The following is a 49179-nucleotide window of genomic DNA, read 5'->3' as shown; positions in this document are numbered from 1 at the left end:
CCCCGGGTTTCCAGAGAACAGAGCCTGACGGCGCCCGAACGGCAACCCCTGCCGCTGAGCGCCTCCGCTAGCGCTTCGGCGTGTTCGAGCGCTTGCGCCGGCGTTCCACGGCCCCTTCCACACCGGGAGGGGCCGTTCGCGTGTCCGGCGACCGGTCCGGGAATGTACCGAGCGCTCCTTGGATTGTTCGATACTGGAAGACAACGGTGGGCACGCCCGGTCCCACCACCCACCCCCTCCCGCCTCACCGGGCACGAAGGCATCATCTTTTCCGGAGGTAAGCACCATGTCCGCGTCGCTGGAGTCCGCGCCGATCCCCGCAACCGAGGTCGGAGCCGACGCCGGGCTCGGCGAGCTCTGCGTGCTGATGAAGCTCGGAGAGATCGTCCTCAAGGGTTCCAACCGCAAGCTGTTCGAGCGCCGGCTGCACAACAACATCCGTTCCTCGGTCCGCGACCTGGGCGACATCCGTCTCTCCCAGCGCGGCGCCGGCGTGATCATCGTGCGCAAGCCCGAGGCGTCGGACCTGGAGATCGCCGAGATCGCCGACCGCATGGCCAACGTCATGGGCGTGGTGTGGGTGCACCTGGTGCGCCGGGTCCGCAAGGACCTCGACGCCATCGTGGACCTGTCCGTGCGTTCCATGGCCGACCGCGAGGGCACCTTCGCGGTGCGCGCCCGCCGCCGGGACAAGCGTTTCGAGATGAACTCCGGTGAGCTGGCCGGCTTCCTCGGTTCCAAGATCATCGAGGCGCACGGCTACAAGGTGAACCTCAAGCGTCCCGACAACACCCTGTACGTGGAGATCGACAAGGACGAGGCGTTCGTCTTCACCGACGGCGTCCCCGGCCAGGGCGGTCTGCCCGCCGGGATGAGCGGTCGTGGCCTGGTCCTGATGTCGGGCGGCATCGACTCGCCCGTGGCCGCGCACCGGATGATCCGACGCGGGCTGAAGGTCGACTTCCTGCACTTCTCCGGGATGCCCTTCACCGGCCCCGAGTCGATCTACAAGGCCTACAGCCTGGTCCGGCAGATCGACCGCTACCAGGTGGGTTCGCGCCTGTTCGTGGTGCCCTTCGGCAAGGCTCAGCAGCAGCTGAAGAGCTCGGGCATCGAGCGCCTGCAGATCGTCGCCCAGCGGCGGCTGATGCTCAAGACCGCCGAGGCCCTGGCCGACGACCTGGGTGCGGAGTGCTTGATCACCGGCGACGCCCTGGGACAGGTCTCCAGCCAGACGATGACCAACCTGACCGCGCTGGACGACGCGGTGGACATGCCGATCCTGCGGCCGCTCATCGGCATGGACAAGACCGAGATCATGGACCAGGCCCGCAAGATCGGGACACTGGCCATCTCGGAGCTGCCCGACGAGGACTGCTGCACGATGCTGACCCCGCGTCAGGTGGAGACCGCCGCCAAGATCGCCGACCTGCGCACGATCGAGAAGCGGATGGACGCCGAGGAGCTCGCCGAGTACCTGTTGACCACCGCTCAGGTGCACAAGCCCAGCTTCCTGGGCGACGCGGCGCCCAGGAAGGGCGTCGTGCCGGCCGCGGCCACCGCCGTGCCCGCCCTCTGACCGACCGACCACGAAGGGAGCGGTGCCCCGAGGGCACCGCTCCCTTCGTTCTGACGCTGCCCACTGCACCACGGAGGGTGCCCGAACGCGCACCGAAGCGTCGGCGCAGGCTCAGAACGAGCAGGGCTACACGTCGGCGAGCTCGCGCGTCGGGGCCGGGGTGAGCGTGCGTCCGCTCAGGGTGGCCAGGGTGCCGGCGACGTCGCGCAGCACGCTCAGGTCCTCCTCCACCAGGGCCTGGGGGCCGTCGCAGAGGGCGGTCTCCGGGTTGGGGTGCACGTCCACGATGACGCCGTCGGCGCCGATGGCGATGGCCGCGCGGGACAGCGGCAGGACCAGGTCGCGCTTGCCACCGGAGTGGGACGGGTCGACGATCACCGGCAGGTGGGTGAGGTTCTGCGCCACCGGGACCGCGCTGATGTCCAGGGTGTTGCGGGTGGCCTTCTCGAAGGTGCGGATGCCGCGCTCGCACAGCACGACGTCGAGGTTGCCGCGCTGGGCGATGTACTCGGCGGCCATCAACCATTCCTCGATGGTGGCGCTCATGCCGCGCTTGAGCAGGACGGGCTTGCCGGCGTCACCGGCGGCCTGCAAAAGCGCGAAGTTCTGCATGTTGCGGGTGCCGATCTGGAGCATGTCCGCGTAGGAGGCGACCAGGTCGACGTCGGCGGCGTCCACGACCTCGGTGACGATCGGCATGCCGGTCTCGTCGCGCACGTCGGAGAGGATCTTCAGGCCCTGCTCGCCCAGTCCCTGGAAGGCGTAGGGGGAGGTGCGGGGCTTGTAGGCGCCACCTCGCAGAAGGGCGGCGCCGGCGGCCTTGGCCATGTGGGCCGCGGCGAGGGTCTGCTCGGGCGTCTCGACCGCGCAGGGACCGGCGATGACGGTCATGTTCTCACCGCCGATCGGCACGCCCCGGACACTGACGACGGTGCGGCTGTCGTGGTTCTCGCGACTGACCAGCTTGTACGGGGCGGAGATGCGCAGTACGTCGCCGACCCCGGGCTTGGCTCGCAGACCCAGGTCCTGGAACCGCTCGACGTCGCCGACCAGACCGATGATCGTCCTGCTGACACCGCGGGTCACGTACGCCTCACCCCCGGAGGAGGTGACCAGCTCGACGAGTGCGTCGATGTTGTCGGCGGTGGCGTCCGGTGCCATAACGATGACCATGTGGGTTGTCCCTGTTCGTCGGTTGGGCGGCAGTGCCGCTGAGTCGTCTCGCCTGGCCGGTCCGGTCCGGTGGAACGCAAAGGAGCCCCGGGCCTTTTCCGGCCCGGGGCTCCTCGTGAGTCGTCTGTGTCAGCGCAGGGCTTTACAGGCGACCGGGGAGATGGGCCGGTAGCCATAAAAGCGCCAAAAGTTCCGCTGCATGGCTGTGACTATAGCGCACGGCCACGGCGGGCGCGCACGTCCGGGGTGAGTGATCTGGCTCTCGTCGGCGCCTGACAGGATGGCAGACGCCGTGCTCCCACATCGGTGTGGAGCGCGTACGGTCCGTCGGCGGACGCCGGCGGGCGAACGAGTCTTGCGGAGGGAACCGAGTGTCCGAGGGGTCGGCGGCCGACGGTACGGGAGACGACCGGGAGGGGTTGCCGCCGGGACAGGCGGTACGCCGCGAACACAAGCCGCTGCACTACGGGCGGGTCCCCTCCTTCCGACCGGGACGGTGGGACTTTCGCGTGTTCGGCGCCACCGAATCGTTGGGCACCTACCGGTGGGACTGGAACGAGTTCTGCGAACTGCCCCGTGCCCGGGAGGTGCGCCACTTCCACTGCGTGATGCGGTTCACCGTCCCGGACGTGCACTGGGGCGGGGTGCGCGCCACCGACCTGGTGCGGCTGGCACCGCCCGCCCCCGAGGCCACCCACGTGATGGCCTGGGGCGAGTACGGCTACAGCGCCAACATGCGCATGGACGATTTCCTGGCCGACGGGGTGCTGCTGACCACCCATCGCGACGGGGCCCCGCTCACCCCGGAACACGGCTTCCCCCTACGCCTGGTGGTGCCGCACCTGTACGGGTGGAAGAGCGTGAAGTGGCTTCGCTCGGTGGAGTACATGGTGGGCGATCGCCGCGGGTTCTGGGAGGACCGCGGCTACCACAACCGGGCCGACCCCTGGGGCGAGGAACGCTTCTCCCACCAGGAGGAACCCGGCGATGGCCCGCCCCTGTGAGTCGGAGCGTCGCGAGCGTCGACTTCCGGTCTCAGGTGGCTGATCGGGGCACACGCATCTCGAACTCGGTGCCCTCCCCGGGCTCGCTGTGGATCTCGGTGCTCCCGCCCAGATCGCGCACGCGTCCGAGGATGGACTGGTCGACCCCCAGACGGCCCTCGGCGCGCGCCCGCTCCAGCCGGTCCGGTGGGATGCCGGGGCCGTCGTCGCGCACGGTCACCACGACCGCGTCGGGTTCGTCCTCCACGAGCACCCAGGCCCGGGTCCCCTCCGGACAGTGCCGTTCGACGTTGTCCAAGGCGGCCGCGACCGCGGCGGTCAGCTCGCGTGCGGTGAGGTCGGGCAGTTCTACGCGGGTGGCGGGCGCGGCGACGGTGACCCGTACCGTCTCCAGGGGACGCAGCAGGTCGCGCAGGTCCAAGGGACCCGCCGCCCCGGCGGGTGCGCCCGGGAGCGCCGCCGGGGCGCCCAGGCCGTCCGCGACCAGGGACCGGAGCCGGACCTCCTGTTCGCCGGCCATCCGCCCCAGATCCGCGGCCTCTCCCCCGATCTCGTCACCGCGCCGTCGCACCAGGGCCAGCACCTGGAGTACCGAGTCGTGGATGGAACGGGCGAGTTGCTCCCGTTCCCGGATGCGCGCCTCCAGGGCGACGGCCTGGGCGAAGCGTTCCTCCGCCTGTTCGGACACCCGCGCCATATAGCCCACGGCCAGGCCGGTCAGCAACAGCAGGACCACGCCCCGGGCGGTGGCCCCGGTGATGGCGGCGTCCATGATCACGCGCAGGGTCAGGTCCGCGATCCCATAGGCGATGGCGACCGTGGCGGCCCCTCGCCGACCCCGGATGACGCTCGCGGCCAAGGCGGCACCGGCGAACCAGTAGGCGCTCAGCGGCGGGGCCTGGGTGAGGTAGAAGGGGGCCGCGGCAGGGGCGGTGGCGAACAGACAGCCGAACGCGACCAGCAGGTCGGCGCACAGGAATCGGGAGGTGCGCCGGGAGGGGACGGCGTAGACCTGGTGGGTGACCACCGTCCAGATCGCCATCACCACCAGGGTGAGCCAGGCGATCCAGGGGCGCTCCAGGTACTCGTGGTTCCGGGCGACCATGACCAGCGCGTGGACCAGGGTGATGGCCCGGTAGAGGGCGAAGGTGCGCCAAAGGGGGACGTCGAAGCCCAGGGCTCAGACCACCGCCCCATCGTCGGGACCGTTGTCGCCCGAGGAACGGGAGTCGGTCATGCGCAGGATCAGCGCCACGAAACTGCCCAGGAACACCAGGACTCCCAGCAGCATCGACCAGTCGGGCAGGGAGATTCCCAGGAAGGCGGCGCCGAAAAGCAGCACCGGCACACCCAGGAGGCCGAACCAGGCGGCGATACCGACCCGGTCCCCCTGGATCAGTGGGGAGGGCGGTGGGGGTTCGTAGTGGCCCTCCCGCTCGGCCTCCGCCCGGCGCCGGTCCTCCTCACGGGCCTCATCGTCGTCCTCGGTCTCGCGGGATAGGTCGGCGAGGATGTCACCGAGTTCGGTGTCGCGCTCGTCGGGTGCGTCGAGGTTCTCCGCGTCCGGCCAGGCGATCCGATCACGCTGTTCACCGGCGGACTCGTCCTCGTCGTAGAAACGGGCGACCAGGTCGTTCCAGACCGCGTCGTCGTCGGAGCGCCCGGTCCCGTCGGCCAGGTCGGTCGCGGGGCCGTCAAGGAGATCGCCGCCGATCGGAGGTTCGGGGCCCTCCTTGGCGGCGGAGGCCTCCGGGCCGGGTTCGTCCTCCCCCTCGGTACGGGGGTCGGAGCGCGGTGCGAGCAGGTCGGTGCCGGTCAGGTCGGGCAACTCGGAGCCCAATACTTCCGCGGCGGCGCCTCGTTCCTCGGCGTCGACGTACAGATGGTCCGTCGGTGGGTCCTCGACCTGGCCACCGGTGGGCTCCAGGACGTCCTCCGCCAAGGGGATCGCGTAGGCCGCGATGCCACTGCGCCGGAGTGCCTCCAGCATGAGGTCGGCGTGGGACGGCGCGAGGAGGATCAAAGGGACGTAGGCGTCGGCGAGCAGGCCGTTGCCCCGACGTTGCGTCATCGGTCGGCTCCTTCCTCGCTTCTACTGAGCTCTCGCACGAAGGCGAGGCTGCCCTCGAAGATGGTGGCGGCGTCATGGTCGAGGGTCGCCACGTGGTAGCTGTCGTGGAGCAGGTGGATCGTCAGCCGGGTGTTGATCGCTCTCCTGGCGAGGATACGCAGACTCTCCGGTCCCACGACGTGGTCCTGTGCGCTGCGGTAGGCCAGGATCGGCGCGCGCAAACCGGACATGCCGCCCTGAACCTCGCGCCACAGCTTCGGGAGTGTCGCGGCGGCCGCGGTGGGGACCCGGTCGTATCCGCCCTCACCGGCCGGTTCGAGGGCGACGTCGCTGCCGACCCCGGGGGTGGAGGGCAGGAAGCGGGCCGCGAGGTGACGGATGGGCGCGATGAACGGGAGTCGGTGATCCTCCACCGTCAGGGACGGGTTGACCAGCACGACGCCCCTCACCACGTCGGGGTTCTCCTGGGCCAGGCGCAGGCTGAGGGCCCCGCCCATGGACAATCCCATGACGTACACCTCCTCGCACCGCGCGGAGAGGTCGAGGAGCGCCGCCTCCACGGCGGCGTACCAGTCGTCGCTTCCGGTGGTGGCCATGTCCTGCCAGGTGGTGCCGTGGCCGGGCAGGCGGGGCAGTTCTACGGTGAGTCCGGACTCGGCCAGGTACTCGGCCCAGGGGCGCATCGAGTAGGGCGAGCCGGTGAACCCGTGGCAGAGCAGCACACCAGTGCGGGACCCGACGTGACTGTAGGGGTCCGCCCCCGGGATGAGGGGATGGGTGCTGGTCGGTCTCACTGGGCGTCTCCCGGGGATCGTGCGGCAGGGGGATCGGGATGGTGGACTCCCCAGCCGTGAGGCTAGTCGCTCGGACGAGCGTTTGTCATCGAGTGCACGGTAACGTTCCCTTGCCCGAACCATGCGTGGGCCGGGCGTGTTCCCGGGTTCGCGTGTTCCCGTGGCGTGGGTCGGCCCCCGACCGAGCCCGACCGGTGAGTATCCTCGATTGTGCCCCGCGGTACGGCCCCTCCCCACGACGGACACCGGCGTCCGGTTCCGGACACGTTGGTGGTCACTCGTGCGTGGTGGGAGGATGACCCGAGTCAACCTCCCTCGTCGCCGTGTGGGGTGTTCGTTGTCGGCCGAGCGGGACAGTGAGACGTGGCAGACCCTGCCCCAATGCTCCCCGCGTGTGCAGGGGTGATCTGAAGCGATGTTCTATTGGGTGGTAAAGGCGATCCTGGGGCCGGTCCTGGCCGTGTTGTGGCAGCCCCGCGCCGAGGGCGTGGAGAACGTGCCCAGACGGGGCCCGGCCATCATGGTCAGCAACCACCTCTCGTTCTCCGACCATTTCTTCGGGCCCTTGCCACTGCCCCGTAAGATCACCTTCCTCGCCAAGGCCGAGTACTTCACCGGCACCGGCGTGAAGGGGTTCGTCAGCAAGGCGTTCTTCACCGGCGTGGGCCAGATCCCGATCGACCGGTCCGGCGGCAAGGCCAGCGAGGCGGCGCTGCGCACCGGTCTGCGCGTACTCAAGCGCGGTGACCTGCTCGGCATCTACCCCGAGGGCACCCGTTCCCCCGACGGCAAGCTCTACCGTGGCCGCACCGGTGTGGCCCGACTGGCGCTGGAGGCCAAGGCCCCGGTCGTCCCGATGGCCATGATCAACCTGGACAAGATCATGCCCCCCGGCCGCACCGTCCCCAAGCTGGGTGTGCGCCCCAAGGTCGTGTTCGGTGAGCCGCTCGACTTCTCCCGCTACTACGGGATGGAGAAGGACCAGCGGGTCCTGCGCGCGATCACCGACGAGATCATGTACGCGCTCATGGAGCTGTCCGGCCAGGAATACGTGGACCGCTACGCCCAGTCGGTCAAGAACGAGCTGGAGGCGGAGGCCAAGGAGGCCCGACGCGAGGAGCACGCCGACGCCAGGGACCGTCGACGGTCCCTGCGCACGGAGCGCAAGGCCGAACGCAAGGCCCTCAAGGAGGCCAAGAAGGCGGAGAAGGCGAAGGCAGACCCCGAGAGCGCCTGAGGCTCCGGGCAACGCCCGAGGGGGCCGGTACCGGAGGAGATCACTCCTTCGGTACCGGCCCCCTCACATGTGCCCGACCCGCCGACACCGTGTCGGCGGGTCGGGCGGGTCGGGCGGGTCGGTACGGACCGATCAGTGCCGGGCCAGGTCGCCGGCGCCGACGATGCCGGCGGCACCGCCGAGTTCGGCCACCCGGACCTCGGCCAGGCGACGCCCCGGTCGGCCGGAGACGTGTCGGGCGAAGGACGCCCGGACCGGGTCGAGGATGATGTCGCCCGCGTCGGAGACGCCTCCACCCAGGACGAAGCACTCGGGGTCGAGGATGGCCGCGAGGTCTGCCAGGCCCAGCCCCGCCCACTCCCCCACGGTCCGGAAGCATTCCAAGGCGGCGGCGTCGCCCTCCAACGCGGCCTGGGTGATGCACTCACCGCCGATGCCGTCCACGGTCCCGCCCGCGATCTCGAGCATGCGACGGGCGTGTTCGGGTTCGGTGCGGGCCAGGTCCTGGCCCTCGGCGACCAGCGCACGGCCACTGGCGTACTGTTCCCAGCAGCCGTGGTTGCCGCAGGCGCAGCGGCGTCCGTGCGGCACCATCCGGTAATGCCCCACCTCCGCGGCCACACCGAAGCGTCCGCGGTGCAGTTCTCCCCCGAGGACGAGACCGCCTCCGATCCCGGTTCCCAGGGTGACGCAGACGACGTGGTCGCTGTCGCGGCCGGCGCCGAAGCGGAACTCGGCCCACGCGGCGGCGTTGGCGTCGTTCTCGATGACCACGGGCAGTTCGACCCGTTGTTGGACGCGTTCCTTGAGGGGTTCGTCGCGCAGCCCCAGGTTGACGGCGACCTGAACGGTGGAGCGGTCCTCGTCGACGAAGCCCGCCACACCCACTCCGACCGCCTCGATGGGCGTGTCCGGGATGCGGCCGCGCAGCTCCTCCACCGCCTTGGCGACGGTGTCGGCGAGCTGGCCGGGGTCGTTGGCGGGGGTCGGGTACTTGACCTTGTCCAGGATCTGCCCGTCGTGGTCGACGACACCGGCGGCGACCTTGGTTCCACCGATGTCTACGCCGATGGTCGGCATGGGGGCGGCTCCTTCACACTTTCGCCCAAAACCTGACATAAGTAGCGGGCTTGATGTAATCAGGTTTTCAAATGGTGCAAACCCCTCGATTAAACCAGGCTCCACACGCCGGGAACACCCCGGTGACGACTACGCCTCACCTCGGCTCTCGTCCTCCTCGCCGGCGGAGGGATCGTCGGTCGAGGACTCACGGCGCATCCGCTCGTCACGCGCACGGTCGTCGCGCTCGCGTTCCTCCCTCTGGGCGCGGGCGCGTTCGGCCTCCGCGCGCCCCTGTTCCAGGCCGCGCTCGACCACGCCCCAGGTCCGCCCCAGCGCGCCGGCCAGGGACAACCCCGCCCGCCCGAGGTGACCGGCGACCTCCGGGGCGCTCTTGCGCACGATTTCGGCGAGTTCCTCCAACGGAGGGCGTTCCCGTTCGCTCTCCATCCGGATGGCCTCCTCCCACACGTCGCCCTTCGGCTGTGGGTTGGTGACCGCGTTCACGCCGCGCCGCACACCCGCCGCGAGCAGCTTGCGCTGGAGCGTGTCGACCAGCCGCAAGGCATCGTCGATGAGGTCGGGGCCCTCGTTGCGGGAACTGTTCCGTCCGTCGTTGTTCTCGGTCATCTCTGGCGAGCCTCCTGTCGTCCGTGGCATCACGGTAACCGCACGGGGAAGGCGCGCGCGGACCACTCAGGGCAGGTTCAGGGAGGAGTCAGGGATGACTCGGGGCCCCGACCACGTTGGGAGGAATCGGAAGGGGCACACGCCGGCGGAAGCGACGGGTGGCCGAACCGACACAAAGAACTGGTATGTACAGGATGTGCACGAAGGTCACGGCAGGCGATAGTCTCTTGCCCCGCGTGAGGAGCAGCCCTGATCACCCACCTGACCTGCGTACATTCCAGACGGGTGCCGGGCATGGCCTCACACTGGCACCGACGCGGGAAGGGCCGGGAAAGCGACCTGGGCAGTGCCTTCTCCCGCCCCCAGCACGTCAAGCCCGCATCACCGTTGGATACCGAACGACAACCCTTCCTACTCACGAGTAGGATCGTGTTGTTACGGTCGTCACGTCCCCATCCACCACACCCGTACATGTCCAGGAGCAACCACGTGCGCGAATACAGCTCTCCCGCGAAGCCCGAGATCTCCGACGAGGCACGGCTGACCGACACGCTCTTTGCGCGCGCGGCCACCGAGCCGAAGGCCGTCGCCGCCCGCCGTCAAGAGCAGACCGGAGCCGGCCCGTGGCTCGACGTGACCGTCGAGCAACTGCACGATGACATCGTCGGATACGCCAAGGGCCTCATCGGTGCGGGCATCGGGCAGGGAGACCGCGTCGCCCTCATGTCGCGCACCCGCTACGAGTGGACCGCCATCGACTATGCCGTCTGGGCGGTCGGCGCCATCGTCGTACCGATCTACGAGACCTCCTCCGCCGAGCAGGTCCAGTGGATCCTCTCCGACTCCGCGGCCAAGGCCGTCTTCGTGGAGACCGACGCCCACGCCGAGCGCGTCGAGTCCGTCAAGGACCAGACCCCCGAGCTCGCCAACGTGTGGAAGTTCGACGGCGACGACCTGGAGACCCTGCGCTCCGGCGGCTCCGAGGTCAGCGACGAGGACCTGGAGAAGCGTCGCACCTCGGTCAAGGCCGACGACCTCGCCACCCTCATCTACACCTCCGGCACCACCGGCCGGCCCAAGGGCTGTCAGCTGACGCACCGCAACTTCCTCTTCATCGCGCACTCGGCCCTGGAGGGCCCCGCCAAGCCCATCATCAAGGAGCACGAGGGCGTCCCCTCCACGATGCTCTTCCTCCCCTTGGCTCACGTCTTCGCGCGTTTCGTCCAGGTCATGGTCATCGAGGGCAAGGCCGTCCTGGGTCACTACCCCAGCACCGGCCCGGACCTGATCGACGAGTTCTCCGTCTTCAAGCCCACCTTCCTCCTCGCGGTCCCCCGCGTGTTCGAGAAGGTCTTCACCAAGGCCCAGCAGAAGGCCGAGAGCGAGGGCAAGGGCAAGATCTTCAACCTCGCCGCCGACACCGCGATCGAGTACAGCCAGGCGCTGGGCAGGGGCAGCGTGCCGTTCACGCTCAAGCTCAAGCACGGCCTGTTCAAGAAGCTCGTCTACAGCAAGCTGATGGACCGTCTGGGCAACGAGGCCAAGTACGCGGTCTCCGGTGGTTCCGCCCTGGGCGCGCGTCTGGGTCACTTCTTCCGCGGCGCCGGCCTGACCATCGTCGAGGGTTACGGTCTCACCGAGACCACCGCCCCGACCTCGGTCAACAGTCCCGGCTTCAACAAGATCGGCACTGTCGGCCAGCCGATGCCGGGCACCACCATCCGTATCGCCGACGACGGCGAGATCCTGCTCAAGGGCGACCACATCATGGTCGGCTACTGGCAGAACGAGAAGGCCACCGCCGAGGCTTACGAGGACGGCTTCTACCGCACCGGTGACCTGGGTTCCCTGGACGACGACGGGTTCCTGAGCATCACCGGTCGCAAGAAGGAGATCATCGTGACCGCGGGCGGCAAGAACGTCGCCCCGGCCGTCCTGGAGGATCGGATCCGCGCCCACGCCCTGGTCAGCCAGTGCATGGTCGTCGGTGACAACCGCAAGTTCATCGCGGCCCTGGTCACGATCGACCCCGAGTCCTTCCAGCTCTGGAAGGAGCAGAAGAACAAGAGCGGTGAGATCTCCGACCTGACCACGGACGCCGACCTCAACGCGGCGATCCAGGAGGCCGTCGACGACGCCAACAAGGCCGTCTCCAAGGCCGAGGGCATCAAGAAGTTCAAGATCCTGCCGCACGACTTCACCGAAGAGGGCGGCCAGATGACCGCTTCCTTGAAGGTCAAGCGTCACGTGGTCTCCAAGCAGTGGAGCAAGGAGATCGACGACATCTACGCGGGCTAGGCAGTGTTTTTTAGAGCCTCCGCCGGCGCTTCGGCGTGTTCGGGCGCCCCAAAAAGTCAGGAACCTTCGGTGCCTACGGTGTGATCCTCGTTCCTCGGATCCCGCCTACGACACCTCCCCGGGCTTGCAGAAGACAGGGCCTGACGGCGCCCGAACGGGTGACCCCCCGTGGTTCACAAAACAGAACCTGGTCGACGCGTGGGTTCCAATGATCTTCGAGAGGGGGTCGACGCCCGGTCGGGCGTCGACCCCCTCTCTTCGTGCCAGGGGCGGCCGGAAGGCGTGAGAACACCTCCGGGAGGGGACCGGACACGCGCTGGGAACCCGAGGTCGCCTCGACCGGGTTCGAGGACGCAGCGTGCGATACAGCGCCTCGAAGGCGGACGCACAACGCGAAGGACCCGGCCGCGCTCGACGGCCGGGTCCTTCGACTGTTCGGGGCGCACCCCGATGGACCTTAGTGGCCCTTGCCCTCGTTCTCGGCTCCATGGTGCAGGTGGTGCCCGGTGTGGGCCTCCACCCCCTCGAAGGAGACGTTGTCCTTCGTGTACCAGTGGGCCAGCGCGCGACGGAACCTGCCCATGCCCTTGCGGGCGTTGGGGTTCTCCACGCCCTTGTCGTCGGTCTCGGGCTCCTCCAGCGCGGTGGAGGAGATGACCGGCTTGCTCTCCAGCACGTGGGTGGTCTCCGCCGAGCTCTCCTTGTGGACCTCGATGAATTCACCGCTGGGGAGCTGCTGGATGATGCCGCTCTCGTAGCCGTGCTCCAGGGTCTCCCGGTCACGACGTTGCAGACCCAGGCAGATCCTCTTGGTGATGACGTAGCCCAGGACCGGACCCACGAAGATCAGTACACGGAAGATGTACGTGGTCAGGTACAGGTTGATCGAGAACGTCTCCGACAGGATGTCGTTCGAACCGGCGAGCCAGAGCAGGCCGTAGAAGACGATGCCGCCGACGCCCAGAGCCGTACGGGTCGGAGCGTTGCGCGGACGGTCGGCGACGTTGCGGGCACGCTTGTCACCGGTGATCCACTGCTCGATGAACGGCCAGGCTCCGAGCGCACCGAAGAGCAGACCCATGATGCCCAGACCCGGGATCAGCACCGCCGTGACGATGGGATAGCCCTGGCCGATCGGGATCGTGAAGTCGAGCGTGTTCGGGAAGATGCGCAACGAACCCTCCAGGAAGCCCATGTACCAGTCCGGCTGGAGACCGGAGGTGATGGACGTCGGCGTGAAGGGGCCGAACAGGTGGACCGGGTTGATCTGGACGAACGCGCTCAGACCGGCGATCACGGCGAAGGTGAAGAAGAAGAATCCACCCGCCTTGACCGCGAAGGCCGGGAACATGGGTGTTCCGACGACCTTCTTGTCCGTTCGTCCCTGCCCTGGATACTGCGTGTGCTTCTGGTGCCAAAGGATCATGAAGTGCGCCACGATGAGCGCCAGCAGGATCGCCGGGAGCAGCAGCACGTGCAGCATGTACAGACGCGTGATGATGTCCTCGCCGGGGAACTCCCCGCCGAACAGGAACATCGAGATGTAGGAGCCCACCAGCGGGATCGCCAGCATCACGCCCTGGAGGATCCGGATACCCATGCCCGAGGGCAGGTCGTCCGGCAGCGAGTAGCCGAAGAGGCCCTCGACCATGGCCAGGGCGAAGATGGCGACACCGATGAGCCAGTTGATCTCACGCGGCTTGCGGAACGCACCGGTGAAGAACACCCGGAGCATGTGCACCACCAGCGAGGCCACGAAGATCAGGGCGGCCCAGTGGTGGATCTGACGAACGAGGAACCCGCCCCGGACATCGAAGTCGATGTGCAGGGTCGAGGCGAACGCCTCACTCATGGGAACGCCCTGGAGGCGTTCGTAGGAGCCGTCGTAGACGACCTCCAGCATGCTCGGCTTGAACCAGAGCGTGAGGAACACGCCGGTGACGAGCAGGATGATGAACGAGTACAGCGCGATCTCACCCAGCATGAACGACCAGTGGTTCGGGAAGACCTTGCGCAGGTTCTTCTCGCCGGTCTTGGCCAGGTGGAAGCGGTCGTCGATGAAGTTGCCGACGCCGCGCAGCGCCTTGGGTGCTTGCGTGGTCTTACTCATCGACTAGTCCTTGTATTCCCAGAACGTCGGCCCGGTCGGTTCGTTGAAGTCACCCCGGGCGACGAGGTAGCCCTCGTCGTCGACGCCGATGGGCAGCTGCGGCAGCGGCCGGTGGGCCGGGCCGAAGACGACCTTGGCGGCGTCGGTGGCGTCGAACGTGGACTGGTGGCACGGGCACAGGATCCTGTGCGTGGTGCGCTCGTAGAGCGCCGCGGGGCAACCGACGTGAGTGCAGATCTTCGAGTAGGCCACGATGCCCTGGTGGGTCCAGTTCATGTGGGTCTCGTCGCTGCCCTCACGGACGGGGGTGTCCATGCCGGGCTTCCAGTCGTCCTCCGGCACCTTGATGAGCAAGATGACGGACTTGGCCTGGTCGGTGAGGCTCATCCCGTGCGGGTAACCCTCGTCGTCCAGGGCCGGGAGGGCGGAGATCATCCCGTACGGGTCGTTCTCCAGGTCCTCGGCCCTGAGGTGACGGTGGGTGCCCTCGACGTACATGCGCATGCCGTCGGTCCAGCGCGTCTCCTTCATCTTGTCGCCGGGGAGGGGCCCGGTGTCGCGCAGCAGCACGATCGGGGCCAGACCCAGCGGCAACATGGCCAGGATGAGCGTGCGGCGCATCAGCGGACGCTTGGTGAAACCGCTCTCGTCGGCGCTCTTCATGAAGAACTCGCTGAAGGAGCTCTTCTCCTCCTCCTTGGAGGGAAGCTCGTCGTAGGGAGAGGCCACCTCGTAGTGGGGCATCACGTTGCGCGCCCACACCGTCATTCCGGCACCGATGGCGAACATCGCCAGGGTGAGCGTGCCACCCAGGAGCGCGTTCGAGTACTGGCCGATCTGCGGGTCCGCGATCGCCGGCTCCCCCGCCGCGTTCGGCGGGAAGAGGAAGTAGGAGACCAAGAACCCGATACCGCCGAGGAAGGCGACGAGGAACCAGATCGAGGCGACCTTCTCGCCACGACGCTGCTGCTCCTCCGAGCGCTTGTGCGTCTCCGAGGCCAGGTAGGGCCCATTGTGCTCACTGTCGGAGTGAGCCGAAGTCTCGGTCACCACGTCGGTGGTGTCCGTCGGGGTGCCGACGACACGCTCGTCGGCACCGCCCTCGTTGTTGTCGTTGTTGTTTTTCTCAGTCATGGGCACGCTGCTTCGCCGTGATCCAGATGGCGCAGGCGATGATCAAGGACAGACCGATGGTCCATCCGATGAAACCCTCCGCCACCTGGCCGACACGCTCCAGGTCGAAGAAGCCGCCGGCGTTCGGTTCCGCCTGCAGCGTCTTCACGTAGGAGATGAGCTCCTGCTTCTCCTCGGGAGTGATGACGCCATCACTGAACATCGGCATGGCGCCGGGTCCGCTGACCATGGCCTCGTAGATCTCACGCGGAGTCGAGTCATGGAGCTCGGGCGCCCAACGTCCGTCGGTGAGGGCACCGCCGCCACCGGACCAGCTGTGGCAGTGCGCACAGTTGGTCAGGTAGAGCTTCATGCCCATGTCGACGTCTTCGGCGCCTTCGATGTAGGCGTCGTACTCGGTCTCGTAGTCCTCGAGAGCGGTTTCGTAGGACTCTTCGTCCTCGAAGTCCGCACGCTCGGGTGGGGTGCCCGGAACGTCGTAGGGGATCTCGGCCCCTGCGTCGTCGGTCCTGATCGACTCGTTGTAGTAGGCGATCAGGTCGGCCAGATCCTGCTCGGACATGACCATGTCCCTGCGCGGCATCTGGTTGTCGGGGTCCATCGACGGCATACGGCCGGTACTGACCTGGAAGTCGACGGAGGCGGGCCCGACCTCGCGGAGGTCGGGACCGTTGGTCATTTCCCGGTTACCGTCTTCGTCCTCGGCGAAGGTGCCGCTGCCGTCGTAGTTATGGCAGCTCGCACACGTCTGGTCGAAGATGGCCTTGCCGTTGGCCACGTCCACGTCCTCGGGGGACGGGGCCTCGGCCGAGAGCGTCTGCGCACGCGCCTCGTCCGAGGTGGGGGCCAGAGCGGCGAATCCCACCCCGAACAGGGCTAGCGCGAGGATGACGACGGCATACCCCGCCAGGGGATGCCGCCGCCGCGCGGTAATCCATTTCACGGTTTCCCCGTTTCGGGTCACTGGATGAAGTAGATGGTGAAGAACAAAGCGACCCAGACGACGTCGACGAAGTGCCAGTAGTAGGACACGACGATCGCGCTGGTCGCCTGTTGGTGAGTGAAGCGCTTCGCGGCGTACGTGCGTCCCAACATGATGAGGAACGCGATCAGACCACCGATGACGTGGAGTCCGTGGAAGCCCGTGGTCAGGTAGAACATCGACCCGTAGGCGCTCGACTGGAGAGTCAGCCCCTCGTGGACGATGAGCTCGTAGTACTCATAAGCCTGTCCAAGGATGAAGAACAGGCCCATGAAGAACGTGATGAAGAACCACATGCGCAGCTTCTTGACGTCGCCGCGCTCTGCGGCCCAAACGCCGAATTGCGCGGTGAAGCTGGAAGCCACCAGGACAATGGTGATCGTCGAGGCCCACGGCACGTTGAGGTGGACGTCCGCCCACTCGCCGAGCTCGGGGTTCCCGTTGGTCACCGATCGGATGGTGAAGTACATCGCGAACAGCGCGGCGAAGAACATGAGTTCGTTGGCCAGCCACACGATGGTGCCAACACTCACCAGGTCAGGACGCTTTGCCGCACCATGCGCTGATGCGGTTGCTGTTTTTGGGTTCGCGGTTGCTGTCGCCACGGGAGCATTATTACGGCATCCCGCGAAGACCCGTACTCGACCCCCCGTAAGGCGACGGATCAGCCCCGGGATCGGCCATCCTCTGCGGCTCGGGTGACGGCGTGGTCGTGACTCGGGCGTTACTGTAGCCGCCCCGACCGTGATCCGGGGCACGCCACGCGCTTATACGCGAGAAGTGGCGCGAACCTGCACGGCTGCGGCGTTCCGAGACGTTCAGTACCCCCTCGAAAGTTCCTCGAACCCTCCGAAAACAACGGCCCTGCATCAAAATGATCACCTTTGGACAACGCCGACCCGAGGGGCCCCGAACGAAGGTCCCTCGGATCCTGGCATCCTGTGGTGTCCAAGGTCTCAACGCCGCAACGTCCACCCGCCCTCATCCGGGCCGGAGGAGCATGAGGCAATAGAGTCGGAGTCGAAACAGTCAACGAACGCCACGGTCGCACCCCCCATGGCGGCGACCGAGGGCTGACGCGATGGGACGGTTGCGCGATGAGCGGTACGGACACGGGCGCCAGGATGCGCGTGCTGGTCTACAGCGACAAGGCCGACACCCGTGAGCAGGTCCGGACGGCCATCGGCCGCCGGCCCGCCACCGATGTCCCCAAGGTCGAGTTCGTCGAGTGCGCCACGGCGCCCGGCGCCCTGCGCAAGTTGGAGTCCAAGGACCCCGCCGAGCGCATCGACGTGGCCATCTTCGACGGTGAGGCCGCGCCCACCGGTGGTATGGGCCTGTGCCGCCAGGTCAAGGACGAGATCTTCCAGGGCCCGCCGATCCTGCTCCTGGTGGGCAGGCGGGACGACCGTTGGCTGGCGACCTGGTCCCAGGCCGACCAGGTGGTGAGCCACCCCATCGACCCGGTCGCGCTCGCCGAGGCGCTGGCCGAGCTCATGCGCCGACGTGCGGTCGCGCTCACGGGGTGAGGACGACTGTGGGGCGTGACGCGCACGGCCGACTGACGGCCGTAAAGGACAACGGCGAGAGAGACCTGCGCCGTCGATCGGTGATGGGCGGAGCCCTCGACCACGGCGCCGACACCGGGCGATGGCGCGGCCGCGCCTACATCGCTCTCTCCTTCGCCCGGGGACGCTGAACGGGGCGGGCGCACTCGTGTGCCCGCCGCCGGCGCCCCTTTCCCTTTCCACGCCCTTCAGCCAGGAGTTCCACATGAACGTCCCCGTTTCCTCGGCCGCTCCGGCCGAGAACAACGCGCTCGATACCAACGTCCAGGAGACCTCCGCCGTCCAGGAGCGGACCTGGTCCAACCTGATCACCGCCCTGCTGGGCGGTGTCTCCCTCAGTGCGGCCGACACCGAGTGGGCGATGAACGAGATCATGTCGGGTTCGGCCACCGACGCCCAGGTCGCGGGGTTCGCGATCGCCCTGCGCGCCAAGGGCGAGGGCGTGGCCGAGGTGACCGGACTCGCTCAGGGCATGCTCGAACACGCGGTTCGTATCGAGGTGCCCGGGCCCACGCTCGACATCGTCGGGACCGGTGGCGACCGCGCGCACACCGTGAACGTGTCCACCATGGCGGCGATCGTGTGTTCGGCCGCGGGCGCCCGGGTGGTCAAGCACGGCAACCGCGCGGCGTCGTCCTCGTGCGGGACGGCCGACGTGCTGGAGCGTCTCGGTGTGGTCCTGGACCTGCCACCGGAGCTGACCGTGCGGTTGGCCGAGGAGGCCGGTATCTCCTTCTGCTTCGCTCCGCTGTTCCACCCGTCGTTGCGGTACGCGGCCAAGCCGCGCCGTGAGCTGGCGGTGCCGACCGTGTTCAACTTCCTGGGTCCGCTGACCAACCCGGCGCAGCCCACCACCTCCGCCATCGGCGTGTTCGACGAGCGTATGTGCGAGGTGATCGCGGGGGTGTTCGCCCGCCGTGGTTCCTCGGCGCTGGTGTTCCGCGGCGACGACGGCCTGGACGAACTGACCACCGCCACCACCTCCACCGTGTGGGTCGTTCGCGACGGTGAGGCACGTCGGGAGCGCCTGGACCCGAGGGACCTGGGCATCGCGCGTTCGGGGCCCGACGCCCTGCGCGGCGGTGACGTGGACTTCAACGCCCAGGCGGTGCGCGACATGGTGGCGGGTCGGCCCGGTCCGGTGCGCGACGCGGTGCTGCTCAACGCCGGGGCCGCGCTCGCGGCGGTCGACGGTATCGAGGGAGACCTGACCGAGGCGGTGCTCACCGGCTACGAGCGGGCCGCGGCCGCGGTGGACGAGGGCTCGGCGCGGCGACTGCTGGAGACCTGGGTGAGCGCCAGTCAGGAGCTCGCCAAGGGCGTCTGAGGCGCCTGCGCGGCCTGTGGGGGCCTTCGAGGACGAGGAGGGGCGCGGTGGATTCCGATCCACCGCGCCCCTCCCGTGTTCGCCTGCCCGACCGGGTCTACCAACCGATCGCGAAGGCCGACTCCAGGTCGTGCTTGGAGTAGGTCTGGAAGGAGATGTGGGTATCGGAGGAGGTCACACCGGGAACCTTGTTGACCCGGCCGGGGATCACGTCCGCCAGGTCCTCGTGGCGCCGGACCCGCACCATGGCGATGAGGTCGACGCCGCCGGTCACGGAGTAGACCTCACTGACCCCGTCGATGTCGGCGATGGCCTCGGCGACCTCGGGGATGCGGTGGACGTCGGCCTTGATCATGACGATCGCGGTGATCACTGTGCCTCCTGGCGTTGGTAGAGCGGGTGCGGGACGAGTACTGCGGCTGGATTCTGTTTCGTGGACCACGGGGGTGCCGTTCGGGCGCCGTGAGGCCCTGTCCACTGGGAACCCGGGGAGGTGCCGGCGGTGGGATGGCACGCTTCTCCGCTATCACACCAAAGGCGCCGCCGTGTCCCCTTGAACCCATTCCTGACTTATTCGGCGCCCGAACACGCCAAAGCGCCGGCGGCGGCGCTGGACAACTAGTACACGTCCGATAGGCGTGTTCCGGAGCGCCATCGCAGTCGGTAGACCGCCAGTCCCGCGACCACCCCCGCGACGAAGCCGTAGACGTGTGCCGCGTAGGCCACGCTGGATCCGCCGCCAGGGGCGGTCGAGGACGTGACGTAGAGAAGATACTGAAGCGCGAAGTAGCTGCCCACCACGGCCCACCCGGGCAGACGCATCGGGATCACCCCGAACACCAGGGTGGTGACCCGACTTCGGAACTGGACCACGAGATAGGCACCGAGCACCCCGGAGATGGCCCCGGAGGCTCCGATCATGGGGATTCCGCCGTCCTGGTCGACCAGCGCGTGCCCGAACGCGGCGACCACCCCGGTGGCCAGGTACAGCAGCAGGAAACGGACCTTGCCGAGCCGGTCCTCCACGACGGGACCGAACACGAACAGGTACACCATGTTGCCGAGCAGGTGGGCGGAGCCGCCGTGCAGGAACATCGAGCTGAGCACCGAGAACCAGACGACCTTGCCGTCGATGGGTCCGCATTCGGGGGTCAACGGTTCGGCAAGGTCGACCCGACCGAGCATCTCGTCGGGGATGGCGCCCCAGCGCATGAAGTACGCGTCGATCGAACACACGCGTTCGAACAGGTCGACGGGGTACCAGACGGCGGTGGCGGCCTGCGGAGAGAGCAGGTAGACGAGCACGTTGACCGCGATCAGGCCGTAGGCCACGACCGGAGCGCGGCGGACGGGGTGGTCGTCATTGAGCGGAAGCGCGGCCATGGGCCCAGTGTGTCATCCGAGTGTGTGCTTCGGCTCCCCGCAACGGGCATGTCCACTCACCTTCGACCTCCACCAGGCGTGCGCCGGGCGTGACGAGCCAGTCCAGGATCAGTTCGCTCTCCCCGGCGGTGGCGTTGGGGACCGGCCCGTGACCGGGCGGGACGCGCTCGGCGGTGGCGACCAGGGAGGCCAGGAAGGCGGTCGGGTCGGTGCCCGGGGTGAGGACGGCGCTCGCGGCCAGGCGTCCGTGACGGACCACGATCGTCTCCCATCCGGTGGCGCCCGGGCGGGAGGCCACCAGGTGCGGTAGCGCGGCGATGGCGGTGAGCCGTTGGACTCGGCGAGCGCCGCGCAGGAAGGCCATGAGGCGGTCGCGCAGACTCGCCGCCTCTTCGTAGCGCAGGTCCTCGGACAGCTCGCGGATGCGTCCGGTGAGGGCGTCCAAGACCACGGCCGGGTCGGTGGTCATCGCGGTGCGGGCGGCCTCGGCGTGGGCCGTGTAGGCGCCCAGGGGCTCGGTGCCGTCGCAGGGCGCGCCACAGCGGCCTAGTTGGGCGAGCACGCACTTGGGGACCACCCGTTCGGGAGGGGCGAAGGTGTGGGTGCACTGACGCAGTGGCAGCGCGTGCAGCAGCGCCTCCTTGGCCTCCTCCGCCTCGCGTGCCGAGTTGTAGGGGCCCAAGTAAGGGGCGCCGTCGTCGCGGACCGCCCGTACGACCGACAGACGGGGGTAGGTGTCCGTGGTGAGCTTGACCCAGCGGACGTTCTCCGGGTTGCGGGAGCGACGGTTGAACGGTGGTTTGCGTTCGGCGATGATCCGCAGTTCGCGGACCGAGGCCTCCAGGTCGGTGGTGCACACGATGGGCGTCACCGACACCACCAGGCCGGCCATCTCCCGGATGCGGCGGCGCGACTCGGCCGCGGTGAAGTAGGAGGCCACGCGCCGACGCAGGTTGTTGCTCTTTCCGACGTACAGACTGCGTCCCTGCGCATCGTTGAACACGTACACGCCGGGACGTTCGGGCAGGTCCTCGGCCAGGTGGCGTCTGGCCCGCTGGGCGCGGGTGGCGGGCTTGGCGACCGCGCGCAACTCCTCCAGGCTGGTGACGCCCAGCGGGGTGAGGCGTTCGATGAGCCCGGTGAGCACGTCCACGGTGGCGCGGGCGTCGTCCAACGCCCGGTGGGTGGGGGCGACGTGGGCTCCGAAGTAGGTGGCGAGCGTGCCCAGCCGGTGGTTACGGACCTGGGGCGCCGGGAGCAGGGCCCTCGCCAGACGCAGGGTGTCGACCACCGGGAGCGCGGGCCACTCCAGACCCGCGCGTTCGCAGGCGGCCTTGAGGAAACCGGTGTCGAAGGGCGCGTTGTGGGCGACCAGAACGGTGTCGCGCTCCTCCTCCAGGAACGCGAGCAGCTCCGGTAGGACCTTCTCGATCGGCGGGGCCGTGGCCACCATCGCCTGGGTGATGCCGGTCAGCAGGGTGATGTTGGCCGGGATGAGCATCCCCGGGTCGACGAGGGTGGTGTACTCGCCGATGATCCCGCCGCCGCGAACACGTACGGCCCCGATCTCGGTGATCCGGGACTTGGAGGCGCTGGTTCCGGTGGTCTCCAGGTCGACCACGACGAAGGTGGCTCCGGCCAGTGGAGTGCCGAGGTCCTCGATGCTGGTCTGGTCGCCGAAGGGCGTCACGGGCTGTCCAACCACGCGGTCAGGTTAGTCGGGGGTGACGACCGAACCCGTCCGGGATGACGGTAGACCCACCCGACATGGAAAGATGTGGGTGTGGGCGGTACCGACGTCGAGTGATCGATGGGTCCGGCGACGGCCGCCACGAACACGCAACGACACCGAGGAGGAACCGTGGGGATCGCGATGCCGGGTGACGATGAGCGTTGGCGATGCACCGGGTGCGGCAATCTCACGCGGTTCGACGTGACGCGCACCGTGCGTTCGCAGGACTACGTGCATCAGGAGCTGTCCGGCGCCGGCGCCGTCGAGGAGCGCACGGTGCTGGCGGAGACGATCGAACGGGTGAAGTGCCGTTGGTGCGGCGCCACCGACAGTGTGGAGATCGTCCCCCGTCCTGACGCCGAACGGTCGGTCCCCGACACTTCGGCGGAGAGCCCGACGGGTCGGTCATGAGCTCCGGCCCGGCGACGGGCGGCGCCGGCGAGGAGGACCGCTCCGAGCGGGAGGACGGTGAGGAGCACCTCGTACGCCCCCTGCCCGAGCCGGTGCGTGCGCGGGTCGTGGAGTACGGATCCGACGTGTTGGGCGGCATGCGCACGTCGGACCTGCCGCCCGTGCTGCGCAGGGTGGCCAGGTTCGAGCCCCGTCGACGCGCACGACTGGCCGGACCGCAGATCGCCGCGCAACTGGAGACCGATCCGGAATTTCGCGGTCTGGTCGCCACTCGCGTGGAACAGGTGTGGCCCGAACTCGCCGAGGGAATGCGGTCCGGGGTGGTCCCGCCCGCCGCCGATCCGGTGACGGTGGCCGCCTGCGCGTACCTGCTGCGTCCCCCTGGGTGGGCCGGGATCATCGAGGACGTCCACCTCGAACTGGACCGTCGGCACAGCGCCAAGGAGGTGGATGAGGCCGCCGAGGCGTTGGAGGGCGTACGCCGGGAGCTGGAGGAGGCCCGCCGCGACCTCCAGACGGACCTGGAGCGGCAGCGCGCCACCATCGTCGATCAGCGTGCCGAGATCGCCGAGCTGCGCCGTAAGGTGCACCACGAGCGTCAACGCGCCAAGACGGCCACCGCCGAGGCCGAACAGGCCCTGGCCGAGTTCCGGGACCGTCGGGACGAGACCGAGGGGCGGGTCAGCGGCCTCGAAGTGGAGAACCGTCGGTTACGTTCCCGGCTGGCCGACGCCGAGGCCCAGGTGGAGAACTCCCGCCGCGCGGTGCGCGCCGGCCGCAACGCCGACGAGGCGCGGCTGCGTGTGCTGTTGGACGTGTTGGTGGACGCCTCACACGGACTGCGTCGCGAGCTCGCGCTTCCCACCGGTCTGGACAGCCCCGCCGACCTGGTCGCCGAGGCCCACGCGGAACGGCGCCGGGTCTCCTTGGGCGGGCTGCCCGACGACGACCCGGGTCTGCTGGACCATCTGTTGACCGTGCCTCGGGTGCATCTGCTGGTGGACGGCTACAACGTCACCAAGACCGGATACGGGAACCTGGCGCTGGCCGACCAGCGCAATCGCCTGCTCACGTCGTTGGAGGGGTTGGCCAGTCGCACCAAGGCGGAGATCACCTGTGTGTTCGACGGCGCGGACGTGGACACTCCCCCGGTGACGCCCAGCCGCCGGGTCCGATTGTTGTTCAGCGCGCCCGGGGAGACCGCGGACGAGGTCATAGTCCGGTTGGTGCGGGCCGAGCCCCCGGGCCGGCCGATCGCCGTTGTGACATCCGACAAGGAGATCGTTCAGGCGGTGCGCGGGGTCGGCGCTCGGGCCGTTCCCTCCCTGATCTTCCTGCGAAGACTCGACTGAGAACGCGCCTGCTGTGATCACGGTCACCACCGAACGTGGTGGTGGCCGAAGCTCGTTGTGGTTGAGAGGGGAAGGCGCGTCCGCTAGGTTCGTCCCGAACGTGAGTGCTTCGTCGGGTAGAAGGCCGCCTTTGCGCCACCCCATCCCCGGCGAGGGCCCGCACACTCATATCGGCCCGTCCCAAGGCGTGGGCCGCCCCCGAGACTTTCCGTCTCCCAGTCACCCCTGCGGACTTCTCAGACACTCAAGGAGCGTGGACCGCCATGAAGAACCCCGGTGGTCGGCGTACTGCTCGCCGAATCGCTACGACCGGCCTCGGTGTGGTCGCCGCCGGCACCTTCATCGCCCCCGGCGTCGCCCATGCGGAACCGACCCAGGACGAGGTCGAGGACCGCATCGAGGAACTGAACCAGGAGGCCTCGGAGGCCGTCGAGGCCTACAACCAGGCCGAAGAGGACTACGAGACGGCCAAGGCCGCCTACGACGAACTCGACGAACAGGTCGGGGACGAGCAGGAACGCTACGACGAGCTGCGCGAGCAGGTCCAGCAGTTCGCCAACGCCACCTACCAGGGCGGCGAGCTCGACTCCACCACGAACATCCTCACCTCCGACGGGCCCGAGGCCCTGCTGGCGCAGAACGCCGACCTGAACTACCTGTCGGAGACCCAGCAGTCCCAGCTCGACGACTTCGGCGACTCCTCCGAGCGTCTCTTCGCCCTCAAGGACGAGGCCGAGAAGTCCCTCGAGGAGGCCGAGGACACTTTGGAGGAGAGCGAGGAGGCCAAGGACGAGGTCGAGAGCGCCATCGAGGAGCAGCAGGAACTCCTGGCGCAGTTCCCCGACGCGGACAGCTCCGGCGAGGGCGCCGACGACAGCGCCGGGCAGTCCCACGGGGGCAGCGGCAACGCCTCCGGCGCGCTGGACTTCGCCTACTCGAAGGTGGGTCTGCCCTACGTCTACGGCGGCACCGGCCCCAACGGCTACGACTGCTCCGGTCTGGTCCAGGCGTCCTGGCGGGCCGCGGGCGTGGACCTGCCCCGCACCACCTACGCCCAGGCCGGGCTCGGTACCCGCATCAACGACATGGGCTCGCTCCAGCCCGGCGACATCATGTTCTTCTCCGGCCAGGCCCACAACGGCCTCTACGCCGGCAACAACCAGATGGTGCACGCCCCGCGCACGGGCCGCAACATCGAGGTCGTGGGACTGGCCGCCTACTGGGCCGGTCAGTTCGAGTTCGCCGTACGCCTGTAGCGCGCCGCGCGCCGACACTCGTCGAGGCCGTCGACCCCTCCGGGGCGGCGGCCTTTTTCGTTTCTCGGTGACACCAGGTAACGGCAAGTCAGGGGTTTCGGACAGACCGCCTGATGCACCGGAACATCACGAAACAGTTGAGAGCGGCCCAAGGGATGCACTAATGTTCATCGCCGAGCGTGGTCGCTCCTCTTCACCGAACCCCGTCGGTGACGATCACGTCCGGGTCGGGTCACTCCCCGCAGCCTTTCGGTCGACCTCTTCGACTTGGTCCCGCCCGGCGCACTCCCTTGTCCCCACTTCACCCGGGACGAGGGGAGAAAGGTGTTGCCAGTGTCTGCATTCCGTGGCGCCTCCGGTCGCCGATCGGCCGTCATCGCCTCGATCTGCGTCGGGGCCTTCCTCGCCCCCACCGCCGTGGCGCACGCCGAGCCGACCGCCGACGAGGTGCGAGAGGAGATCGAGAGTCTCGAAGAGGAGTTCATCGAGCTCAACGCGGCCTACAACGACGCCCAGGAGGCGCACGAGGCCGCGGAGGAGAAGCTCGAGGAACTGCTCGACGACATCGAGACCGCCGAGGAGACCATCGACGAGCTGAGCGGCGGGGTACGCAGCCTGGCCAACATCGCCTACACCGGTGTCGACCCGACCTCGCCCACCCACCTGATCGGCGCCAGCGGCCCAGAGGACGCCTTGGAGCACCAGGCCGACCTCACGTACCTGTCCGAGCAGCAGCAGGCCGGCCTGGATCAGTACGTCGACGAGCTGGAGCACCTGGAGTCCCTGCGCGAGGAGGCGGAGTCCACCGAGGAGAGCGCCGCCGACGCGCTGGAGGAAGCGGAGGAGGCCACCGAGGAGGCCGAGGCCTCCATCGCCGAGCAGGAGGAACTGCTCGAAGAACTCTCCGCCGAGGAACAGGCCGAGGCCACCGAGAACGTCGGCAACGACAGTGGCAGCGGCGGCGGCGACAGCGGGGGCGGTGCGAGCTACACCGGCCCGGCCACCGGCAACGCACAGGTCGCCTTGGACTTCGCCTACGCCCAGATCGGCAAGCCCTACGTCTGGGGCGGCACCGGACCGGGCGGCTACGACTGCTCCGGTCTGACCCAGGCCGCCTGGGCCCAGGCGGGCGTCAACCTGCCGCGCACCACCTACGACCAGGTCAACGCCGGGCAGCGGGTGTCCTGGGAGAACATGCAGCCCGGTGACCTGATGTTCTTCTACGGCGCCAGCCCCACCCACGTGGGCCTGTACGCGGGCGACAACGTGATGGTGCACGCCTCCACGTCCTCGCGCCCCATCGGCACGGTCACCCTCAACGACTACTACCGCTCCAGCTTCACCACCGCCGTGCGGCCGTGACCGCTCGCCTCTCCGGTTCGCCCGGGCCCGTGGTGCACGTTCACCACGGGCCCGAGGCGTCCTTCCTGAACCACTGAAGGAAATCCCCCTAGACTCACCAGGGTGTCGCGAACCCTGATCATCACCAACGACTTCCCACCCCGCGTGGGCGGCATCGAGTCCTTCGTGCACGAGCTCGCCCTGCGCCGCCGGCCCGGGTCGGTCGTGGTCTACTGCTCCTCCCCCGAGGCCGCCGACCAGGCGGCCGACCCCCACTTCGACCTCCGCCTGCCCTTCCCGATCGTGCGGGACGCGGCCAAGGTGCTGCTGCCCACTCCACGGGTGGTGCGGCGGGCGCGGGTGATCGCCGAACTCGAAGGGTGCGATTCCGTGCTCTACGGCGCCGCGGCCCCGTTGGGGCTGGCCGCGGCCCACCTGCGTCCCCTTCGACAGGTCGCGCTCACCCATGGCCATGAGACCGGTTGGACCGTCCTGCCCGGGCCCGCCTCGGCGCTGCGTCGGATCGGTGACACCGTGGACACCGTCACCTACCTGGGCGAATACACCCGGCGCCGGTTGGCGCGCTCCCTGTCCCCCGCCGCCGGCGCGCGCATGCGTCGGTTGGCCCCCGGGGTGGACACCGACCGTTTCCGGCCCGGCACCGGAGGCGAGGAGGTGCGTGAGCGTCTGGGGTTGGGCGACCGCCCCGTGGTGGTGTGCGTGTCGCGCATGGTGCCGCGCAAGGGACAGGACACCCTGATCCGTGCCTGGCCGCGGGTTCTGGCGGACGTCCCCGACGCGGTGCTGCTGTTGGTGGGCGACGGCCCCTACGCCTCCCGGCTGCGTTCGGCCGCCGCGGGAATGGACTCGGTGCGCTTCACCGGCCCGGTCCGGGCCGAGGACCTGCCCGCCCACTACGACGCGGGCGACGTGTTCGCCATGCCGTGTCGGACCCGGCGGGGCGGACTGGACGTGGAGGGGCTGGGGATGGTCTACCTGGAGGCGTCGGCCACCGGATTGCCGGTGGTGGCGGGCTCCTCGGGCGGCGCCCCGGACGCGGTCCTGGAGGGCGAGACCGGACACGTGGTGGACGGATCCTTGCCCGGGCCCGCCGCCCGCGCGATCATTCGGCTCCTGAAAGACCGCGACCGCGCCGCCCTGATGGGCTCACGCGGTCGCGAATGGGTTTGCCGGGAGTGGGGTTGGGATCAGGCCCTGAGGCGCCTTGAGGACCTCCTGAGAGGCCCCGAAGGGGGCTGAGGCGTTCCCGGGACGCTTGGAGCCCGAGGGGATCCGGGGGCTTCCGGGGGCCGTGCCTCCTAGAGTTCCTCTCCGTGGACGTCCCCGGGAGTGCCCGAACCGTCGGTGTTCTGGGGCTCACCGGTGGCGCTCTGCTCCAGCCATTCCTCCCAGGAACGCTGGTAGAAGCCCCAGCCGTTGTCCCACTCCAGCTCGCGGTCGGTACCGGTGGTCTCCAGGACGTCGCCCATCAGCGACTCGTCGTGGAACCAGCGGGCGTCCTCGACGGTCATGTTGGTGCACCCGTTGGAGGTGTTGGCGCTGCCCAGGTTGCCGGAGTTCCAAGGGGCGGCGTGGGAGAACTCGCCGCTGTTGGAGGTGCGCACCGCCCAATCGACGTCCAGGCGGTAGTGACCGGGTTCCCCCTCCTCGATTCCGACGGTGGCGGAGTCCATCACCAGGGACTCGTACTTCTCCATGGTGAGGTGGACACCGGAGGTCGTGGTGTTGAAGCGTTCGTCGGCGGCCCCGTTGCTCACCGGGATGGTGCGGACGTTCTCGCCGTCGACGGACACCTCCATCTCGTGGTCGGGGACATGCATCGTGGAGATCATCTCCCGGCCGACCTCGAACTCGATGCGGTGGTCGCTCACCCCGAAGACGCCGTCGGAGGCCTCCACCCCGGCCAGGTGCAGGTCGACCGCGATCTCCTGGTAGGGCTCCCAGTACTCCTCGGGTCGAAAGACCGCCATCTGGTCGGAGACCCAGTTCCAGGCCCCCTGCGCCTCCTCCTCGGAGATGACCTCCATGGAGTTCTCCACCTGCTCCTTGTTGGTGACGGGCAGGTCGAAGTTGATGATCACGGGCATGCCCACCCCGACGGTCTGCCCCGAGGTGGGGAAGTTGGAGACCAGTTCGAGGCTCTGCCCCTCCGTGGTGTCCTGCGTGGTGAACTCGGAGACGACCTCGGTCTCCTCACCCTCGTCGTCGGTGGCGGTCGCGGTCACCGTGATCGCCGACCCGGGATGCAGGTTCCAGTCGGCCATCCAGGCGTTCTCGGCCTCGTTGAGGGTACCGGTGACGTCGTGGACCGTGGGTTCCTCCGCCGCCTCCACCGCACCGTCGCCCGTCTCCCCCGCCGCGGACGGGTCGACCTGGTCGATCCGCACGTCGGTGATGGTGCCGCCCTCGGCCGCGACCCGGACCGGGGTGTTCGGCGCGACCTCGGTGGCTCCCGGTTCGGGCGTGATGGTCACCTCGGGACCGGCCTCCTCGATGACCTGCTCGTCCGGCTCCGGCTCCTCATCGGTGCTGCAGGCGGTGAGCAGGACGAGCACGGCCATTGCCAGGGCCCCTCGTGAGTGGGCTCGTCGCTTCACACAGTCCTCCAACGTCCATTCGGTCGGCGCACCGGAGCGTCCGGCCCGGGCCGGAGCCTTTCCGCGCCCTTCGGGCAACGCTAAAACAAGAGCCCCGGCGTCCGGCACGCGCCTGACGGACGCGTGTCCGGCCACCGGGGCGGTGACACTCAAATCTTACCCTGGGTGACCATCTTCTCTCGAAGAACAATCGCCTCCGGGGCCGATCTCAGTGCTGGAACTCCTTGCGGTAGTACTCGAAGACCCAGCCGATCGTGGTCAGGATGATGGCTAGGAAACCGAGGAACAACATCCACCAGCCGATCGCCATGCCGACCGCGGTGAAGGCGACGGCCAGCGCGACGAACATCGGCCACCAGCTGTGCGGGCTGAAGAAGCCGTACTCGCCGGAGTTCTCGGAGATCTCGCCGTCGAGGCGCTCCTCGGGCGGCAGGCCGTGGTGGTGCTCACTGCGGCGAGCCGACTGCCAGAGCCAGAACCCGAGCATCCAGCCGAAGCCGATGCCCACGACCAGGATGGTGGAACCGACCCACTCGATCTGGCCGGTCTCCAGGTAGGACCAGTAGATGTACAGGGCACCGACCAGACCGAAGAAGGTCGCGATCCCCATGAACAGGTAGGCCTGCATCTTCATATGGGCCGCCTCCTACTTCTTCTCGGCACCGGCGGCGACGGCACCGGGGGCCGCGACGTGCGGGTGGTTGAGGTCGAAGGCCGGACGTTCGGAGCGGATTCGCGGCAGCGAGGTGAAGTTGTGCCTGGGCGGCGGGCAGGACGTGGCCCATTCCAGGGAGCAGCCGTAGCCCCAGGGGTCGTCCACCTCGACCAGCGGCGCCTTCTTCGCGGTGACGTAGATGTTCCAGAAGAAGATCAGCGTGGAGGCCGCGAGCACGAACGAGGAGATCGAGGAGATCTGGTTCAGCTCGGTGAAGCCGTCGTCGGGCAGGTAATCGGCGTAACGCCGGGGGAAGCCCGCCACGCCCAGCCAGTGCTGCACCAGGAAGGTGCCGTGGAAGCCCAGGAACAGCAGCCAGAAGTGGAACTTGCCGAGCTTCTCGTTGAGCATCTTGCCGGTGAACTTGGGCCACCAGAAGTAGAAACCCGCGAACATCGCGAACACCACGGTGCCGAACACCACGTAGTGGAAGTGCGCCACCACGAAGTAGGAGTCGGTGACGTGGAAGTCCAGCGGCGGCGAGGCCAGGATGACGCCGGTGATGCCACCGAAGAGGAAGGTCGCCAGGAAGCCGATCGTGAACAGCATCGGCGTCTCGAAGGAGAGCTGCCCCCGCCACATCGTGCCGATCCAGTTGAAGAACTTCACCCCGGTCGGGACCGCGATGAGGAACGTCATGAACGAGAAGAACGGCAACAACACCGCGCCGGTCGGGAACATGTGGTGCGCCCACACGGTCACGGACAGACCGGCGATGGCGATGGTGGCGGCCACCAGGCTCTTGTAGCCGAAGATCGGCTTGCGGCTGAACACCGGCAGGATCTCGGTCGCGATACCGAAGAACGGCAGCGCGATGATGTACACCTCGGGGTGACCGAAGAACCAGAACAGGTGCTGCCACAGGATGGCGCCACCGTGCGCCGGGTCGAACACGTGGGTACCGACCATGCGGTCGGCGCCCAGCGCGATCAGGGCACCGGTCAGGACCGGGAACGCGATGAGCACCAGGACGCTGGTCAAGACCACGTTCCAGGTGAAGATCGACATGCGGAACATCGTCATACCGGGTGCGCGCATGCACAGAGCGGTGGTGATGAAGTTGACCGCACCCAGGATGGTGGCCAGACCGGACACGACCAGGCCCAGGATCCACAGGTCACCGCCCAGACCCGGTGAGCGCACCGCGTCGGAGAGCGGTGTGTAGGCGAACCAACCGAAGCTGGCCGCGCCGCCCGGGGTCAGGAACCCACTGATCGCGATGAGGCTACCGAAGAGGAACAGGTAGTAACCGAACAGGTTCATCCTCGGGAACGCCACGTCGGGCGAACCGATGTGAATCGGCATCATGACGTTCGCGAACCCGACGAACAGCGGGGTCGCGAACATCAGCAGCATGATCGTGCCATGCATGGTGAACATCTGGTTGAACTGTTCGTTGGACATGAACTGCATGCCCGGCGAGAACAGTTCCAGACGCATCAGGACCGCCAGCACCCCGCCAAGGAGGAAGAAGGCGAAGGAGGTGATCAGGTACATGTACCCGATGATCTTGTGGTCGGTCGACGTCATCCAGTTGACGAGGAGCGACCCCTTGCGCGACGGTGCCTGACCATCGATGCGAGGCTTGGTCGCCTCGGTTGCCGTCGTACTCATCACTCGTCATTCTCCTCGGTCGCCTCGGCGCCGGAGCCTTCGGCCCCGGTGCCCTCGGCCCCGGAACCATCGGCCGAGTCGGTGGAGTCCTCCACCAGACCCTCGGCGCCGGCCTCCTCGGAGGCCAGTTGTTCCTGTTCGGCGGCCCAGGCCTCGTACTCGTCCTGCGGCAGGACCTCGACGTTGAAGAGCATGCGGGTGTGGTCGACACCGCACAGCTCGGCGCAACGACCGACGTACGTGCCCTCGGTGCCATCGGTCATATCGACCTGGAACGCGTTGTCGCGTCCAGGGACGACGTCCATCTTGAAACCGAACGCCGGGATCCAGAACGAGTGGATGACGTCGGGAGAGTGGAGGTCGAAGTGGACGATCGAGTTCTCGGGCAGGACGAGGGTGGGCTGAGTGGAGCGGTCGGCGGTGCCGTCCGGGTTGGGGATACCCACCTCGGAGTGGAGCACCTCCCCACCGTTCTCCTTGGTGTCGTCCATGTAGTTGAACTGCCAGGCCCATTGGAAGGCCACGACCTCAACGTGCACGTCCGCGGGCTCTTCGGTCTCCATCAGGTACGCCTGGTCTCGCGCGGTGAAGAAGAAGAGCACCGAGATGACGACGATCGGCAACACGGTGTACAGCGCTTCGATGGGCATGTTGTACCGCACCTGCGGTGGCAACTGCTCAGAGCGCTTGCGGTGGAAGAGGATCGTCCAGATGAACAGTCCCCATACGAGAATGCCGACCGCGAAAGCGGTGACCCACGAGCCCTGCCAGAGCGCGAGAACACGCTCGGCCTGCTCGGTGATCGGTTCCGGCATGCCCAAACGAGTGAGCTCGTTCGACGCGCAGCCGGTCGCGGCCAGCCCCAACACGGCGAGCGCGGCGCCGCGTGGTGCCCATCGGCGCAGTGTCGAGCGCCGATTTTTTTGGCGGGTCGGACTCACGGATTGCCTTCCCAGCGGTGAAGCCCGCGGATCCTCCACGGGCGGCCTAAGTATCCAAAGCTTTTCAGGGGGAAACATTATCGCGAACCGGTCGAGGTGCCGTTCATGGGCTCACCTGGTCAGCGTGTTGTGCCAGGCGTGCCCTCCCGGAACGCTCGTCCGTCTCGCGGAGCCGGGCCAGGTCGCCCGCGAGGGACTTCCTCCCGGCTGGCTACGAGGCGCGGCCCGGCGTATCCCCGGACCCTCGGCCGGGTTCCCGCACATCACCGCCGTGGGCGGGGGTGTGCGCGTTCTCGGCACGAGACTAAGGCGAGCGTATCGCTGGGTTTACGACACCCTTAACCGGGTGCGCCTTTTCGAGCGGCCCAGGTCAAGATAAGGACACAGGACGACGACCGACGAGGAGTGGACGTGCCCGAGCGACCGACCGAACAGCGACCCCTGGTCACCGTGGAGGCGGTGGGCCGCAAGTGCCCTGTTCCGATCATCATGTTGGCCGCCCGATTGCACGAAGTGCCCATCGGTGCGGTCATCGCGGTCACCGCGGACGATCCCGCCGCGAGCGCGGACATACCGTCCTGGTGCCGGATGAAGATGCACGAGTTCGTCGCGGAGCGGCCCTTGGCGCGGGGTAGCGCTTTTCACATCCGACGGATGTACTGACCGTCCGGAGACGTCCTCCGCACTGGAACGGGACTTTCGGTTCCGTTGCGATAACGATTGGTACCGGCCGGTTTTTCGACACGGCGCGGAGCACCCGCCCGCCCCTCCCCCGAAGGTGAGGCGAGGGGCGGGCACAACACGAAGGCCGCGCGGACCGGGGTCCGCGCGGCCTTTCCCGCGGTCGGGGCCCACACCCGGTCAGGGGCCGGTCCCTTCGGTGCGGGAGGTGCCTAGCGAGCGTAGAACTCGACGACGAGCTGCTCGTCGAAGGGAACCGGGATCTGCTCGCGCTTGGGGCGGTCGATGACCGCGACGCGCAGGTCCTTGTGGCTCACGGCCAGGTAACCGGCGATCTTGTCGTCGGCGTGGACGCCCTCGGCGGCCTCGACGAAGGGGACCATGGAGCGGGACTTCTCCCGAACGCTGATGATCTGGCCCGGCTTGACCTGGTACGACGGGATGTCGACCTTCTTGCCGTCCACGGTGATGTGGCCGTGGTTGACGAACTGACGCGCGGCGTAGATCGACGCGGCCAGACCCGAGCGCAGGACGACCGTGGCCAGACGCAGCTCGAGCTCGGTGAGCATCTCCTCACCGGTACGGGCGGCGCGCTTCTTGGCGTTCTCGTAGACGCGGAGCAGCTGCTTCTCGGTCAGGTCGTAGTACCAGCGCACCTTCTGCTTCTCCGCCATACGAACGGAGTAGTCGGAGCTGTTGCGACGAACACGACGACCGTGCTCACCGGGCGGGTACGGACGCTTCTCGAAGTAGCTGACCGCCTTACGGGTCAGCGGAGTGCCGGCGCGCCGGGACAACCGCACCTTCGGTCCGGTGTAGCGCATGCATAGTCCTTTCAGGATGAATCAGGGAATCCCAGGTAAGGCTGGCCTAGAACTGGGAGGCGCCGGAGGCGCCCGAGCCCCGTGCCCGCAGATGCGAGGCGAACGGAAGGCGGGTTCCCCACCGCCGCGCGCGACCCCGCGCGAACGGCTTGGGCGAATGAACCGGTACGCGTTTCAGCGCGCCGGGGCGGCACAGGTGCACCTGTGCGGGTCGCGACCATCCACTTTACGGGGTCCGGAGCACCACCCCGACCACAACCGCGGTTCTCGTGGCCGTGGGCGGTGCCCGGCTCCCGGATCGCGAACCGAAGAAGCTCTAACGGAGGCCCCGAACACGGGCCGAAGCACCGGCAAAGGCCCAAAGCTACAGGTACGGCTTGACCTCGGCGGCGGCGTCCGCGCCGTAGGAGCGCTCGATCCGCTCCAACAGGCTCTCGGAGGTGAGGGTGTACTCCTGCGGGCCGTCGGCCTCAAGGCAGTGCACGGCGGTGGCGTTGCCGACCTGGGCGGCGCGTTCCAGGGACAGGCCCCAGGAGTGCGCGGCCAGGAAGCCGGCACGGAAGGAGTCGCCCATGCCGGTGGGATCGACCAGCTCGCCCACGGCGGCCGCCTCGACCCGGATACTCTCCTGGCCCTGGCGATCGATGCGAGCGCCCTTGGCGCCCAGGGTCGTGACGCGGGTACCGACCTTGGTGAGGATCTGCTCGTCGGACCAGCCGGTCTTCTGCTCGGCCAGGGCCTTCTCGTACTCGTTGGAGAACAGCAGACCGGCTCCCTCGATGAGGGTGCGCACCTCGGGGCCCTCCATCCGGGCGAGCTGCTGGGAGGGGTCGGCGGCGAAGGGGATGCCGCGGGTACGGCACTCCTCGCTGTGGCGGACCATCGCGGCCGGGTCGTCCGCGCCGATGAGGACCAGGTCGAGTCCGCCGAGCCGGTCGGAGATCGGCTGGATCTCGATGTTGCGGGCCTCGGCCATGGCGCCGGCGTAGAACGAGGCGATCTGGTTCTGGTCACGGTCGGTGGTGCACACGAAGCGCGCGGTGTGGCGCAGTTCGGAGATGAGCACGGAGGAGGTGTCGACTCCGTGACGGTCCAACCAGGAACGGTACTCCTCGAAGTCCTGTCCGGCCGCGCCGACCAGCACGGGATTCAGGCCGAAGGCGCCCAGACCGAAGCAGATGTTGGCCGCGACGCCACCACGGCGCACGTCCAGCTCGTCGATCAGGAAGGACAGGGACAACTGCTGGATCTGCTCGGGGATGATCTGCTCGGCGAACCGACCCTCGAAGGACATCAAGTGGTCGGTGGCGATGGATCCGGCAACCGCGATACGCACGGGAGGTGGGCTCCTTGGTGGGAAAGAGGAATCGGCGCTCGGGGCGAGCCGGCCGAGCCGCCACGGGCACGTGCCCGTTCGGACCTGCCAAGGGTACCCATGACGCGGGCCCAATAGCCTTCCCCCACCCAAAAAACGGAAAGGGAGGATGGACGCGGACGCGCGTCCATCCTCCCCATCGACCCGGTTCCGAGCCACGGGGGTGACCGAACACCCCCGAGCGAAGCGGCGGCGCTTAGTTGAACGAGTCGCCGCAGGCGCAGGAGCCGGTGGCCATCGGGTTGTCGATGGTGAAGCCCTGCTTCTCGATCGTGTCGACGAAGTCGATGGTCGCCCCGGTGAGGTAGGCGGCGCTCTTGCGGTCGGTGACGACCTCGACCCCGCTGAAGTCCGTGATGATGTCACCGTCGAGGTCGCGCTCGTCGAAGTAGAGCTGGTAGCGCAGCCCCGAGCAACCACCGGGCTGCACACCCACGCGAAGGCGCAGGTCGTCGCGGCCCTCCTGGTCGAGCAGGGACCGGACCTTGCCGGCCGCCTCGTCGGTGAGGATGACTCCCTGCGCGGTGTCCTCGGTCTGAACCGTCATGTCGTAAAGCTCCTCTGAAAAGGGGTTGCGGCCGCCTGGCGACCCCGGTCGCTCACGAGGCAGGCCCCGAGGGTCCTGTCCTCTTCAACGGGTCCCAACACCGGGGACCGATGAGGCATTCCACCGTTCGGCCACTGTGTTCGCCCTGTCACCGCAAGGCCCCACGGTGTGCGTGTGACCTGGGCGACGTACGGGCCTGCCCGTATCCACCAGGGTAAGCCGGGCCGCGCCCCAATGCCATCTTCCGAAGGTCACTCCGGGCCGTCCCGGGTGGGTGTCAAAGCCCCGGCGCGCCGTAGACGGGGAACCAGCGGGACCGGTCCTTCTCCATCGGCAGGTCGTCACCGATCGCCGCCTCCACCTGAAGCTCCAAGGCGTTGTCCCGACGCTTGCCGCCCGCGGGCGCGAAGGGGTAGAAGGTGCCTCGTTTGTACAGGTACACCAGGCCCACCGAGCGACCGGAACCGTCGGTGAAGCCCACCAACGAGCAGAGCAACGAGGGACCGTAGCCGTTGACCTCCAAGGTGGAGTTGACCGCGTGCAGGTCGGTGACCAGGCCGCTGATGTCGGTGTCGGCGAGTGCGTCGCCGCTCGCGTCCTCCGGGGTAGAGGCGCCGCGCACCACCAGCCACGTGTAGCCGTAGTCGTCGGTGGTCTGCTCCACCGGCGGACCTTCGTCGGCGTCGAGCAGCGCGGTGACGTCGCGTTCGACGTCGGCGAAGGCGGCGCCCTCCGCGGCTCGGAAGGCCACCGAACCACTCCCGGTGGGCACCAGGCCCACCCCGGCCCGCAGGGTCAGCGCCGCGGTGGGCAGGCCGAAGAGTGCGTCGAGATCGGGCTCGACCGCTTTCGACCGTCCCAGCAGTGCGCGCCAGAAGCTCATGAGGGTCCTCTCTGTATCCCGGTCCCGGCTCCCCGGACCCGATCCCGTCTCAGGCGCCGCGGCCGAGTTGGCGGGAGATGTCGGAGAGCTGGGCCAGCCGCTGTTCGACCGGCGGGTGGGTGGCGATCAGCTGACTCATGCTGAACCCCTTCTTCGCGAAGGCCGGAGCGAAGAAGAAGGCGTTGAACGGCTCGACCTGGCGTAGGTCCCGGGTGGGGATGGAGGCCATGTCGCCGGTGATCTTGGACAGCGCGCTGCCCAGCGTCGAGGGGCGGCCGGTGAGGTAGGCCGCGGCGCGGTCGGCGGACAGTTCGCGATAGCGGGACAGGGCGCGGGTGAGCAGGAAGCTCAGTGCCCAGGCGATGGCGCTGACCAGCACCACGAGCAGGGCGATGACGGCGGGCGCGGGGCCGTTGTTGTTGCTCCGGCCGCCGCTCGCACCGGTGAACATGGCGAAACGCAGTCCGGCCTGGGTGAGGAAGCCGGCGACGATGCCCAGGAATCCGGCGATGGTCATGACCATGACGTCGCGATGGGCGATGTGGGAGAGCTCATGGGCGATGACGGCCTCCAGTTCGGGACCCTCCAGGCGGCGCATCAATCCGGTGGTCACGCAGATGACCGCGGACTTCTCGCTGTGACCGGTGGCGAAGGCGTTGGGCACGTCGGTGTCGGCGATGCCGACCTTGGGCTTGGACATGTCGGCCATGGCGCACAACCGGTCGACCAGGGCGTGCAGGTCGGGGGCCTGGTCGGGGGTGACCTCCTTGGCACCCATGGAGAACATGGCGATCTTGTCGGAGGAGAAGTAGGAGAACAGCGCGAACGCGCCGACCAGGATCAGCACCAGCCAGATGTTGAGTCCGGCCAGCACCAGCCCCACGATGAACGCCACGTAGACCAGGATCAGGAGGAACATGGTCGTGACCATCCGGGTCGTCAGGCCCCGGTCCGGACGGAACTTCGAACCAGCCACGGCTTTCCCCTCCACGATGTCTGTTCCGGAGTGTAGTTCGACCAGGTGAGAAAAGGGTTAAAGCGGAAGCGTCGCGTGTTCGTCGCTCCGGTGTCACCGAGAAACACCACGGCCGCCGTGACGGATCACGGCGGCCGTGGGCGAAGAACACGCGCGAAGACACTGGGCGCGGGCCGGACCGGAAGGGAACCGGTCCTGCTCCGCGTCGTCGGCACGGGACCCACCCGGACGGTGGTGGTGGATCCCACGAGGCCACATGTCCGCTTCCGTTGTCCAGGGACGGGCTATCCGGGGATGAGCCCGTCGTCCTGCAACATCTTGCGGACCTCTTCCATGCTCGCGTCGGCGTGCGGCAGGATGAACTGCGAGGGCTCCAGGGAGTCGGCCGGCAGGGGCCTGCTGTCCTCACGCACCTTCGTCAGGAGGTCGTTCAGGGCCTTGCGGAACTTCTCCTCGTCGCCCGACTCGATCGCGGTCTCGAGAGCGGCGTCGAAGGAGTTGAGTACGTCGAGGTCGGCGTCGGTGAGGTCCACCTGGCCCTCACCCATGATGCGGACGATCACTGGCCCTCCCGGCTACCGTTACCACCCTCGATCTGCTGCGGAGCGGAACCACCGCTGCCGCCGCCCAGTTCGAGCTTCATCCGCTCGAGCTCGGCGTCGACACCGCTGGTGCTGGCCATACGGTCCAGCTCGCTCTGGATGTCGTCACGCGGACCGGTGCCCGTGACGTCGTCGAGGGCGCCGGACGCCAGCAGTTCGTCGACGGCTCCGGCACGGGCCTGCATCTCGGAGGTCTTGTCCTCCGCCCGCTGCACGGCCATGCCCACGTCGCCCATCTCCTCGGAGATGCCCGAGAACGCCTCACTGATCTGCGTCTGGGCCTGGGCGGCGGTGTAGGTCGCCTTGATGGTCTCCTTGCGCGTGCGGAAGGCGTCGACCTTCGCCTGCAGGCGCTGGGCGGCCATCGTGAGCTTTTGCTCCTCGCCCTGGAGGTTGGCGTGCTGCTCGCGCAGGCCCTCGATCTGACTGGTCAGACCGGAACGTCGGGTGAGGGCCTCGCGGGCGAGGTCCTCGCGACCCTGGCCCAGTGCCGCCTTGCCCTGGTTCTGCAGCTTGTCGGACTGTTGTTCGAGCTGCTGGATCTGGAGCTCGACGCGCTTGCGGGAGGTCGCGACGTCGGCGACGCCTCGGCGCACCTTCTGCAGGAGCTCGAGTTGTTTCTGGTACGAGTAGTCGAGGGTTTCCCTTGGGTCCTCGACGGAGTCCAAGGCCCTGTTGGCCTTCGACTTGAAGATCATCGAAAGTCGCTGAAACACGCTCATCGGCGTGGCCGTCCCCTTCTCGCTGCGTACATCGGCAGTTCCCAGCGGGCGCTTTGCCCAACCCTACGCGGTCTGGCCCGCGGTCGCCATAAAGCTATGACCGGCTACCCTGAGGGTGTGTTCCGACGTCGCTCCGCTTCCGCAGCCACGGATTCGGCCGCAGCCGAATCCGCCAGCCCTGAGGCCTCTGAGGCCACCCAACCTAAGGGATATACCCCCAAGAAGGGTGTGCCCACCCCCAAGCGCAGGGAATCCGAACCGGTCCCGCGCCGGCCGGTGAAGGCCCCCGAGACACGGAAGGAGGCCTACCGCGCCTACCGGGACCGTCTGGATCGCCAACGTTCCAAAGGCGTCACGCGTTCCGTTCCCGGCGCACCGAAGGGTGAGGACGCCCGGTACTACCGGCCCCAGGACCTGAGCCCTGCCCGTGCCTACGCGCGCGACTTCATCGACGCGCGCCGTAGTGCCAGTGAGTTCTTCCTGCCGTTCTCGATCCTGGTCATCCTGCTGCTCTTCGTGAACAATCCCGCGTTCCAGGTGGGTGTCGCGTACGTGATCTGGCCGCTGATGATGGTCACCATCATCGCCGAGGGCGTCTTCGTGGGCCGCACCGTGAAAAAGCGCGCCACTCAGTACTTCCCCGACGACGACCTGCTTCGCGGCATCGGCATGTACGCCGCCATGCGCCAGCTGCAGTTCCGTCGGCTGCGCCTGCCCAAGCCCCGGCTCAAGGTCGGCGAGGACCCCACCCCGAAGAGCGCACGCTGAGCGCCCATCCCCTCCCCGTCGTCCCGAAGACCCGAGGACCGGTGCCCGCACCGGTCCTCCTTCCTTCGCCCGGCCCCTCGCCGCGACGATTCCCGGGAACGTTCCCAGGCGCCGTGGGGCCGGTTGTGGTCACCCCATGGCCACACCACTAGAGTGCCCGTCATGGAATTTCGGCATCTGGGCAACACCGGTCTCATCATCAGCGAGATCGCCTACGGCAACTGGATCACCCACGGTTCCCAGGTCGAGGAGGACACCGCCACCTCCTGTGTCCGCGCCGCACTCGACGCGGGCATCACCACCTTCGACACCGCCGACGGCTACGCGCAGGGCAAGGCCGAGGAGATCCTCGGACGGGCCCTGAAGGGCGAGCGTCGCGACGGACTGGAGATCTTCTCCAAGCTCTACTGGCCCATGGGCGAGGGCAAGAACGACCGGGGCCTGTCCCGCAAGCACGTCGTCCGCGGCTGCGAGGACTCCCTGCGTCGGCTGGGGACCGACTACCTGGACCTGTACCAGGCGCACCGGTTCGACTACACCACCCCGCTCGAAGAGACTATGCGGGCCTTCGAGGACCTGGTCCGTCAGGGCAAGGTCCTCTACATCGGTGTCTCCGAATGGCGGGCGGAGGAGATCGAGCGGGCACTGAAGATCGCCGACGAGATGGGCTTCGACCGGATCGTCTCCAACCAGCCGCAGTACAACATGCTCTGGCGGGTCATCGAGTCCGAGGTCGTGCCGCTCTCCGAACGTGAGGGCCTCGGCCAGATCGTGTGGTCGCCGATCGCCGGCGGCATCCTCACCGGCAAGTACAAGCCGGGCCAGGAACTGCCCGCCGGTTCGCGCGCAGCCGACCCCAAGAGCGAGAAGTTCCTCGCGGACAAGGTCTCCGACCAGGCCCTGTTGGAGCGGGTGCAGGGGCTGGAGCCGCTGGCCGCCGAGGCCGGTCTGTCCCTGTCGCAGTTGGCCGTGGCCTGGGTCCTGCAGAACCGGAACGTGTCCACCGCGATCATCGGCGCCTCTCGTCCCGAGCAGGTGCGGAGCAACGTGGAGGCGGCCGGGGTCAAGCTCGACGCCGGACTCATGGCCCGTATCGACGAGGTCCTGGGCGACAGTGTCCAGCGCGACCCCGCGCTCACCAAGAGCCCGGAGAACATTCGCGGCTGAGGGCGTGAGCCGAACATGAGGAAGGGGCCCGATCGCCGACGCGATCGGGCCCCTCGCCGTTGCGTCGGCTCAGTCCTCGTCGCCGGTGAGGGGCATCGTGTAGACCTCGCGGTCCTCCTCCAGCAGGGTGACGGTTCCCACGCCCTCCTCCGCCAACTCGGACCAGGTCTCGCCCAGCCAGCTCTCGGCGTCGCCACGCGAGGTGAACGTCTCGGCGGGTACGTCGCCCGCCTCCACCGGTGCGCCGTCCGCCCCGTGGTATCGCCACGTCCACGCCATGTCCGACCGCCCTTCGTCGCCGCTGCCGCGGTGGTCGTCACCGCGACCTGTGCCGAGCTTAACCAAGGCCCGGCCCGAGATGCGGTTTACTTTCCCAGGTGCGTATCCGATTTCTGGGGACAGCGGGCCCCGCGGGCTGGCCCGCGCCTCAATGCACCTGTGCATCCTGCAACAAGGCTCGTTCGGACCGTCGACTTCCGCTGAGGGTGACCGTCGACGACCGGTTCCGTCTTCGTGAGTCCGGGACCGTCGGCCCGGTACCGCCCGACTACACGGTCACGTCCACCCCCGAGGGGATCCGGGTGGAGGCGCCCGACGGTGGTCGACTGCTGTACGCCCGTTCCGGCCCGGGCGCACAACCCGGCGGGCCGCCCGCCGAGGAACTTCCGGACGGCGCTTCGGCCTACACCTCGGCCTCCGAGAATCAGGTGGACATGGTCATCGTCGACGCCGCTCTGCGCCCGGAGGTGATCGGCGAGCTGCGCCGCTCGGGTGTGATCGGGGTGACCACCGCGGTGGTGGCGGTCGGCGGCGACCACCGGATCCGTTCGCCCCGCGAATTCGTCCGTCGGGCCCGGTTGTGGGGCGCCCTGGCGCCCACCGACGGCACGACGATGACCTGTCCGCCCTCGGTGTGGCCCGAGTCCCGACCGCGCGGTCCGCACCGGACCCTGGTGACCGGCGGTGCCCGGTCCGGCAAGTCCACCGAGGCCGAACTCCGGCTGTTGGCCGAACCGAAGGTCGTGTACGCCGCCACCGGTCCGATCCCCGACGACGCGACCGACCCCGAATGGGCCGAGCGGATCGCCCTGCACATCGGTCGCCGCCCCTGGTGGTGGCGGACCGAGCAGACCACCGAACTGGCCGGCCTGCTGCGCGAACGGCGGGGCGCGGTGTTGGTCGACTGCCTGGGGACCTGGCTGACGGCGGTGATGGACCGGAGCGGCCTGTGGGAGGAGGAGCCTCCCCCGGACGCCGAGGCCCACGTGGACGCGGCCATCGAGGAACTGCTGGAGGCCTGGCGTTCCACTCCGGCGTACGTGGTGGCGGTGACCAACGAGGTCGGTTCGGGGGTGGTTCCGGCGACCCGTGCCGGGCGGCTCTTCCGGGACCGGCTGGGACTGCTCAACCAACGGGTCGGCGCCGAGTCCGAGGAGGTCGTCCTGGTCACGGCCGGTCGCGTGGTGGAGCTTCGGTGAGCCGCGTGGGCGACGGGGACACCGTGGCGGGACTGCGCATGGCGGTGGGCACCTTCACCGTGTGGCCGGTGCGCGTCGAACGGGTGGACCGCGCGGTGGCCGGCCGGGCGATGCTGTGGGCCCCCGCCCTGGGAGCCCTGCTGGGCGCGGCGATCGGGTCCGTGGCCGGTTTCGGTACGTGGCTGGGGTGGTCCGCTCCGCTGGCCGCGCTCCTGGCGGTGGGCGCCGGAGCCCTGTTCACCCGAGGGCTGCACCTGGACGGTCTGGCCGACCTGGCCGACGGGCTGGGCAGTGGTCGACCCGCCGCGGACGCCCTGGAGGTGATGCGGCGCTCCGACATCGGACCCTTCGGTGTGCTGACCCTGTTGGTCGCGGTCGGCGCCCAGGCGCTGGCCTTGGCGGAGCTGGCGGAGGTCTCCTTCTGGGCGGCGGTCGTGGGCGCGACGACGGCCGGGGCCGCGGGGAGGCTGGCGGCGACTCTCGCGTGCCTGCGCCGGGTCCCCTCGGCTCGCCCGGACGGGTTGGGAGCGTTCGTCGCGGGCACGGTCGGCGTTCCGGCGGCGGTGGTGGTCTCCGCGGGTGTGCTCGCGCTGTGCGCCCTCGGATTGCTCCACTCCCCCGGATTCGCGCTCGCCTGCGCGGCCGGCACCGTGCTGGGGGTCGTCGTGGCCGCGGGGACGCTGCGGCACGCGGTACGTCGGTTGGGCGGGATCACCGGTGACGTTCTGGGGGCCTTGGTGGAGATCGCCGTGACGGCGACGCTGCTGGTGGCGGCCGCCCGCGCCTGATCGGTGCCCCCGCACGGGAACCGATGTAGCCATGATCACATTTATTCACACGGAGTTTCGGTGGGACTTCGCGGGGGCAACGAACCGCAGCGCCGCCGTTCCCGTGCGACGCCCCCTGAAAGTGACCAAAGGCGCCCACATCGCGCGGGAGGCATCCGACCTACCGGGGGGACGGCTCGCGACGCGCCAAGCCGCGGAAGGCCGTGTCAGAGCCGCGGCGAAGCGGGGCGCCGCGTCGCCGCGGGGGCCACGAGAGGACTAGCATCAGGGACGTGAGCACGACGTTGTCAGTAAACACGGAGTCCCCCAGTTCGCTCGACGCCGACGCGGTTGTCGTCGGTTATCACTCCGGAGGCGACGCTCCGGAGCCCGCGTCGGGCGCTCATTCCGTCGACGCCGCCTTCTCCGGCGGCCTCGGCACTACCCTGTCGCTCCTGGGAGCGAGCGGCGCCCCTGAGGAGGTGCACACCCTTGCCTCCCTCGGAGCCGTCAAGGCCCCGGTCGTCGTCGCGGTCGGTCTCGGCCCGGCGCCCACCGACGGTCCCGTCGACTCCGACGTGCTTTCCCGCGCGGCCGGTGCCGCGCTGCGTACGCTGAGCTCGCGTCCCGAGGGCGCGGGCCGTGTCGTGTTGGCCCTGCCCGCGACCACCACCGACCAGGTCGGTGCCGTGGCCCTGGGTGCCCGACTCGGCGCCTACGCCTTCGACCGTTACCGCACCACCGAGGCCGCGCAGAAGAAGGCGACCAAGAACGCGGAGGCCACGCTGACCCTGGTCAGTGCCGCCTCCGGTGCCGAGGACGCCATCGAGCGCGCCGCCGTCCTGGCCGAGGCCGTCTCCTACACCCGCGACCTCGTCAACACCGCCCCGGCCGACCTGGTCCCCGAGGACCTGGCCACCGCGGCGCAGGAGATCGCCCAGCAGGCGGACCTGGAGATCGAGGTCCTCGACGAGCAGGCCCTGTCCGAGGGCGGCTACGGCGGCCTCACCGGTGTCGGTCAGGGTTCGTCGAACGCGCCGCGCCTGGTGCGTCTGGCCTACAGCCACCCGGAGGCCGCCAAGAAGGTCGCCTTCGTCGGCAAGGGCATCACGTTCGACTCCGGCGGTCTGTCCCTCAAGCCCGCGGGCTCGATGGACTGGATGAAGTCGGACATGAGCGGCGCCGCCTCCGTGCTGGCCGCCATGCGGGCCATCTCCACCCTGGGCCTGAAGGTCAACGCCGTCGGCTACCTGGCCGTGGCCGAGAACATGCCCAGTGGTACCGCCCAGCGTCCCTCCGACGTGCTGAGCATCTACGGCGGCAAGACCGTCGAGGTCCTCAACACCGACGCCGAGGGCCGTCTGGTCATGGCCGACGCCCTGGTCCGCGCCCAGGAGGACGAGCCGGACCTGGTCGTGGACATCGCCACCCTCACGGGCGCACAGCTCGTCGCCCTGGGCACCCGCGTCTTCGCGGTCATGTCCAACGACGACGCCGTCCGTGACGAGGTCGTCGCGGCCGCGACCGCCGAGGGTGAGGCCTCCTGGCCGATGCCGCTCCCGGCCGAGCTGCGCGCCGGTCTCAACTCCGCGGTCGCCGACATCGCCAACGTGGCGGGCGAGCGCTGGGGCGGAATGCTCTCCGCGGGCATCTTCCTCAAGGAGTTCATCGAGGAGGGCAACAAGTGGGCCCACCTCGACGTCGCCGGGCCCTCCTTCAACCAGGGCGGTCCGCACGGATACACCCCCAAGGGCGGCACGGGTGCGGGTACCCGCACCCTCGTCCGCATCGCCGAGGACTACGCGAGCAAGTAGTCGGTCGGGGCGGCGCTCGACAACACCGAGCCCGAGCGCCGTCCCGAAACGGCACCCCACGGTCCGCCGACGGCGGACCACTTCGGCCCCGAACGGCCGTGGGGACCCATCACCATCAGCCACTGAACTAGGAGTTCGTTCCCGTGAGTGAGAACGGCGGTACCTTCGACCTTGTCGTCCTTGGCGGCGGCAGCGGCGGCTACGCGGCGGCGCTTCGCGCCGCCGAGCTGGACATGAACGTCGTCCTGATCGAGAAAGACAAGCTCGGCGGCACCTGCCTGCACCGCGGCTGCATCCCCACCAAGGCCCTGCTGCACTCGGCCGAGGTCGCCGACTCCGCCAAGGAGAGCGAAACCTTCGGTGTCAAGGCGTCCTTCGAGGGCATCGACATCGAGGCCGTGCACAAGTACAAGGACAAGGTGATCGGCGGCCTGTACAAGGGCCTGAGCGGCCTGATCAAGGCCCGCAAGATCACCGTCGTCGAGGGTGAGGGCAAGCTCACCGGCAAGGACGAGGTCACCGTCGACGGCAAGGTCTACAAGGGGAAGAACGTCCTCTTGGCGACCGGTTCCAAGCCCAAGACCCTGGGTCTGGAGATCGACGGCGAGAAGGTCATGACCAGTGACCAGGCCATGGAGCTGAACCGCGTCCCCGAGTCCGTCATCGTCCTGGGCGGCGGTGTGATCGGCGTGGAGTTCGCCAGCGTGTGGCGTTCCTACGGCGCCGACGTCACCATCGTCGAGGCCCTCAAGAACCTGGTCCCCATCGAGGAGGAGTCCAGCTCCAAGCTTTTGGAGCGGGCCTTCCGCAAGCGCAAGATCAAGTCCGAGCTCGGCAAGCCGTTCGAGTCGGTCAAGACCACCGACTCCGGCGTGGTCGTCACCCTCGAGGGCGGCAAGACCCTGGAGGCCGAGGTCCTGCTGGTGGCCATCGGTCGCGGCCCGGTCTCCGAGGGCCTGGGCTATGAGGAGCAGGGCGTCACCCTGGACCGCGGCTTCGTCCAGGTCGACGAGAACCTGCACACCGGTGTGGGCAACGTCTACGCGGTCGGCGACCTGATCCCGACCCTGCAGCTCGCGCACGTGGGCTTCGCCGAGGGCATCTTCGTCGCCGAGCACATCGCCGGGCAGAACCCGCCGGCGATCGACTACGACGGTGTTCCCCGCGTCACGTACTGTGAGCCCGAGGTCGCGTCCGTCGGTCTGACCACCGCGGTGGCCAAGGAGCGCGGTCACGACGTCGTCGAGATGAACTACAACCTGGCGGGCAACGGCAAGAGCCAGATCCTGCAAACCCAGGGCGCGGTCAAGGTCATCGCCGAGAAGGACGGGCCCGTGCTGGGCGTCCACATGGTGGGCAGCCGTGTCGGCGAGCTGATCGCCGAGGGGCAGCTGATCTACAACTGGGAGGCCCTGCCCTCCGAGGTGGCCCAGCTGATCCACCCGCACCCGAGCCAGTCCGAGGCGTTGGGCGAGGCACACCTCGCACTGGCCGGCAAGCCGCTGCACGTCCACGACTGATCGTTTCGCCAGGGGGCGGGCCTCCTGAGGCCCGCCCCCGACCACATCCGCGCTGCCCATCAAGGCCTGGGCAGGTACCGCGTCCAGATCCAACGAGGAACCCATGCCGACTTCCGTTTCCATGCCCGCCCTGGGTGAGAGCGTCACCGAGGGGACCGTCACCCAGTGGTTGAAGAACGTGGGCGACACCGTCGAGGTGGACGAGCCGCTCCTTGAGGTCTCCACCGACAAGGTGGACACCGAGATCCCGTCCCCGGTCTCCGGGGTGCTCACCAAGATCCTCGTCGACGAGGACGACACCGTCGAGATCGGCGCGGAGATCGCGATCATCGGTGGCGAGGGCGAGTCCGCCGACGCCCCGGCCGAGCCCGCCGCCGAAGAGCCCGCGCAGGCGGCCGAGCCGGAGCCGGAGCCCGCCCCGGCCGCCGAGGAGCCCGCCGCCGAGTCCGCTCCCGAACCCGAGCCCACCCCCGAGCCCGCCGCCGGTGGCGACGAGGGCACCGGTACCCCGGTGAACATGCCCGCCCTGGGTGAGAGCGTCACCGAGGGGACCGTCACCCAGTGGCTCAAGAGCGTCGGTGACACCGTCGAGGTGGACGAGCCGCTCCTCGAGGTCTCCACCGACAAGGTGGACACCGAGATCCCGTCCCCGGTCTCCGGGGTGCTCACCAAGATCCTCGTCGACGAGGACGACACCGTCGAGATCGGCTCCCGGATCGCCCTCATCGGTGGTTCCGGCGCCGCTGCCACGGACGAGCCCGCCGCTCCGGCCGCCCCGGCCGAGCCCGAAGCCAAGGCCGAGCCCGAACCCGAGCCGAAGCCCGCGAGTGCTCCCGCCCCGTCCACGCCCGCTCCCGCCGCACAGGAGCAGGACTCGACGGGCGGTCCCTCCGTGGACATCGAGACGCTCAGCGGAACGGGTCGCGCCTCCGGCACCGACGCCGTTACCGAGGCCTACGTGACGCCGCTGGTTCGCAAGCTGGCCTCCGAGCACCGTGTCGACCTGAGCCGTGTCTCCGGCACCGGTGTGGGCGGACGCATCCGCAAGCAGGACGTGCTCAAGGCCGCGGAGGAGCAGAAGGCCGCCGCGTCGGCGCCCGCCGCTTCGACCCCGGCCAAGAAGGTCTCCTCGGACACCTCGCTACGCGGCCGCACCGAGAAGCTGAGCCGTCTGCGCAAGTCGATCGCGGACCGCATGGTCGAGTCGCTGCGCATCTCCGCCACGACGACCCAGGTCATCGAGGTCGACGTCAGCAAGGTGGCGCGTCTGAGCGAGCAGGTCGGCGCGGACTTCGCCGAGCGCGAGGGCGTCGAGCTGAACTTCTTCCCGTTCTTCGCCGCCGCCACGGTGGAGGCCCTCAAGGCCCACCCGAAGGTCAACGCGGTGATCAACGCCGCCGACCAGACGGTGACCTACCACGACGTGGAGAACCTCGCCGTCTCGGTGGACACCGAGCGGGGCCTGCTCGCACCGGTGGTCAAGAACGCCGGCGAACTCGGTCTCGGTGACCTGGCCCGCAGCCTGACCGACCTGACCGAGCGCGCCCACACCGGCAAGCTCGGCCCGGACGAGCTGGGCGGCGGCACGTTCTCGATCTCCGAGACCGGCCACACCGGTGCGCTGTTCGGCACGCCGATCATCAACCAGCCGCAGGTCGCCATCCTGGAGACCGGCACCGTCGTCAAGCGTCCCGTCGTCGTCGAGGACGAGGCCGTGGGCGGCGAGGTCATCGCGGTCCGTTCGATGGTCTACCTGTCGATGGCCCACGACCACCGTCTGATCGACAGCGCCGACGCCGGCCACTTCCTGCAGACGGTCAAGGAACGCCTGGAAGAGGGCGCCTTCGAGAGCGAGCTGGGTCTGGCCTGACCCTTTCTCGTAGCGCCTGGAACGGCCCGGGGCCGGCACCGTACGCGGTGCCGGCCCCGGGCCGTTCCCATGCCGGAGCCCCCCATGGTGAGCATGGTGTCACCTTCCATTGCCTTGACCTCAAGCTAACTTGAGCTCGTACGCTGGGGGCGTACGTCCCTTCGCGCCCAGGAAAAGGACCCACATGCACCAGGAGAACCTTCGAGTGGCCGTCCTCCTCGGAGGCGGTCCCCGGGGACGCACGGGGCCCGTCATCGCGGCCTGGTTCCTCGACCTCGTAGCGGCCCGTCCCGGTGTGGACGTCGATGTCCTGGACGTGGGCGAGCACTGGGCCGACGACCAGGGCGCCGAAGCCACCGGGTTCTCCCGCGCGATCGACGCCGCGGACGCCTTCGTGGTGGTGACCCCCGAGTACAACCACGGCTATCCCGGTCCGCTCAAGAGCGCCATCGACTCGGCCCGCAAGGAGTGGTTCGCAAAGCCGGTCGCCTTCGTCTCCTACGGAGGGATGTCGGGCGGTCTGCGCGCCGTGGAGCAGCTGCGCGGGGTCTTCAGCGAACTGCACGTGACGTCGGTGCGTACCTCGGTGAGCCTGCACAACGCCCAAGGTCTGTTCATGGCCGGCACCGGGGGCGAGGAACTGCGCGGCGCGGAGGCCGCGGTGGACGAGATGCTCGACCAGCTGGCCTGGTGGGGCGAGTCCCTGCGCCACGCCAGACGCGACCGCCCCTACCCCGGCTAGGTAAGTGCTTCCAGGGTGTCGGGTGGGGGTGTCGGGTGTCGGGTGTGTGGGTGGGGCGCCTGAGGTCGAGAATCTGCCGGTGGTCTGGCGGGGGCTTCGGGCTGCTGGTGGGGC

The 49179-nt window shown here is 68.6% G+C and carries 46 protein-coding genes; 21 read left to right on the top strand and 25 right to left on the bottom strand.

Annotated features, from left to right (window positions below):
* Positions 1–286: 286 nt before the first annotated feature.
* Positions 287–1579, top strand: coding sequence for a tRNA uracil 4-sulfurtransferase ThiI (gene thiI / locus NLI01S_RS19240; protein ID WP_067606594.1), 1293 nt, complete (start codon positions 287–289; stop codon positions 1577–1579).
* Positions 1580–1705: 126 nt separating this feature from the next.
* On the opposite strand, the gene aroF is transcribed toward thiI, so the two are convergent.
* Positions 1706–2752, bottom strand: coding sequence for a 3-deoxy-7-phosphoheptulonate synthase (gene aroF / locus NLI01S_RS19235; RefSeq protein ID WP_067606592.1), 1047 nt, complete (start codon positions 2750–2752; stop codon positions 1706–1708).
* Positions 2753–3123: 371 nt separating this feature from the next.
* Between aroF and NLI01S_RS19230 the strand changes: the two genes are divergently transcribed.
* Positions 3124–3756 (top strand): molybdopterin-dependent oxidoreductase, encoded by a 633-nt coding sequence (locus NLI01S_RS19230; RefSeq protein ID WP_190318527.1) that lies wholly within the window; start codon positions 3124–3126, stop codon positions 3754–3756.
* 31 nt (positions 3757–3787) lie between these two features.
* Here NLI01S_RS19230 and macS read toward each other — a convergent pair whose 3' ends face one another.
* From macS to NLI01S_RS19215, 3 genes are read right to left on the bottom strand one after another with little or no spacing between them, the layout of a single operon-like run.
* Positions 3788–4879: a MacS family sensor histidine kinase gene (macS, locus tag NLI01S_RS19225; protein WP_371850622.1), complete on the bottom strand. Its 1092-nt coding sequence runs from the start codon at positions 4877–4879 to the stop codon at positions 3788–3790.
* Between the two features lie 57 nt (positions 4880–4936).
* A complete protein-coding gene (locus NLI01S_RS19220) occupies positions 4937–5827 on the bottom strand; it encodes a hypothetical protein (protein WP_067606588.1) in 891 nt (296 codons plus the stop codon).
* Positions 5824–6621: an alpha/beta hydrolase gene (locus NLI01S_RS19215; protein ID WP_067606586.1), complete on the bottom strand. Its 798-nt coding sequence runs from the start codon at positions 6619–6621 to the stop codon at positions 5824–5826. The genes NLI01S_RS19220 and NLI01S_RS19215 overlap by 4 nt, the downstream gene beginning before the upstream one ends.
* Before the next feature lie 415 nt (positions 6622–7036).
* Between NLI01S_RS19215 and NLI01S_RS19210 the strand changes: the two genes are divergently transcribed.
* The gene (locus NLI01S_RS19210; protein ID WP_067606584.1) at positions 7037–7858 is read left to right on the top strand and encodes a lysophospholipid acyltransferase family protein; all 822 of its coding nucleotides are present in this window, start codon (positions 7037–7039) and stop codon (positions 7856–7858) included.
* A gap of 132 nt (positions 7859–7990) precedes the next feature.
* Here NLI01S_RS19210 and NLI01S_RS19205 read toward each other — a convergent pair whose 3' ends face one another.
* Together NLI01S_RS19205 and NLI01S_RS19200 are read right to left on the bottom strand one after the other, a co-directional pair.
* The gene (locus NLI01S_RS19205) at positions 7991–8938 is read right to left on the bottom strand and encodes an ROK family glucokinase (protein WP_067606582.1); all 948 of its coding nucleotides are present in this window, start codon (positions 8936–8938) and stop codon (positions 7991–7993) included.
* Between the two features lie 129 nt (positions 8939–9067).
* Positions 9068–9547 carry a hypothetical protein gene (locus NLI01S_RS19200; protein WP_067606580.1) on the bottom strand — a complete coding sequence of 160 codons (480 nt, stop codon included), beginning with the start codon at positions 9545–9547 and terminating at the stop codon, positions 9068–9070.
* A gap of 489 nt (positions 9548–10036) precedes the next feature.
* Between NLI01S_RS19200 and NLI01S_RS19195 the strand changes: the two genes are divergently transcribed.
* On the top strand, positions 10037–11845 hold the full coding sequence (locus tag NLI01S_RS19195) for an AMP-dependent synthetase/ligase (protein WP_067606578.1): 1809 nt from the start codon (positions 10037–10039) through the stop codon (positions 11843–11845).
* A 457-nt stretch (positions 11846–12302) separates the two neighbouring features.
* Here the strand turns inward: NLI01S_RS19195 and qcrB are convergent, their stop codons facing one another.
* Genes qcrB through ctaE form a run of 4 tightly spaced genes read right to left on the bottom strand, consistent with a single transcriptional unit; the run spans position 12303 to position 16676 of the window.
* On the bottom strand, positions 12303–13955 hold the full coding sequence (qcrB, locus tag NLI01S_RS19190) for a cytochrome bc1 complex cytochrome b subunit (protein ID WP_067606576.1): 1653 nt from the start codon (positions 13953–13955) through the stop codon (positions 12303–12305).
* A gap of 3 nt (positions 13956–13958) precedes the next feature.
* The gene (qcrA, locus tag NLI01S_RS19185; protein ID WP_067606574.1) at positions 13959–15089 is read right to left on the bottom strand and encodes a cytochrome bc1 complex Rieske iron-sulfur subunit; all 1131 of its coding nucleotides are present in this window, start codon (positions 15087–15089) and stop codon (positions 13959–13961) included.
* Entirely contained in the window at positions 15082–16032 is a 951-nt protein-coding gene (gene qcrC / locus NLI01S_RS19180) for a cytochrome bc1 complex diheme cytochrome c subunit (RefSeq protein ID WP_084392721.1), read from the bottom strand. Before qcrC ends, qcrA begins: the two co-directional genes overlap by 8 nt.
* Before the next feature lie 17 nt (positions 16033–16049).
* Positions 16050–16676, bottom strand: coding sequence for an aa3-type cytochrome oxidase subunit III (gene ctaE / locus NLI01S_RS19175; RefSeq protein ID WP_190318526.1), 627 nt, complete (start codon positions 16674–16676; stop codon positions 16050–16052).
* A gap of 492 nt (positions 16677–17168) precedes the next feature.
* Here ctaE and NLI01S_RS19170 point away from each other — a divergent pair, with 492 nt between their 5' ends.
* From NLI01S_RS19170 to trpD, 3 genes are all read left to right on the top strand, one after another.
* On the top strand, positions 17169–17600 hold the full coding sequence (locus NLI01S_RS19170; protein WP_067606572.1) for a response regulator transcription factor: 432 nt from the start codon (positions 17169–17171) through the stop codon (positions 17598–17600).
* An 8-nt stretch (positions 17601–17608) separates the two neighbouring features.
* Positions 17609–17770 carry a hypothetical protein gene (locus tag NLI01S_RS25820; protein WP_157091076.1) on the top strand — a complete coding sequence of 54 codons (162 nt, stop codon included), beginning with the start codon at positions 17609–17611 and terminating at the stop codon, positions 17768–17770.
* 74 nt (positions 17771–17844) lie between these two features.
* Entirely contained in the window at positions 17845–18966 is a 1122-nt protein-coding gene (gene trpD / locus NLI01S_RS19165) for an anthranilate phosphoribosyltransferase (protein WP_067606570.1), read from the top strand.
* 97 nt (positions 18967–19063) lie between these two features.
* On the opposite strand, the gene NLI01S_RS19160 is transcribed toward trpD, so the two are convergent.
* The 3 genes from NLI01S_RS19160 to NLI01S_RS19150 all read right to left on the bottom strand — a co-directional run bounded on the left by NLI01S_RS19160 (position 19064) and on the right by NLI01S_RS19150 (position 22054).
* Entirely contained in the window at positions 19064–19339 is a 276-nt protein-coding gene (locus tag NLI01S_RS19160) for an Lrp/AsnC family transcriptional regulator (RefSeq protein ID WP_067606568.1), read from the bottom strand.
* Positions 19340–19584: 245 nt separating this feature from the next.
* Positions 19585–20349, bottom strand: a complete 765-nt coding sequence (locus NLI01S_RS19155) for a rhomboid family intramembrane serine protease (RefSeq protein WP_067606566.1) — start codon at positions 20347–20349, stop codon at positions 19585–19587.
* Entirely contained in the window at positions 20327–22054 is a 1728-nt protein-coding gene (locus NLI01S_RS19150) for a DEDD exonuclease domain-containing protein (protein WP_084392718.1), read from the bottom strand. The genes NLI01S_RS19155 and NLI01S_RS19150 overlap by 23 nt, the downstream gene beginning before the upstream one ends.
* Positions 22055–22210: 156 nt before the next feature.
* Here NLI01S_RS19150 and NLI01S_RS19145 point away from each other — a divergent pair, with 156 nt between their 5' ends.
* The 5 genes from NLI01S_RS19145 (at position 22211) to NLI01S_RS19125 (ending at position 27701) form a co-directional block, all read left to right on the top strand.
* Positions 22211–22492, top strand: a complete 282-nt coding sequence (locus NLI01S_RS19145) for a hypothetical protein (RefSeq protein ID WP_067606557.1) — start codon at positions 22211–22213, stop codon at positions 22490–22492.
* On the top strand, positions 22489–23844 hold the full coding sequence (locus NLI01S_RS19140) for an NYN domain-containing protein (protein WP_067606555.1): 1356 nt from the start codon (positions 22489–22491) through the stop codon (positions 23842–23844). Before NLI01S_RS19145 ends, NLI01S_RS19140 begins: the two co-directional genes overlap by 4 nt.
* Before the next feature lie 263 nt (positions 23845–24107).
* Positions 24108–25100, top strand: a complete 993-nt coding sequence (locus tag NLI01S_RS19135) for a C40 family peptidase (protein ID WP_190318525.1) — start codon at positions 24108–24110, stop codon at positions 25098–25100.
* Between the two features lie 333 nt (positions 25101–25433).
* Complete coding sequence (locus tag NLI01S_RS19130) at positions 25434–26462, top strand: C40 family peptidase (RefSeq protein WP_067606551.1); 1029 nt, start codon at positions 25434–25436, stop codon at positions 26460–26462.
* A gap of 102 nt (positions 26463–26564) precedes the next feature.
* Positions 26565–27701, top strand: coding sequence for a glycosyltransferase family 4 protein (locus NLI01S_RS19125; protein ID WP_067606549.1), 1137 nt, complete (start codon positions 26565–26567; stop codon positions 27699–27701).
* Between the two features lie 59 nt (positions 27702–27760).
* On the opposite strand, the gene NLI01S_RS19120 is transcribed toward NLI01S_RS19125, so the two are convergent.
* The 4 genes from NLI01S_RS19120 to ctaC form a co-directional block, all read right to left on the bottom strand.
* Positions 27761–29023, bottom strand: coding sequence for a L,D-transpeptidase (locus NLI01S_RS19120; RefSeq protein WP_190318524.1), 1263 nt, complete (start codon positions 29021–29023; stop codon positions 27761–27763).
* Between the two features lie 244 nt (positions 29024–29267).
* Entirely contained in the window at positions 29268–29693 is a 426-nt protein-coding gene (locus NLI01S_RS19115) for a cytochrome c oxidase subunit 4 (RefSeq protein ID WP_067606545.1), read from the bottom strand.
* 12 nt (positions 29694–29705) lie between these two features.
* Positions 29706–31388, bottom strand: a complete 1683-nt coding sequence (gene ctaD / locus NLI01S_RS19110; RefSeq protein WP_067606543.1) for an aa3-type cytochrome oxidase subunit I — start codon at positions 31386–31388, stop codon at positions 29706–29708.
* Positions 31388–32329: an aa3-type cytochrome oxidase subunit II gene (gene ctaC, locus NLI01S_RS19105; RefSeq protein WP_449289446.1), complete on the bottom strand. Its 942-nt coding sequence runs from the start codon at positions 32327–32329 to the stop codon at positions 31388–31390. Before ctaC ends, ctaD begins: the two co-directional genes overlap by 1 nt.
* 405 nt (positions 32330–32734) lie before the next feature.
* Between ctaC and NLI01S_RS19100 the strand changes: the two genes are divergently transcribed.
* On the top strand, positions 32735–32992 hold the full coding sequence (locus NLI01S_RS19100; RefSeq protein ID WP_067606539.1) for a sulfurtransferase TusA family protein: 258 nt from the start codon (positions 32735–32737) through the stop codon (positions 32990–32992).
* A 230-nt stretch (positions 32993–33222) separates the two neighbouring features.
* On the opposite strand, the gene rpsD is transcribed toward NLI01S_RS19100, so the two are convergent.
* The 7 genes from rpsD to NLI01S_RS19065 form a co-directional block, all read right to left on the bottom strand.
* Complete coding sequence (rpsD, locus tag NLI01S_RS19095; RefSeq protein WP_067606537.1) at positions 33223–33834, bottom strand: 30S ribosomal protein S4; 612 nt, start codon at positions 33832–33834, stop codon at positions 33223–33225.
* A gap of 364 nt (positions 33835–34198) precedes the next feature.
* Positions 34199–35170 carry a carbohydrate kinase family protein gene (locus tag NLI01S_RS19090; protein WP_067606535.1) on the bottom strand — a complete coding sequence of 324 codons (972 nt, stop codon included), beginning with the start codon at positions 35168–35170 and terminating at the stop codon, positions 34199–34201.
* 235 nt (positions 35171–35405) lie between these two features.
* Entirely contained in the window at positions 35406–35756 is a 351-nt protein-coding gene (locus NLI01S_RS19085; protein ID WP_067606533.1) for a HesB/IscA family protein, read from the bottom strand.
* A 277-nt stretch (positions 35757–36033) separates the two neighbouring features.
* Positions 36034–36639, bottom strand: a complete 606-nt coding sequence (gene pspAB, locus NLI01S_RS19080; protein ID WP_067606531.1) for a PspA-associated protein PspAB — start codon at positions 36637–36639, stop codon at positions 36034–36036.
* Positions 36640–36688: 49 nt separating this feature from the next.
* Positions 36689–37615 (bottom strand): zinc metalloprotease HtpX, encoded by a 927-nt coding sequence (gene htpX, locus NLI01S_RS19075; RefSeq protein WP_067606529.1) that lies wholly within the window; start codon positions 37613–37615, stop codon positions 36689–36691.
* 284 nt (positions 37616–37899) lie between these two features.
* Positions 37900–38178 carry a PspA-associated protein PspAA gene (gene pspAA, locus NLI01S_RS19070; protein ID WP_067606527.1) on the bottom strand — a complete coding sequence of 93 codons (279 nt, stop codon included), beginning with the start codon at positions 38176–38178 and terminating at the stop codon, positions 37900–37902.
* Positions 38175–38939, bottom strand: a complete 765-nt coding sequence (locus NLI01S_RS19065; RefSeq protein ID WP_084392717.1) for a PspA/IM30 family protein — start codon at positions 38937–38939, stop codon at positions 38175–38177. Before NLI01S_RS19065 ends, pspAA begins: the two co-directional genes overlap by 4 nt.
* A 96-nt stretch (positions 38940–39035) precedes the next feature.
* On the opposite strand from NLI01S_RS19065, the gene NLI01S_RS19060 reads away from it, so the two are divergent.
* Both NLI01S_RS19060 and NLI01S_RS19055 read left to right on the top strand, forming a co-directional pair.
* Entirely contained in the window at positions 39036–39707 is a 672-nt protein-coding gene (locus NLI01S_RS19060) for a DUF3043 domain-containing protein (RefSeq protein WP_067606523.1), read from the top strand.
* Positions 39708–39869: 162 nt separating this feature from the next.
* The gene (locus NLI01S_RS19055) at positions 39870–40874 is read left to right on the top strand and encodes an aldo/keto reductase family protein (protein WP_067606521.1); all 1005 of its coding nucleotides are present in this window, start codon (positions 39870–39872) and stop codon (positions 40872–40874) included.
* A gap of 69 nt (positions 40875–40943) precedes the next feature.
* Here the strand turns inward: NLI01S_RS19055 and NLI01S_RS19050 are convergent, their stop codons facing one another.
* Positions 40944–41153 (bottom strand): hypothetical protein, encoded by a 210-nt coding sequence (locus NLI01S_RS19050; protein WP_067606519.1) that lies wholly within the window; start codon positions 41151–41153, stop codon positions 40944–40946.
* Positions 41154–41359: 206 nt separating this feature from the next.
* Between NLI01S_RS19050 and NLI01S_RS19045 the strand changes: the two genes are divergently transcribed.
* From NLI01S_RS19045 to NLI01S_RS19020, 6 genes are all read left to right on the top strand, one after another.
* Entirely contained in the window at positions 41360–42352 is a 993-nt protein-coding gene (locus NLI01S_RS19045) for a bifunctional adenosylcobinamide kinase/adenosylcobinamide-phosphate guanylyltransferase (protein ID WP_067606517.1), read from the top strand.
* Positions 42353–42390: 38 nt separating this feature from the next.
* Positions 42391–43140 carry an adenosylcobinamide-GDP ribazoletransferase gene (locus NLI01S_RS19040; RefSeq protein WP_067606596.1) on the top strand — a complete coding sequence of 250 codons (750 nt, stop codon included), beginning with the start codon at positions 42391–42393 and terminating at the stop codon, positions 43138–43140.
* A 272-nt stretch (positions 43141–43412) separates the two neighbouring features.
* A complete protein-coding gene (locus NLI01S_RS19035; protein WP_084392715.1) occupies positions 43413–44933 on the top strand; it encodes a leucyl aminopeptidase in 1521 nt (506 codons plus the stop codon).
* Between the two features lie 143 nt (positions 44934–45076).
* Positions 45077–46453 (top strand): dihydrolipoyl dehydrogenase, encoded by a 1377-nt coding sequence (gene lpdA, locus NLI01S_RS19030; RefSeq protein ID WP_067606512.1) that lies wholly within the window; start codon positions 45077–45079, stop codon positions 46451–46453.
* 103 nt (positions 46454–46556) lie between these two features.
* The gene (gene sucB, locus NLI01S_RS19025) at positions 46557–48323 is read left to right on the top strand and encodes a 2-oxoglutarate dehydrogenase, E2 component, dihydrolipoamide succinyltransferase (protein ID WP_084392713.1); all 1767 of its coding nucleotides are present in this window, start codon (positions 46557–46559) and stop codon (positions 48321–48323) included.
* 184 nt (positions 48324–48507) lie between these two features.
* Positions 48508–49065 carry an NADPH-dependent FMN reductase gene (locus NLI01S_RS19020; protein WP_067606508.1) on the top strand — a complete coding sequence of 186 codons (558 nt, stop codon included), beginning with the start codon at positions 48508–48510 and terminating at the stop codon, positions 49063–49065.
* The last annotated feature ends 114 nt before the right edge of the window (positions 49066–49179 follow it).

It is taken from the genome of Nocardiopsis listeri NBRC 13360 (assembly GCF_001570765.1).
Taxonomy (GTDB): Bacteria; Actinomycetota; Actinomycetes; order Streptosporangiales; family Streptosporangiaceae; genus Nocardiopsis; species Nocardiopsis listeri.
The sequence above is the reverse complement of the archived record's forward strand: the minus strand, read 5'-3'. Positions and strand labels throughout refer to the sequence as shown.

Bases quoted from the DNA above. Each gene is read 5' to 3' on its own strand.
- NLI01S_RS19040 (WP_067606596.1), top strand. From the start codon at position 42,391: ATGGCGGTGGGCACCTTCACCGTGTGGCCGGTGCGCGTCGAACGGGTG.
- trpD (WP_067606570.1), top strand. From the start codon at position 17,845: ATGAACGTCCCCGTTTCCTCGGCCGCTCCGGCCGAGAACAACGCGCTC.
- thiI (WP_067606594.1), top strand. From the start codon at position 287: ATGTCCGCGTCGCTGGAGTCCGCGCCGATCCCCGCAACCGAGGTCGGA.
- aroF (WP_067606592.1), bottom strand. From the start codon at position 2,752: ATGGTCATCGTTATGGCACCGGACGCCACCGCCGACAACATCGACGCA.
- NLI01S_RS19155 (WP_067606566.1), bottom strand. From the start codon at position 20,349: ATGGCCGCGCTTCCGCTCAATGACGACCACCCCGTCCGCCGCGCTCCG.
- NLI01S_RS19120 (WP_190318524.1), bottom strand. From the start codon at position 29,023: ATGGCCGTGCTCGTCCTGCTCACCGCCTGCAGCACCGATGAGGAGCCG.
- NLI01S_RS19170 (WP_067606572.1), top strand. From the start codon at position 17,169: ATGAGCGGTACGGACACGGGCGCCAGGATGCGCGTGCTGGTCTACAGC.
- NLI01S_RS19140 (WP_067606555.1), top strand. From the start codon at position 22,489: ATGAGCTCCGGCCCGGCGACGGGCGGCGCCGGCGAGGAGGACCGCTCC.
- qcrA (WP_067606574.1), bottom strand. From the start codon at position 15,089: ATGACTGAGAAAAACAACAACGACAACAACGAGGGCGGTGCCGACGAG.
- NLI01S_RS19200 (WP_067606580.1), bottom strand. From the start codon at position 9,547: ATGACCGAGAACAACGACGGACGGAACAGTTCCCGCAACGAGGGCCCC.
- NLI01S_RS19205 (WP_067606582.1), bottom strand. From the start codon at position 8,938: ATGCCGACCATCGGCGTAGACATCGGTGGAACCAAGGTCGCCGCCGGT.
- NLI01S_RS19055 (WP_067606521.1), top strand. From the start codon at position 39,870: ATGGAATTTCGGCATCTGGGCAACACCGGTCTCATCATCAGCGAGATC.
- pspAB (WP_067606531.1), bottom strand. From the start codon at position 36,639: ATGAGCTTCTGGCGCGCACTGCTGGGACGGTCGAAAGCGGTCGAGCCC.
- NLI01S_RS19085 (WP_067606533.1), bottom strand. From the start codon at position 35,756: ATGACGGTTCAGACCGAGGACACCGCGCAGGGAGTCATCCTCACCGAC.
- NLI01S_RS19135 (WP_190318525.1), top strand. From the start codon at position 24,108: ATGAAGAACCCCGGTGGTCGGCGTACTGCTCGCCGAATCGCTACGACC.
- rpsD (WP_067606537.1), bottom strand. From the start codon at position 33,834: ATGCGCTACACCGGACCGAAGGTGCGGTTGTCCCGGCGCGCCGGCACT.
- NLI01S_RS19210 (WP_067606584.1), top strand. From the start codon at position 7,037: ATGTTCTATTGGGTGGTAAAGGCGATCCTGGGGCCGGTCCTGGCCGTG.
- NLI01S_RS19020 (WP_067606508.1), top strand. From the start codon at position 48,508: ATGCACCAGGAGAACCTTCGAGTGGCCGTCCTCCTCGGAGGCGGTCCC.
- ctaD (WP_067606543.1), bottom strand. From the start codon at position 31,388: ATGAGTACGACGGCAACCGAGGCGACCAAGCCTCGCATCGATGGTCAG.
- NLI01S_RS19220 (WP_067606588.1), bottom strand. From the start codon at position 5,827: ATGACGCAACGTCGGGGCAACGGCCTGCTCGCCGACGCCTACGTCCCT.
- qcrB (WP_067606576.1), bottom strand. From the start codon at position 13,955: ATGAGTAAGACCACGCAAGCACCCAAGGCGCTGCGCGGCGTCGGCAAC.
- NLI01S_RS19065 (WP_084392717.1), bottom strand. From the start codon at position 38,939: ATGAGCGTGTTTCAGCGACTTTCGATGATCTTCAAGTCGAAGGCCAAC.
- NLI01S_RS19115 (WP_067606545.1), bottom strand. From the start codon at position 29,693: ATGAAGATGCAGGCCTACCTGTTCATGGGGATCGCGACCTTCTTCGGT.
- sucB (WP_084392713.1), top strand. From the start codon at position 46,557: ATGCCGACTTCCGTTTCCATGCCCGCCCTGGGTGAGAGCGTCACCGAG.
- NLI01S_RS19060 (WP_067606523.1), top strand. From the start codon at position 39,036: ATGACCGGCTACCCTGAGGGTGTGTTCCGACGTCGCTCCGCTTCCGCA.
- NLI01S_RS19050 (WP_067606519.1), bottom strand. From the start codon at position 41,153: ATGGCGTGGACGTGGCGATACCACGGGGCGGACGGCGCACCGGTGGAG.